Origin of the sequence: Idiomarina sp. (genome assembly GCF_048260185.1) — a bacterium.
Lineage (GTDB): Bacteria > Pseudomonadota > Gammaproteobacteria > Enterobacterales > Alteromonadaceae > Idiomarina.
Map to the genome: position 1 here is coordinate 287659 of NZ_JBLXHB010000002.1, position 57671 is coordinate 345329.

Here is a 57671-nt window from a genome sequence, read left to right on the forward strand (position 1 = left end):
ACACCGTTAAAGAACGAGGTTTTCACCATGGTGTAGTGCATCATGTCTTCAAACACTAAGCGATCACCAACAGCCAGAGGCTGGTCAAAACTGTACTCGCCAATAACATCACCGGCTAAGCAACTGTTGCCACCTAAGCGATAACTGAAGGCTTTTTCTGCTGGCAAACCAGCGCCGGTAATGACCGGGCGATAAGGCATTTCCAGCACGTCTGGCATATGCGCGGTAGCTGAAATATCCAGTAAAGCAATTTGCCCCTGGTTCTCAACAATATCCACCACCTCACAGACCAGCGGACCGGTTTGCCAGGCAACGGCGGAGCCGGGTTCCAGTATCACTTTCAGATCGTAGGTTTCGCGCAGGCGCTTTAACTGTTTTATCAGGTGATCAACATCGTAACCTTTACGGGTCATGAGATGCCCGCCACCTAAGTTCAGCCATTTCATTTGTTTTAGCTGTTCGCCAAAACGGTTTTCAACAGCTTCCAGTGTGCGTTCAAGCGCAAAAGAGTCACACTCGCACAGGTTATGCACGTGTAAACCTTCAACGCCGGTTAAGTCCTGCTGCTTAAGCTCGCTGACGCGAATCCCCAGGCGTGAGCCGGGCGCGCTGGGATCATAAAGCTCAGTTTCAGCTTCCTGATGCTCCGGGTTAATACGCAGACCAATGGAAACACCGGCATCTGCGGCCTGTTCTCGGTACTTGTGCCATTGAGAGACACTGTTGAAAGACAAGTGATTCACTAACGGCAGCAGTTCGTCGATGTCTTCTTGTTTATAAGCTGGCGCATAAGCATGAACTTCGCGCGAAAATTCCTCTGCTGCCAGCTTTGCCTCCCAGACAGAACTGGCTGTGCAGCCTTTTAGATACTGACGAATAAGTGGAAAGGCAGACCACATGGCATAGCCTTTCAGTGCCAGAATAATGTCGGCACCACTTTGCTCCTGTACCTTTTGCATCAGCTCGAGGTTTTTGCGTAGCAGCTTTTCGTCCAGCACATAGCAAGGGGACGGAATTTCCGGCGATGTATATTGACTCATGCGTTGTCTTCTCTGTTACTTCTCAAATGGCTTATCGCATTCCTGAACTTGCCATGGCAGGCCATATTTGTTCAGGCGCTCCATGAACTCATCCGGGTCAAACTGCTCCATATTCCAGACGCCTGGTTCCATCCAGTGACCCTGCAACATCATCGAAGCGCCAATCATTGCCGGTACGCCAGTGGTATAAGAAACCGCCTGAGCGCCCACTTCTTTGTTAGTTTCAGCGTGGTCACAGTTGTTGTAGATGAAGATGGTTTTTTCCTGACCATCTTTCATACCTGTGACATAAGTACCAATACAGGTTTTGCCGGTGTAACCTTCGGCCAGAGAACCTGGATTAGGTAGTACGGCTTTAAGAAACTCCAGCGGTACAATTTTTTTGCCTTCAAACTCTACCGGCTGGATAGAGGTCATGCCAACGTTTTCAAGTACCCGTAAGTGAGTCAGATACTGCTCACCGAAAGTCATCCAGAAACGCGCGCGTTTAATGGTTGGAAAGTGCTTAACCAGCGATTCCAGCTCTTCGTGAAACAACAGGTAAGACGGGCGAACACCAACATTAGGGTAGTCCAGATCTTTACGCACACTGATAGGGTCAGTTTCGTGCCATTCGCCGTTTTCCCAGTACTTACCTTTTTGGGTAATTTCGCGAATATTAATTTCCGGATTAAAGTTAGTCGCAAACGCCTGACCGTGGTCACCACCGTTGCAGTCAACAATGTCCAGATAATGCACTTCATCAAAATAATGCTTGGCGGCATAGGCGGTAAAAACGTTGGTCACACCCGGATCAAAACCGGCTCCCAACAAGGCCATTAACCCTTTTTCTTTAAAGCGTTCCTGATAAGCCCACTGCCATGAGTATTCAAATTTAGCTTCGTCTTTTGGCTCGTAGTTTGCGGTATCAAGGTAGTGCACGCCAGTTTCCAGACAAGCATCCATGATAGGTAAGTCCTGATACGGAAGCGCAACGTTAATAACCAGTGATGGGTTAATACCACGAATAAGCTCAGCTACTTCAGCTGAATCATCGGCATCGACCTGATACACACCGACAACGCGGTCTTTACCGGCTTTTTCCTGCAACGCCTGACATTTTGACAGGGTACGGCTGGCCAGATGAATTTCAGAGAATACCTCAGGTAGGCCTGCACATTTTTGTACAACTACGCCAGCAACACCGCCGGCACCAATAATTAGAACTTTAGACATGAATGCTATCCTTCACAGAAATCTTTTAACTAATAAAGTTGCTGCGAAAGATAGCATATTTTTATGAAATCATCATTCAGAAGCGTTGCTTTGTACAACCTCTGAGTTCATACCTAAATACTTGTATAAAAAGGCCCAGTTTTCCGCGTGTTCTTCAATGCGCATCCAGGTTGGCGTACCGGCTCCATGACCAGCGCGAGTCTCTACGTTTAACAGTATCGGCTGGTCGCAACTTTGGTCACGTTGTAATGCCGCCGCAAACTTGTAGCTGTGCCATGGAACCACTCTATTATCGTGGTCACCGGTGGTAATGAGTGTTGCCGGATAACAGGTGCCGCTCTCGGTGTTGTGCACCGGCGAATAAGCATAAAGAGTTTTGAAGTCCTTTTTATTTTCGCTTAAACCAAATTCACTACCCCAGCCTCGTGCATTGGCGCTGGGCAGTTGGTATCTCAGCATATCCATAACACCAACGGCAGGAAGAGCCGCAGCAAACAGTTCAGGACGCTGAGTCATTGTAGCGCCTACCAATAAACCACCGTTACTGCGTCCCTGAATAGCGAGTTTATTCTTGTTGGTGTAGTTGTTGTTTATTAACCATTCAGCTGCGGCAATAAAATCGTCAAAGACGTTTTGTTTGTTTTCTTTCGTGCCTTGCTGATGCCACATTTCACCAAATTCACCACCGCCACGAAGATTAGGAATGGCCAGGACGCCGCCCATTTCTAACCAGACTAGGCGGGTTGTGTCGTAATCTGGCGTAATAGAAATATTGAAGCCGCCATAGCCATATAACAGCGTTGGGTTTTTACCGTTAAGTTCAATGTCCTTGCGGTGTACCAAGAACATCGGAACTTCGGTGCCATCGGCGCTGTTGTATACTACTTGCTCTGTTGTATATTGGTCTGATTCGGCCGGAACTTCGGTTTCATACCACAAGGTGGTGCGTTGTTGATCAGGCTGGTAACGATAGATTTTTCCAGGTTCAGTAAAGCCTTTGAAGGAAAAGAACACATCGGGTGCTTTATGACTGCCTGCAAAACCACTGATTGAACCTATACCGGGTAATGCCAGTTCCTGCAGCATGGTTCCCTTTAAATCAAAGATGGCTACTCGTGAGCGTGCATTCTGCAAATAATGCGCAAATAGTTGACCGTCTACTGCATGCACGTCTTTCAGTGTATGGGTTTTAGCGGCAATAATTTCTTTCCAGTTCTCAGGCTCAGGTTGCTTGGGATCAACGGCAATGACACGACCTGTCGATGCTCCATTCGTGGTTTTAAAATACAGCTGGCCTTTTTGGCTGGTAACGTATTGATATTGACCGTCCCATTCGGTGAAAAGCCCTTCGAAAGGCGCGTCTTCCTGAGCTAGCGGACGCAGATAGACCGCATTAGCATCGTAGCCTTTAAAGACATCAATAAGTAAGTACTTACCGTCGTCCGATACTTTTGCGTAAGGGTTCAGGTCGGGCTGGTTATCAAAAGCAAAAATCAGTTCGTCGTCGCTTTGTTTGGTTCCCAGTTTGTGAAAATAGACACTGACAGGTTTTGTATCATCAAAGCTGCCGTCTTTATTTTCAGGGTAGCGGCTGTAATAAAAACCACGTTCGTTTGGCAGCCAGGCGACTTCAGTAAATTTTACCCCTTCAATAATATCGCTGGTGTCTTTTCCTGACTCGACATTACGGACTTTTATTTTCGTCCAGTCGCTGCCGCCGTCAGAGCTAGCATAAGCAACATAGGTAGCGTTGGGAGAAACGTTAATACGTGCCAGCGACACGGTTCCGTCATCGCTAAAGTTATTAGGGTTAATCAGAACATCCGGAGCACTGTCTAAATCTGTCATGGTGTAAAGCACGGACTGATTCTGAAGGCCGTCGTTTGAGAAATAAAAGTACCGGTCAGCATAGCGAAAAGGTGTGCTGACTTTTTCATAATTCCACAGTTCTGTCATGCGGTCTTTAATGTCCGCGAACGCCGGAAGCTCTTGCAATAAAGGGGTCGATAACTGATTTTGCGCATCCACCCAATTGGCTACTTCCTGGCTATCCTGCTCCAGCCAGCGGTATGGATCTTCAACCCGGGTACCGTGGTAGTCATCTTGCTGGTCGACGGTTTTCGTTTCCGGATAAGGGCCATCAGGTTGTTCCTTTTCCTCTTTAAAAGAGCTACAGGCACTTAGTATCAACACAGTCGAGCAAAGAATAAAAGCTGAATAACGGGTCATGGTTGGGGTTCCTGTTTAGATTCTGGGTTGATCATAGGAATTTGCTGCCAAAACAACAAGTCAGATTAGTGCAGTAAGCATACTTCTTTACAGAGATTTTCATTTGCCTGACGCTGAGATACTCCCCCCCAATACTCGCCCAGGTGTTTGAGCGTTGTTGATGAATTACACAGCAGTTCGGTAAGAGGGTGATCACTATGTCGCCAGTAAAACCACTGAGCTAAGGCAAAATGTGCCGCGTCAAAAGGGATGGTCTTAACACGGTAGGCTTGAATAAGATCGGCTTTTATCTCATTACTTTCCTCTGTCAGTTGCAGCATCTCTTTACCGCCTGACAACCATTGTAGCTGGTTATGTCCCCACTGGTTGAGCAATTGGAATACTTGGGATAAACCAGTGAGTTCATTGGATAGCGGTTGAGCATAAATAGCCGCAGGCCGCGCAGATACACTGTCTATACGGCTACTCAGGCGCCAAAGGGCATAGCCATTTTTCCTCCAGAAATTATCCAGTTCCGGTGACCAGGCAAAACTGGTGCCCAGCATCTGGTAGTTATTGTCCAGTGCCCACCGGTAAATCTCAGCCAGCAATTTGGAGGCGGTTTTACGTCGTCTTTTCGCTGCTGGCACGGCAATACGTGCGACTCTTAGCCAATGTAAATCCATAGCCCAGTCTTGTTGCAGAAAATAGCCAATGGCCTGAGGCAGTAAATTCCCTTTGGGACGTCTTTGGCCTTGTCTGACTTCTTCTTTTAATGGCGACGGAATGGGCCCTTCACTCATAAGCCAGGCAACCGCAGTAACTTTGCCATTTGTGGATTGATATGCGAGCTTATGTCCGGGTTCGGTCAGCAGCAGATTAAGGTCATTCGGGCTACTCTGGTAATGTGCGTTGAGAAGAAGTTGAAAGCACTGTTGCAGCATACCTTCTTCAAGGTCCGATGCATGCTTTATAAAAGTGCCGGACTCCCGGCTCCCGAATTGTGTTACTGGTTGCTCGTTTAGCATGAAAGTGTCGGTCAGCCACTGCTCTAGCGGATCATCTATGGGCCAGCGCAATGGCTGAGTCAACTGGTGAACAGATACCTGTGGCAAGGTTTTTCTAGCCCAGTCGGTAAAGTGCACTGCAAAACCACGACCACAGCCTTCATAACCCGCAACAGTTGTGGCAAGCAGCCAGGGATTAAACTTTTGGCATAGCTGCTCTGTTGCCCACAATGGCAGACCCGCGGCTTCATCAATAATTAATGTTATGTCTGAATTGCCGGGTTGCTCCAGTAGCTTATCCCAGGCGACGAAATGAGCTTCCGGCGCCTGCTGTAGCAAAATTTTTGCATTGGCTTTTCGCGGTGCAGTGACAATAACCGAGCTGTGATCTTCTACTCGGGAAAGAGCCTGACCTAACAAGGTGCTTTTACCGCGACCGCGTTCTGCCGTAATAATATGGGAGCCGTGTGGTTTTCCTGTGCTTTGCGTAAGCACTTTAAGAATAGAGTTTTGCTCATTGGTTAGCCAGAGTTTCTCATTTGCTGAGCGCGTTTCGTGCTTGCTGACTAATGACCGTGTTTGGGTACTTGGCTCGGCAAAATACTTTGCGGCAAAACGCTCCATGCGGTGGCTCATGGCGCTGCTTTCAACCGGAAGTAAAACAGACAACAGGCCTCCGGCGGTAACAGTGCCACAAAGTGCGGCTATGGCGTCGGCGTGTAAACCGTCACTGCAGTCTATCCACACTTGTTCAAACTCATGTCCCAGATAATCCCGGTAACGGGACAGTGCGGCATCGGCATGAGTCTGTAGGTTTGATAAGTAGATGGAGCTAGCCGGGCGAGCCTCGCAGTATTCATGCCAGAGGCTCGCATCTTGCAGCAGTTGAAGTTGTCGGTAACCGCTGCGTTCTGCCATTTTAGAAAATAGAATAAGCGAAGAACTTAGTCAGCACCGTGTTAATAAATACCGCCGCTAATATCAATGGAATGAAAGTGCAGATAGATAAGCTTACATATTTGGCCAGTAGTGTGTTCGGATACCCCGGGTTACCCTCAGCAAGTTCTGCATCCAGGTTTTTGCGGCGCCAGTGGAAACTGACAAATAAGCAAATCAACAGGCCATTCAGCGGCAAAATGGTATCGTAGAAAACATCGTAAATAATATCGAAGACTGACTTGGTTTGTTCTCCATAGAAGGCAAACTCAGTAAATGCCGGAACAAAACCAAAAGAGGTCGCGGCAACAAGAGTCAGCACAGTAACGGCGATACCCATAATCAGCAGGGCTTTTTTACGGCTTATCTTCGCCTGCTCAATAACCGCCGCGGTTGGTACTTCAAGAATAGAAACCAAAGATGTGATAGCAGCAATAAAGGTCAGCAGGAAAAAGAGAGTAGCGGCAATGCTTGCACCAACATATCCGACAACGCCTTCCAGAGCGATAAAGATTTGCGGGAAGAAAGAGAAAATCATACTCACTGAAGAGTCACTCAATGAGTCTGGATTGGTATCAGGGTTGATAGCAAAAATAGCTGGTAGGGTCATTAAGCCGGCGGTAAAGGCAACGGCAGTATCTGTTAAGGCCACCAGTTTACCCGAAGTAACAATGTCGTCCCTGCGGCTGAAATAAGAGCCGTAGGTTATTAAAATACCCATACCCAACGACAGCGAGAAAAAGGCCTGCGATAACGCCCCGTTTATTACTGAACCGTCAATTTTTGAAAAGTCGGGAACCAGATAAAATTCCAGGCCGAGCACGGCGTTATCTAGTGACAGCACAAAGATAACCAGCAAAATGAGCATAATAAACAGTGCTGGCATCAGGAATTTTGCGGCTTTCTCTATCCCTTGACGAACACCACCAAGCAAGATGACATTAACAATAATGGTCACCGCGATAAGGAAGCCGACAAAACCGTAATCGTTAACGAACTGACCAAAGTATTCTGCGTCGGCCAGCATATCAAGGTTGCCGGTTACTGAATGCCAGAGATAACCGAATATCCATACGGTGATAACCATATAGAAAACGGCAATCATAAATGGCGTGATAACGGCTAGTAAGCCAGCAAGGTGCCAGCCTTTATTTTTTGGCGATAATGCTTTGTAAGATCCCAGAGGGCTTTTTTGAGCGCGCCGGCCCAGACCCATTTCAGCCAACATAACCGGTACGCAAATAAAGGCGACGAATAACGCATAGATAATTAAAAATGCCCCACCGCCATTTTTGGTTGCAGCGACAGGGAAACCCACTAAGTTACCAATGCCGACGGCAGAACCTGCCGCCGCTAATATAAAACCAATCTTAGAGCTAAATTGATCGCGTTGTTCGCTCATTCTGAACCTTCTTTTATCGTTTTTGTTGTCACGCTTTTAAGCGAGGCTGTTCAGCAAATCCCAGCAATCCTAGCAAGGCGTTAATTTAACGGCAAGCGGCTAATTGCTGTTTGTGCGGCAGAATGCGGGAAATCTGGCTTGGAAACAAAACTTATTTTAACATCCATGACAATTGTAATATTGGAATTTGTTAGAAATAGGATAACATTTTCTTAACTCAGTTTTAACACGCTGGTAAATACAGGGAATTCAACTCTCTGGAACAGATTGGCGTCTTTTTACCAGCGTGTTTCCCTGAACTGAGTCGGTCCATTGCTGCATTTCAAAAAGCCTCGAAACACAACGCCGGAAAGGAAACGCCAATTGTCTGGCCTGATATAATTTATCGATGTCGGTTTCAGCGGTTACCAATAAGTGACATTTTCGGTCATAGCACTCGTCGACCAAAGCTATAAAACGACGAGCTTCGTTATCCAGTTTACTGACAATATTTGTCTGATGTTCGCGCTGGTAGCTTTCCTCTACACCATGTACCAGGTCTTTATTTGGTATATAAGAAAAAGCCGGAACCTGATGCACCGCTATAGCGCCATAGTTGTCGGCCAGTTCCATATAGTCACGCTGACTTCTGGGGCCGGAGCAGAGAGACATAAAATCAAAACCAATCACTTCATTATTGTGCCATAAGCAGGGAATTTCACGGTTCATTATCCGAACGGAGGGTGTTTCTTTTGTGTCGCCGAAATGACTCTCTGCGAGTGAGCGTAGCTGTTGCAGCGTGCCTTGCTTAAGGTAATAGGGTAAATCGGCCTCGTGCAGTCGGCGATAATCAACGCCCATACCTAAGTCCAGACAGTCGCATTCCTTATTCAACAACTCTATTGTAGGTTCGAAGCGATGGCGCGCCAAACCATCTCTGTAGAGCTCATTAGGCGGGGCGTTCGAGGTTGTTATTAAACTAACCTGCTCGTTGAACAGCGCATGCCATAGCCCGGCTAAAATCATTGCATCACCAATATCTTCAACGAAAAACTCATCCAGGCAAATTATCGAATAGTGCTGTGACCACCTCTTTGCAATAATCTGCATAGGGTTAGCTTCGCCCTGAAGGTGATTCAGTTCTTCGTGGATTTTGGCCATAAAATGGTGGAAATGCAGCCGAATGGCCTGGCTTTGAGTAAGGTGTTGATAAAACATATCCATCAGCAAGGTTTTTCCCCGGCCTACCGGACCAAATAAGTAAAGACTTTTGGGCTTATGTCCGCGTGCAAGTGAGTCCAGTCGCTGTTGCAGCGCTTTTACCGCCTTTAACTGATATTTATCGGGCTGGAGCACTCCTGACTGAATGCGTTGGTTATAATTTTCCTGCATGAGTTTATTATCACAAAACGTCCGGATAAAAAGAAGCCGGCTGGGGGAGCCGGCCAAATACTGCTGCTAGTGAACAACCACCAATACAGGTCTTCAATACATTGTGCTGTACAGTTTTCTACGATAGGTCGCTGCCAGAGGATCACCGTCGGGTAATGAATTGATAATGTCGAGTGCGTATTTTTTCGCATCAGCAAAATTGACGTCTCTACCCAACACAATAAAAACCTGCTGCAGGGCTTCTTCATCACGATTTGCTTCGTGAAATTTAAGTGCTAACTGTAATTTTAAAGCCAGGTCGTCGGGGTTACTTTCTACTTGCTTTTGTAACGCGCGTAACTCCGGAGAGTCAGCCGCATCCTCGGCCAGCTCAAGCTTACCTTTTATGCGCTGGTAGTCACCGTCTTGCTCGACCAGCGGAATCTTAGCGACCAGCTCCTTGGCCTGATCCAACCGACCGGCATCGACCGCAGCTTCGGCTAAGAGTTTAAGAGCCTGCATACTGGCATTGTCTAAATCGTAAGCTTGTTTAGCCAGCGTATAAGCCGTATTCGCGTCACCTTCGCCCATTGCTGTCTGAGCCTGTTGAATTAAGTCGTCTGACGGACTGGGCAGGTGTTTTGTCAGTATTTCCCGAATTTCACCTTCGGTTTTTACTCCGCCAAAACTGTCAACTGGCTGACCATCTTTAAAAAAGGCTACTGTAGGTAAACTGCGAATACCAAACTGTGCGGCCAACTCTTGTTGCTCATCACAGTTTATTTTGGCCAGAATAACCTGATCACTGTATTGCATAGCCAGCTTTTCAAGCACTGGCATAAGTTGTTTGCAGGGTTCACACCAGTCAGCCCAAAAATCGATAATAATGAGTTTTTCTTTTGAGCCTTCCAGCAAAACTTGCTGAAAGTTCTGCAAGTCAAGGTTAACGATATTGGATTCGGACATCAGCTGCGACGCTCCTGTTTTAATAAGTCATTTCAATCTCTGTTATCAGAGATATGCAGACGCGAACGCATAATTTCAATGGTTAATGACTAAACCAGGATAAGATTTTATCTTTTAACTTGTTGTAGGGTGGGTAGCGTAAAGCGACGTCAAAGCGAAAACTGCGTTTCATCACAGGTTTTAAATGGCTGAAGGTATCGAAGCCCCATTTACCATGGTAGCGGCCCATACCGCTGCGACCAACGCCACCAAAAGGCAATTCGTCGTTCAGCATGAACATGAGTGTGTCGTTGTAACATACATTGCCGGCAGACACTTGTTGTGTAAATAAATCGAGCAGGCGCTGATTGTTGCTAAACGCATAGAGCGCTAGTGGTTTTGGATGGCGGCGGATTTCCTCAATGGCGTCTGCTGCTGATTTAATGGTTATAATCGGCAATATCGGACCAAAAATTTCTTCCTGCATGAGCGCACTGCCGTCTTTTACACCATCCACTATTGTGGGGGCGATATAACGTTCGCTCTTATCAGAGTCGCCGCCGACAATTACGTTTTCGCTTTCCAGCATTTGCGTCAGGCGCTGCCAGTGCTGCTGATGGATGATCCTGCCGTAGTCACTGCTGTGTTGAGGATCTTCACCGTAAAAACTGATGAGTTCCTGCTGCATGGCTGCAATTAACGGCTCTTTCACACTGTCTTCTACCAGTACATAGTCCGGCGCAATACAGGTTTGGCCTGCATTAAGAAACTTACCCCAAATAATACGGCGAGCGGCAACTTGAATGGGGGCGTCGGCTAAAATTACCGCAGGGCTTTTACCGCCAAGTTCCAGCGTAACCGGAGTTAAGTTTTCAGCGGCTGCGGCCATAATTGCTTTAGCTGCGTTTTCACCACCAGTATAGAAAATGTGATCGAAGGGCAGTGCTGTTAGTTGTTGCGACTCGTCCACCGCTCCAGCCACAATTTTTATCGCAGCATTGTCCAGGTAGTCTGGTAACTGGCGCGCCAGTAGGTCTGCTGTTGCCGTTGCATGTTCAGAGGGTTTTATGACGGCGCAGTTGCCAGCGGCTATGGCTGCAATTAAAGGCGCGAGAAGTAACTGTAAAGGGTAGTTCCATGCACCTAAAATCAGCACAATGCCAAGCGGCTCAGGTACTAGCTGGCTTTTCGCCGGCCAGGCCAGTAAAGGATTACCAACTTTGTGAGGTTTGCTCCACTTAGGAAGAGCTTTAATTGTCTGCTTAATATCACTTTGGAGGAACTGTAATTCAGTTAAACGCGCTTCGCTAGGGTGTTTGTTGAGATCAGACTTGAGAGCTTGCAATAAAGACTTTTCGTTTTCAGTAAGAAAGCGCTGAAGCTGTTTAAGCTGATTTAAACGCCATGACAGCGGGCGAGTGAGCCCGCTGTCGAAGTGGCTTTGTAACTGCTTCAGTGTGTTTTCAAACGGTTTCATCGAAGTCCGCCAAGAGTCACCGTTTTTAACTCAAGATATTCGTCGATACCGTACTTAGAACCTTCACGGCCAACACCGGATTCTTTGATGCCACCGAATGGGTTATAAGCGTGCGATATGCCACCAGTATTTACACCAACCATGCCGTATTCAAGCGCATCACTTACGCGGAAAATACGTGCGGTGTCTTTGGCTGCGAAGTAAGAAGCCAGGCCAAATGGTGTATTGTTGGCTTTTTCAATGCCTTCTTCTTCTGTTTCAAAGGTATTGATAGCTACTACCGGACCAAAGATTTCTTCTTCGCTAATATCCATTTCTTCGGTTACGCCTGTAATGACCGTTGGCGCATAGAATAAATCGCCTAACTCGGTCATTACTGAACCACCGGTTTCTATGGTTGCACCGTCAGATTTAGCAGCGAGCACTAAACGTTGTACTTTATCGACAGCATCCTGATCGATAAGCGGACCTAAGTCGACATTTTCTTCTGTACCTGGTCCTACTTTCAAAGCTTTCACTTTACTGACAACCGCGTCGGTAAATTTTTCAGCTACAGACTGTTGTACCAGTATTCTGTTTGCTGAAACACAGGTTTGCCCACCATTGCGGAATTTGCAGGCTATTAGCTGTTCTGCGGCTTGCTCTATATCGGCATCGTCAAAGACCAGGAACGGCGCATTACCGCCAAGCTCAAGAGACAATTTGGTGACGTGCTCCGAACATTGCTGCATTAGAATTTTTCCGACACCTGTAGAGCCGGTAAATGACAGCTTGCGAACCTGTGGTGAGGTCGCCAGACGTTTACCGACACTCTTGGCATCACTGGTCGGAATTATATTAATAACGCCGTCGGGAATGCCAACTTCGCTGGCCAGTTGTGCTAATGCCAGGCTGGAGAGCGGAGTTAATTGCGGTGGCTTAACCACGATAGTACACCCGGCCGCTAATGCAGGCGCAATTTTACGAGTGATCATAGCGTTGGGGAAATTCCATGGGGTAATGGCCGCACAGACACCAACGGGCTCTTTAGTGACCATTACGCGCTTACTGCTGTCGGCGTTAGGTAATATATCGCCATCGATGCGTTCAGCTTCACCTGCAAACCAGTCAACAAAGCTGGCTCCATATTCGACTTCGCCAATGGCTTCAGCTACCGGCTTGCCTTGTTCGGCACTCATTAATTCACCCAGTGCCTGTTTATTGTCCATCATAGATTCGTACCATTTGCGCAGCAGCAGCGCACGTTCACGGGCAGTTTTCTTACGCCAGCTTTTCAGGGCTGTCTCTGCAACGTTTATGGCACGTTGAGTTAAATCTTCGTCAGCGTCAGCAACCTCGGCTATTACTTCGCCAGTTGCGGGGTTAGTTACTGAGAAACGTTTGTCCGTAGGAACCCAATGACCTTCAATAAAGCAGTCTTTCTTAGTCAGGGATGACATAGAATGTGCTGACATAATTCCTCCAAATTTGAGAATAACTCTAATAATGTAGGCAATATAAAAAGAAATGGTTCAACTTTTTCGATTATTTTGATGGAAATAGATGCGTTTGGTGAAAAAAAGCTCAAAGGCATTGCTTTTTGAGTAAAAAAAAGTATAATCCGCGGTTCCTCAAGGAACACCGCATAACTGATGAGGCAGCGGTCACCCTTGATTCGTGGGGTTGCAGCGCCTGATTCCAGTCCAGACAGTTTAGAGACTGAACACTGATTCCTGTTGCCGGGCCATAACCCCTTTTTTATTGTGTTTGCCAATGGGCAAACGGGAATAAAGTGAGACAAATATGTCAAATACCCAAACGGGCGTGTCGTTTAACGACATGGCCTTACCTAGTGCTGTGCTTGAACAATTAAACGCAATGCAGTTTTTAACTCCGACTCCTATTCAGCTACAGGCTATTCCTGCCTTGCTTGAAGGACAAGATGTGCTGGGCGAAGCTCAGACCGGTACCGGTAAAACTGCTGCATTCGGCCTGCCTGCACTGGCAAAAATTGATGCGTCGGTTAAGCAAACTCAAGTATTAGTCGTGACTCCAACTCGTGAATTGGCTATTCAGGTAGCCGAAGCTCTGGAAGGTTTTGCTGCGAAAATGCGTGGCGTTGGCGTGGCAACGGTATACGGTGGCGCACCATTTGGTCCTCAGGTTAAAGCCCTGAAGCAAGGCACCGCTATTGTTGTCGGTACCCCAGGTCGTCTTATCGACTTATTAAACAAAAACGTCTTGCAATTAGACGGTTTGAAAGTAGGGGTTCTGGATGAAGCCGATGAAATGCTTAATATGGGTTTCGTTGAAGACATCGAGACGATTCTAAAAGCTGTACCAAATACTGCGCAACGCGCGTTATTTTCAGCAACTATGCCGAATGCAATTCGCAAACTGGCAAAAACCTTCCTGAAAGATCCGCTGAACATTCAGATTGAAGCTATTGCCCGCGAAAAAGCCACTATTAAGCAGAAAGCCTGGAAAGTGCAGGGCATGACTAAAATGACCGCTCTGACTCGATTGTTAGAAGTTACTCCGTATCAGCGCGCATTGATTTTCGTACGTACCCGTCAGGATACGATGGATGTAGCCGAATTGCTGCAACGCAATGGCTTTAAAGCGGCGCCATTAAGCGGTGACTTGAACCAGGCTCAGCGTGAGCAAACGGTCAGTCAGTTACGTAGTGGACACATCGAAATTCTGGTAGGAACTGACGTTGTTGCTCGTGGCTTAGACGTTCCTGAAATTACGCACGTTATTAACTACGACTTACCAAGCGATACTGAATCTTATGTTCACCGTATTGGTCGTACTGGTCGTGCCGGCCGTACAGGTGAAGCGATTTTATTCTTCCGTGCAAAAGAGCGCCATTTGTTACGTCACTATGAGCGCTTAACCAATGCACCGGTTGAGTTCTTTGAAGTACCAAATGCCAATGAATTGAGCAAGTACCGCCAGCAACAGTTGTTAGAGAAATTGCAGGCGTCACTGGCTCCTGAAACTGCAAGCGCTGATAAGCCTAAGCTAGAGAAACTGTTAGGCGAGTGGCTGCAACAGTCAGAGTTAAGTGCTGAAGAAATTGCTTTAGCGTTATTGGCTCAGCATAATGAACAGCGTCCGTTGTTCCTGAAAGAAGACCGCCAGGTACGTGAACCACGCAGTGAGCGTTCTGGTCGCAATGAACGCAGTGACCGTGGTGATAAGCGCAAACCTCGTGCAGAGCGTACCACCAGTCGTGCAGCGGATGTCGATTTCGAAACCTACAAAATTCAGGTCGGTCGTGAGCACGGTGCTCGTCCCGGTGACATCGTTGGAGCCATTGCTAACGAAGCGTCAATGGACAGTAAGTATATTGGGCAAATTCAGTTGTTTGATAATCACTCTTTAGTGCAACTGCCAAAAGGCATGCCAAAAGATATTATGCATGTACTGAAAAAAGCTCGCGTGCGTCAACAGCCTATGGGTCTGGAATTAAGTGATGAGCAAGTTAAACGTGCGCCACGCCCACCGCGTGACCGCGATGCTCGTGGCGGACCTAAGCGCAACTCCGGTAAAGGTGCCGCGCGTCGTTTTAGTTAATTAGCGTCTCTTAACTCGGCCGGATGATCAACAATGATCATCTGGTCGATGTCATATCCCCACTCATGAGCCTTGGCTAAGGCGTAATCAATATCTGCCTGAGAGACATCCGGGCTTCTCGATAAAAACCAGAAATACTCATGTGAGTCGCTGGTTACTATCGCCTGTTGATAATCACCACCTAACCAACTTACGTAATAACCGCCATAAAAGGGCCAGAAGAAGGTAACCTGATACGCGGCATCCATATTTTCGACCGGTTCGGCCAGCCCTATAGCGGTTTGCCACTCTTCATTTTTGGTGTGATAGCCCCGGTTGGTCACTTCCAGTGTTCCATCACCATTTAAGCGATACTCTGCGGTAACACCCTGCAAGCCCTCTTCAAAGCTATGTGGCATACGGACTATTTCGTACCATTTGCCCAAGTAACGCTCGGCTTCAAAGTCGTCAACAACTTCGGCTACCGGTGTTGGTTGAGAGTTACAGGCACTCAGTAGAAAGGTAAAAAGTAATGACACCATCCATTTTTTCATTGTGCTTCCTTTTATAACTCGTTGATATTATCTAAATAAGTTTCGGCTTGTTTCATTAACGCTTGCTGCTCTTCTTCGGTTTTTTTATTCCAGACCTGATACATCATGCTCATTCTGTGGTTGTCTTTAAAGCGTTCTTTATGACGTTCAATAAAATGCCAGTACAGGCTGTTAAAAGGACAGGCTTTTTCGCCGGTTTTCTTCTTCGGATCATAATAGCACTCTTTACAATAGTGCCCCATTTTTTGCATATAGTTGGCACTGGCAATGTAGGGTTTGGTTGCTATCAGCCCGCCGTCGGCATACTGACTCATACCGCGCGTATTGGGCAACTCCACCCATTCAATGGCATCAATATAAATACCAAGATACCAGTCATCCAAAGCATCCGGTGATACGCCGGCCAGCAGTGCGAAATTTCCGGTTACCATTAACCGCTGTATGTGATGTGCGTAGGCATAGTCTAACGACTGCTTAATGGAATAGTGCAGACAGCTCATTTTGGTGTCGGCATTCCAGTAAAACTCCGGTAACGCTCTGGTGTGGTTAAGATCGTTAAGGTTTTTATAGTCAGGCATATGCGCCCAGTAAATGCCCCGCACAAACTCTCGCCAGCCAATAATTTGCCGACAGAAGCCTTCAATTTGAGCAAGTGAAATGCTGTCTTTATTATTTGACCAGGCATCAATAGCAGCGTTAACCACTTCTAGCGGATGCAGCATTTTGGTGTTTAATGAAAATGAAAGTCGTGAGTGATAAAGACTCCAATGGGCTTTTCCAACGTTGTTCTCTGTTGCCATGGTGTCCTGATAACGACCAAAATCAGGGAGTCCGAATTGACAAAAATGTTCAAGCAACTGCTTCGACTGTTTTCGGCTAACCGGCCATATCAGTTGAGCTGCGTTCGCTTGCCCCATGGTTTTAACGTCACCGGCGTGCAGCAATTCATCAATATCCGATACGTCATTGGCGAAGGTTAAAGGCCGTTCCACGTCATGATTTGCGGGAATCTTTTTCTGGTTTTCTTTATCGTAATTCCAGCGGCCACCAGTCGGACGTTCGTCCTCCATTAGAATATCGTATTGCTTACGAACCTTTCGGTAGAAGGTTTCCATTAAGTAGTTTTCGCTATTGGGGAAATATTCTTTTAGCGAGTTGCGGCCGGTAAGAAAGTGTTCTGTATCAAACCAGTTCAAATTAATGTTATTGGCGCCGGCCCAGCTTTTCAGTTGATGATCGAGCCGGTATTCGTCGGGTTGCTGACATTCCAGAGTGGTCACTTCGTACTTTTTCATTAATTGCTGAAGGTTCTGAGTCAGGCTTTGCTCATTAGTGTCATCATCAAGTTTTATATAGTTTACTTGATGCCCCGCAGAGCTCAGAGCGTTACCGAAAGCCCGCATCGCGGCGAAAAAAGCTAATACTTTTTGCCGGTGGTGAACAACGTAGTTAGTCTCTTGTTTGAGCTCCATCATTACATAAAGTACGCCCGCGTCCTTTTGTCTGAACCACGAATGTCTGGCATTGAGTTGGTCGCCAAGTATAAGTCGTAGAGTATGAATTTTCATAAGCTATGAAGGGTTAGGGTTGATTGCTTCATTACGTTCTATTCAGGGATTCAGATCGGCATACCTAAATGCACCAAAATATGGCATTATGCGCGGTAGTTTCAGATTCAGGAGCAGTTATGAACCAGGCAGCGGGTAACGAGAATTCATCAGAGCAAAAACCGGTCAACGTCATTTGCATTAAATGGGGTAAAAAGTATGGCCCCGATTACGTCAATACGTTGCATTCAATGGTCAGTCGCCACCTTAGTCGACCATTCCGTTTTGTCTGTTTTACCGATGACTTTGAGGGTATCAATGACGAGATTGAAGTAAAAGCTATTCCTAAAATTGGCTTTAAAGACTTTGATGAGCAAGTTCCGTGGACAAAAGGTCATGGCTGGTTAAAGCTTACCTGCTTTGCGAACCCGCTTTATGATCTTGAAGGCCCGACTTTATTCCTGGATCTGGATATTATTATTGTTGGCAGTCTGGACGAGTTCTTTGAGCCGGAAGGCGAGTTTATGGTGATCAAAGAGTGGGATAAATCTGATGCCACCGGGAATACATCGGTATTTCGCTTTGATATTGGCGCTCATGAAGACGCGTTAGAGCATCTGAAAAAAGATCCGAAAGCGGCTATCGCTGATGTACGGAATGAGCAGGAGTACATTACCCATTTTGTCGATCGCCAAGACAAGCTGACGTACTGGCCGGAAAAGTGGTGTCGTAGCTTTAAGCGCCATTGTCTGCGTCCGTTCCCATTAAGCTTTTTCCAAGAGCCACGTATACCTGAAGAAGCGAAAGTTATTATTTTCCATGGTAAACCGCACCCGGATGACGCGTTGGAAGGCCGAAGCGGCAAGTGGTACCGTAAGGTTCTGCCAACCAAGTGGATAGCCGAATACTGGCGTTAAATGATATGCAATTGTGGATCTACGGAGTATTAATACGGCTGGTCACTCCAGCCGTTTTTGTCTGGTTGTGGCTACGCGGCAGAAAAGACAGCCGCTACCGTAAGAACTGGTCAGAACGGCTTGCGCTTGGATCTGTTGATAAAAAGCAGCACGGCTGTGTAGTTATTCATAGCGTTTCCGTTGGCGAGACGTTAGCGGCGAAACGGTTGATAGAGCAGCTTTTGCGTCAGGAATCAGGTCAAAAAATACTTATTACCTGCATGACACCAACGGCCCGGGAACTTATTCAGCAGCATTTTGGCGACACTGTTAGTTGCCGTTATTGGCCGATAGATACTCCCGGGGCCGCGAAGCGTTTTGTGCGTAAGTTTAAACCTAAAGCCGTGTGGGTAATGGAAACCGAGCTTTGGCCGCAAATGTTGAACCAATTTTCCAGAGCTAATGTTCCTGTCGCATTGTTAAACGCGCGGCTTTCGGCTCGCTCAGCGGCGGGTTATCGGCGTTTTCATTGGTTGATGAAGAAGGTCTGGAAACAACTGACACTGGTTTCTGTGCAGAATAAAGAAACCGCGCGACGAATGAAGGTACTGGGCGTTCCTAGTGGCGTGCTCTTTGTGGACGGAAACCTTAAGTACGACATTGAGCTTTGTACTACTGACATTGAAAAAGCCTTGGCATGGCAGCAAAGCATTGCGTCGCGGCAGGTTTGGTTGGCCAGTAGCAGCCATCCCGGCGAGCACGAGCTGCTGTTAGAAGCACACAAGCTGATTCAACAGGACTTACCCAATTCCTGTCTTATCATTGCGCCGCGACACCCTGAGCAATTTCAGGTAGTAGCAGAAATGATACAGGAATCCGGACTTAAGCTTGCCCGTAGAAGCGAAAGTAATGCGATACCTGAAGATTGTGATGTCTTTCTTGCTGACAGCATGGGGGAAATGATGTTGTGGGGGCAATTAGCCTCGGCGAGCTTTGTCGGCGGAAGTATTATTGAGCGAGGCGGGCATAACCCCCTTGAAGTTATAGCAGCTGGCTCCAATGTTATGTCAGGGCGGCACGTGTTCAATTTCCCACAAGTTTATGGTGAGCTGGCAAAAGCCGGTGCCGTGCAGTGGGTTAATAATGCCGGAGAAATTAAACAAGCTGTGGAGTTGATGCAGCAGACAGCTGTCATGAAAGCGCAACATGAAGCTGCTAAAAGCGTTTTACAAACGCACCAGGGTGCTACGTTAAGAGTATTAAAGCGGGCACTGGAATATACTCTGACAGGAAGCGGTATGATAAAAACAGAGCAGAGTCCCCAAGGGCTTATTCGCTACGACAGCGATATTTTTGAAACGATAGAAGACAAGCATTTTACAGCCCAGTATTGGCAGCAGCAGAAGTCGATTGCCGGAAACTCAACGGGACGCGCAACAGTTTGGTTTATTCAGCAGGGGGATTTAGGACTTTTACTGCGCCATTATTATCGTGGTGGATTAGTCGGTAAAATTAATAAAGATCGCTTTTTACGTGAACCTGCGGAAAAAAGCCGGGCTATTCATGAGTTCGATTTGCTATTGAAATTGCGGGAAATTGGTTTACCCGTTCCGCGTCCAGTAGCGGCTCGCATGGAAAAGACCGCGGTTTTCAGTTACAAAGCAGATATTCTGGTAGAAGTTATTCCGGGGGCTGTCGATGTTTTCCGATTACTGCGTGAAAAGAAACTGCCCGCGGAGCTATGGCAAAAGCTGGGCAGTGTTATTAAAGAGCTGCATGATACTGGTGTCTACCATTCAGATTTAAATTGTCACAACCTTATGTTGGATGACAAAGACAAAGCCTGGATTGTCGATTTTGACAAGTGCGACTTCCGTGAAAACGGTGACTGGAAAGAAGCTAATATCCAACGGCTACTGCGCTCTTTACGCAAAGAAAAAGAGAAGAATGAAACCTTCTATTGGAAGGAGTCCCGTGACTGGCCTGAACTATTAACCGGCTATCGTCGTTAAGCTCTAAGCCATAAAAAAAGCCCCGGCCACTTGAAGTGACCGGGGCTTTTTAATGCGCTAAGCACTGAATTAGTCGCGAACTTGACCGTTCCCGGTCACCACGAATTTTTCAGTTGTTAGTGCCTCAAGACCCATTGGTCCATATGCGTGTAGCTTACTGGTGGAGATACCAATTTCAGCACCCAAACCTAACTGGCCGCCATCAGAGAAGCGAGAAGAGACATTTGCCATGGTAACGGCTGAGTCTACTTCACGAATGAAACGCTTAGCGGTTTCATCGTTTTCAGTGATAATAACTTCGGTATGACCGCTACCAAACTCCTGAATATGCTCAATAGCACCTTCGTAGTTATCGACGGTCCGAACCGCAATCTCAAGAGCCAGGTATTCTTCACCAAAAGCATCGTCTGCAATCTCATCAGCGCCATCAAAGTAGCTTACTGAACGCTTGTCGGCGTGGATGGTTACGTCTTTCTCTGCCAGCGCCTTAGCAGCCATAGGCAAGAACTTATCAGCAACGTCCTGATGAACCAGTAAACCTTCTAGCGCATTACAAACGCCGGTACGCTGAGTTTTACCGTTAAGCAGAATTGCCAGAGCTTTATCAAGGTCTGCGTCTTTATCCACATACAGGTGGCAAACACCTTTGTAATGTTGAATGACTGGGATTTTACTGGTGTCGCTAACGAAATGAATGAGACCTTCACCGCCGCGAGGAATAACCAGATCGATATAGTCTTTCTGTTGCAGAAGTTCAGTCATCAGTTCGCGGTCAGGTGTTGGCACCACGGTGATAACGTCTTTAGGCAGGTTGCTGGCTTCTAAAGCTTCGTGCAAGGCTTCAGCAATGGCTTTACTGCTCTCAATGGCTTCCCGGCCACAACGTAAAATTACCGCGTTACCAGACTTAAAGCATAGCGCTCCAGCGTCAGCTGTGACATTCGGACGTGCTTCATAAATCATGCAGATAACGCCCAGAGGAATGCGCATTTTCTCAATTTTCATGCCGTTAGGGCGCTCGTCGAGAACGTAGCTGTCGCCGACAGGATCTTTCAATGCAATGATCTCTTCAATGGCAGAAGCCATGCCTTCGACACGCTCTGGCGTTAATTCCAGGCGATCCATCATAGCGTCGCTGAGGCCTTTTTCTTTGCCTGTGGCCAAATCTTTTTTATTTACTTCAATAATCTTATCCTGACGTGCGCGAATAGCGTCAGCCATTTTTTGAAGTACGGCGTTTTTGTCTGCTTCCGATAAGGTTGCTACAGCGCGTGCCGCTTTTGCGGCGCGTTGCGAAATTTCTTTTGCTAGTTGCTGGCTCATGAATCCTCCAAAATCATTAGATCGTCGCGGTGAATAACTTCCGTAATTGGGCTATAGCCAAATTTTTCTGCTATATCTTCCGTTTGCTGCCCTTTAATGTGCATCAGTTCATGTGCGCTGTACTGACAAATACCTTTTGCGATAGCGTCAGTATCGTTGGCGCTGCGAACCAGCACGGCGTCACCGCGATCAAAGTCACCTTGTACATCAACAATGCCTGAACTCAGTAGTGAGGCACCGTTCTCAATTAATGCTTTCTCAGCACCTTCATCAACCAATATTTCACCCTGAGCGACCAAAGTGTGTCTTAACCAATGCTTTTTATTGCTAATTGGATCAGATTGGCGACGGAATAATGTGCCGGGGATGTCCCCCTGTAGTAACGATTCAAAAGTTTCACCCTTACGACCGTTAACTATGTAAGTATCGATACCGTGTGAAGTAGCTTTTTCTGCCGCCTCAACTTTAGTGCGCATTCCCCCGGTACCGACGGAACTTACTGAACCACCGGCAAGCGAATAAATGCTCTCGTCAATTTGTTCAACCACCGGTATTTTTTTCGCGTCCGGATTCAGGTTTGGATCTGAGTCATACAGACCGTCGATGTCTGAACAAATAAACAGCGCGTCGGCATCAACCAAAGTCGCGATCATGGCCGACAAGTTGTCGTTATCACCCACTTTCATTTCGTCAGTAGCAAGGGCATCGTTCTCATTTACCACGGGTAAAATGTCGTGCTCTAACAATCTGTTTAGGGTGTTTTTAATGCTGACGTAGCGAGCTCGGTCGCGTAAGTCACTGTGGGTCATAAGCAACTGGGCGCAGGGGGAATCGAAAAAGCGTGACCAGTAACCCATCATTTCATTCTGACCAACCGCCGACATTGCTTTGCGCACGGCAACCGGTACTTTCTTGTGTTCAAAGTTAAAATGTTTGCGGCCGGCAGCAACGCTGCCTGACGAGACTAAGACAACTTCTTGCCCGCGTTCTCGGCACTCGTTAATAAAACGAGCTATGGGTAATAGGTATTTGGTGCTAACCCCAGTTTCATCTGGCGCGATGAGCGCACTCCCCACTTTCAGTACGGCTCTTCGCCAGGATGGCGCTTTCATAGAGACTCCCTTTTGTTGAATTCGTTAGTAGTCTAACAGATTGGCTGTCTAAGCTCCAGCGAGGCTCATAAGCCATACCTATTGTCAATATATTAGACAATAATTTCGATTTACAAGAAAAAAGAGTCAAGTCCGGAAATTCGTTAATGCAATGCATTAACTCTCTGGTGGGGTGTAGCCTTCAATTTCAGGGGCTTTTCCTTCGAATAAAAAGGCTGTCATCTGCTTTTCAAGAAACTCACGATCAGTCGGATCCATCATGTTTAACCGTTTTTCGTTTATCAGCATGGTTTGCTTTTTTTGCCATTCAGCCCAGGCGTCTTTTGATATATGGTTAAAAATACGCTCGCCCAGCTCACCGGGGTAGAGTTGAAAATCGAGACCTTCGGCTTCTTTTTGAAAATGCTCACAAAATACAGTGCGGCTCATGCGGTGTTCACCTATTTAGTAGTTAACTGCTCCATCAGTTTAACGGTTGGTGCAGCAAAGCCCAAGCCCTGATTGGTATCAGCCTTTACCCATAAGTGTTGTGCTTCGTTGAGTATAGTCTCAGAGGGAGCAACGTCAATTAGCAGGGGCTTGCAGTCCAGATGGAAGTGGCTAAAGGTATGACGAAAAGGTGCCAGCTGTTGTCTTGCTAATTCAGTGACGCCGTATTGTTGGGCCAAGGAAGGAATGTCCGTTTCCTCATCACATTGTGGAAAGCACCAAAGTCCGCCCCATATACCCGACTGAGGGCGCTTCTCCAGCAAAAACTGATGATTATGCCGAAAAAGCAGCATGTGAGTTGCTTTTACTGGTTTAATCTTTTTCGGCTTCTTTCCCGGATACTGTGCTATTGTGTCCGTTGCTCTGGCAATACAGGTGCTATTGACAGGGCATTGCTCGCAAAGCGGTTTACTGCGACTACAAATCATTGCACCGATATCCATCATTGCCTGATTGTATGCGCCGGAGTCTTGCTTTGGGGTCAATTGTTCACTCAGTTGCCACAGTTGCTTTAAAACATCTGCCTTACCAGGCCAGCCAGAAACAGCAAAATGACGTGCTAATACACGCTTGACGTTGCCATCCAGAATAGGTGCGTATTCACCATGCCCAAGAGAGCGAATTGCGCCGGCTGTTGAGCGACCAACCCCAGGTAGTTGTTCGAGTTCATGAACTTTTTCGGGGAATTCACCGTTATATTCAGTGCAAATAAGTTTTGCAGTTTTATGAAGGTTACGAGCTCTTGCGTAATAGCCTAATCCAGTCCATAAATTCAATACTTTGTCTTGTGGGGCTGAGGCCAACTCCTGAACCGTAGGAAAGGTTGCCATAAAACGTTCGAAGTACGGAATAACGGTAGTGACCTGGGTTTGTTGCAGCATAATTTCTGACACCCAGACGCGATAGGGCGTGACGTTTTTCTGCCATGGCAGATGCTTGCGCCCGTATTGCTGAAACCAATTGAGAATCTGTGAGCTAAATGTCTGAGTCAACTGTAAATCTCTGCAAATAAAAATGACTTATTCAAAAAATGTACTAGTCTTTATGTCATACACAGTGTCTCATATTCCGAGCATGATTGTTATTGCAATTAAAAGGAGCTTTGCAATGAAAACCTTAAATTTAATCACTATATCTTTGCTAACCGCGGGGTTAACCGCTCCAGTTTTTGCGCAGCAGACCGAGGTTGAGCAAAACGACTTTTATCTGGGCGCGCGCCTAGGCGCATTTTCTGCCGACGATGATCGTGTCGCGGTAAAAAATGGTCAAGCATTTTTCGTTGATGATGGATTCAAAACCATTACTTCAGGTGTTGAAGCCGGCATGATGTTTACCGAGGCATGGGAAGCCCGTATTTATTATGACTACATGGAAGCAGACTTGGTTGGAGCGGGCGATGCCTACGGCGATAGCTACGGTGTTGATGCGTTATACCACTTTAACAACAACTTTTATGCTGGTTTAGGTGTGAACAACACTGAAATTGGCGATGTTACGGATGTTGCTGCACGAGTCACGCTTGGTCATCGTAGCTTTATCACCGATAATCTGGCATGGCGTGTGGAAGGTGGTGCTCAGCGTGGTTGGGAAGAAGACTACACGGAAATGTTCGCAAACGTAGGTCTGCAATGGTTCTTTGGTGGTCGTGATACCAGTCCTGAACCTAGAACACGTCCAGAGCCACGTCCAGAACCTCAACAAGCGGCACCTGAGCCGGAGTCTGAACCTGTAGATTCTGATGGTGATGGCGTTGTTGACTCAAAAGACAAATGTGCTAATACACCTAAGAATTACTCGGTAGATGAGACCGGTTGTATTCTTTATGAAAACGAAACCATTACGGAAGATTTGTTGGTTGAGTTCGACCTTAACTCTTCTAAAATTCGTAGCGGTGAGCAGTCAGATATAAAAGACATGGCGGAGTTCATGAAGGAACATCCACAACTGGATATTACCATTCATGGACATACAGACAGTACGGGTGAAGCGAAATATAACCAGTGGTTATCTGAGCGCCGTGCTGAGACAGTCGCTAATGAGCTAGTGAACAGATATGGAATTGAGAAGAGCCGCGTTGACTTTAAAGGTCACGGCGAATCTCAACCAAAAGTTCGCGAAGACAACGCTGCTGATCGTCAGGAAAACCGTCGCATTGAAGCAACATTGAAAGTCGTAAACCGGGTACCTAAAACTCGTTAATACCGATTGTATTGATTGCTCGAAATAGCGATAATAGCGCTACTCTAAACAGGCCTGATTTTTCAGGCCTGTTTTTTTGCTATTAGCTAAGTTATTCATTTTCAGGAAAGTCATGAGCCATTTTAAAACTGCCGAAGAAGCCGCCGCTGCGGGAAAATATGTGAGAACAGTGCGCAGCTTTGTGAAAAGAGAAGGAAGACTGACAAAAGGGCAGGCTGCTGCAATTGAACGTCTTTGGCCTTCAGTAGGTTTAACTCTGGAGAATGGCCGGTTGGATTTAGTTGAGGTGTTTGGTCGGCAAGCCCCAGTAACGCTGGAAATTGGTTTTGGTATGGGCCATTCACTAGTTGAGATGGCAGCTAATGCTCCCGAACGTGACTTTATTGGCATAGAAGTACATGAACCCGGTATAGGCGCGTGCCTTATGGCTGCTGAGGAAGCAGAGGTGGAAAATTTTCGGGTGTTTCATGAAGACGCGGTCGAAGTATTAAAACAGTGCATTCCGGATAAAAGTCTGAACTGTGTTCAAATTTTCTTTCCCGACCCCTGGCACAAGAAACGTCACCATAAACGACGCATTGTACAGCCCGAGTTTGTGCAATTATTAATTCAGAAAATTGAGACTGACGGAGTCATTCATCTTGCAACAGACTGGGAAAACTACGCAGAGCATATGCTGGAAGTTCTGAATGACGAACCCCGGTTAACCAATTTTTCGTCTTCAGGTGACTACGTGCCACGTCCCGACAATCGCCCAAAAACCAAGTTTGAACGCCGGGGAGAAGGAAAAGGCCATGGCGTTTGGGACCTTCAGTTTAAAATCAACTAATCTGCCACGCTTCTGGCTTAATCCAGAAGCGTATCCAGAACCGAGTTTAAAAATCGGTGGCCGCGTTGAGTTAGTTGCCAGTTAAGCTCGTCTTCCATTACAAGCTCCAGAGTTTTGGCCTTCGTTAACTGCTTTGAGGCTACCTCTGCAGAAAGAGCCGTGGTTTGTTCAAAGTTACTTTTACTAACTGGCTCCAGTAAGCGGAACTGGTTCATGAAAAACTCAAACAAGCGGTCATCTACTGCAACTTCTTTTACTTGATAGCGCAGGGGCTTGGTTAAATCTAAATAGCCTTTGGGGTGCTTCACTTTTTCGCAACGCAGAATTTTATTTTCTTGAGGCAGAGTGACTTTGCTGTGGGCTCCGCAACCAATACCTAAATAGTCGCCATATTGCCAGTAGTTACGGTTATGCCTGCTCTGATGGCCTGGTTTAGCGTAAGCGCTCACTTCGTACTGAGAATAACCTGCTGCTTCCAGAAGTTTATGACCCTGCTGATAAATTTCCCACAGTGTATCGTCGTCCGGGAGTTCCGGGGGCTGGCTCGCAAATAGCGTGTTAGGCTCAATCGTCAACTGATACCAGGAGATATGCGGCGGGTTCAGGGCAATGACCTGACGTAGGTCGTCTAATGCCATTTCTACGGTCTGATCCGGTAAACCATGCATAAGGTCGAGATTGAAACTGGATAGCGGTAATTCACTTGCGTGCGCAGCTGCATCCTTTGCCTGTTGCGGATTGTGAATACGCCCCAGGCGTTGTAACTGATGTTCCTGTAAGCTCTGAACGCCAATAGACAAGCGGTTGATGCCTGCAGCAACGAAAGCAGAGAATTTTTCAGTCTCAAAGGTTCCCGGGTTCGCTTCCATCGTCACTTCACAATCGGAACTTAATGCGATGATTGAACGAACCCCGTCCATTAACTGCTGTATTGCTTTTGCAGACAATACACTCGGCGTACCTCCGCCGATAAATATTGACTGAATTTCCCGGCCCTGAACCCAGTCAATGTCGGCTCGTAAGTCTTCTAAAAGACGGCCGACATAACTTGCTTCAGGTACATCTCCGGTCAGTTTATGTGAATTAAAATCACAATAAGGGCACTTCTGAATACACCATGGAATGTGTATATACAGAGACAGCGGCGGAAGCGTCAGAGGAGAAGTCATTCAGCCAACTGCTCAAGTAGTAACTTTAACGCCTGTCCGCGGTGGCTAAGTCCTTGTTTTTCTGTTTTGCTTAATTGCGCTGCGGAACAGTTTTTTTCTTTAACCCAAAATACTGGATCGTAGCCGAAACCTTCTTCTCCAACCGGCTTGGTTAATATGTGTCCGTCCCAGCGACCCTGGCAGATGATTGGTGTCGGATCTTCTGCACTTTGCATATAAACCAGTACGCAATGAAAACTGGCCTGACGCTGACTTTCTTCAATGCCCTCTAAGGCTTGCAGTAATTTATGTATGTTGTCGGAATCAGAGGCGTTGCTGCCAGCGTAGCGGGCCGAGTAAACGCCCGGAGCACCATTTAAAGCAGTAACAGCCAGACCTGAGTCATCAGCAATAGCAGGTAACCCCGTTTGCTGGCACGCGTGGCGAGCTTTTATAATGGCATTTTCAACAAAAGTGGTGCCGGTTTCATCAGCCTCGGCGAAGTCCCATTCTGACTGCGGGCGAACTTGCCAGTCGGCGGTAGCATGTGTCTGACTTAACATGTGACGTAATTCGGCAACTTTGCCCGCGTTGCCGGTAGCCAGCACTAAGGTTTTTTGTGACGTCATAAGCGAACCTGTACCCTAATTATCAAGGGGCACAGGATAAAGGGTTTTAACCGGATTTGAAATCTAACATTAGCTGCTAAGTGAAATCTGCTATGATGAACAAGCAGAGACAAAGATAAGGAGATTCTATTTGGATTCGGCTAACACCTTGATTTTATTGTGTGGCTTGCTGCTGGTTGTCAGTATTTTAGCCGCTGTAGCATCCAACCGGCTGGGTGCACCTGTGCTGCTGACCTTTTTATTAATTGGTATGTTAGCGGGTGAGCAAGGTGTATTAGGTGTCGAGTTTAATAACCCGGATGTCGCATTTTTTATTGGCTCTGCGGCCTTGGTCATTATTTTGTTTGACGGTGGTATGCGAACGCACCCCGAGCGCTTTAGGGTGGCACTTTGGCCGGCTATTAGTCTGGCAACCATAGGTGTTGCATTAACCTGCACTCTGGTGGCTTCTGCCGCGGTCTATTGGTTTGGTTTACCCTGGCCTGCGGCTTTACTAATGGGAGCTATACTCAGCTCAACAGATGCCGCGGCAGTGTTTGGTATATTTCAGTCCCGTGGATTGCAGATTAAAGAGCGGGTTGCATCAACCCTTGAGATAGAGTCGGGTAGTAACGACCCCATGGCCGTTATTCTGACTTTAACCATGACCGGTGCCGTAGCCAATGGCAACTTCCCAGACTGGTACTGGGTAGGCATGGATATTATCTGGCAGTTAATTGGCGGTCTGACCATAGGTTGGTTAGGTGGTCGGTTATTCATTATTGCGGCACGTAAGTTGCCTCTTAGTTTTAGCTTCTTTCCATTGCTGGCGGTAGCCTGCGCTATTTCCATTTATGCGCTAACAGCAAAACTCCATGCCAGTGGATTTCTGGCGGTCTATTTAATGGGTTTTGTTATTGGTAATGCACGACTTCCCCAACTGGTGCATATACTGCAGGTACAGGATGGTCTTGCGTGGTTAAGTCAGATAGCTATGTTCCTGATTCTGGGGCTGCTTGTTGTGCCTTCTCATTTAATGGCTAATGCGCCGTTGGCTGTGGGTATTGCCTTTACCTTAATTTTTATTGCCCGTCCGTTAGCTGTCGTTATTAGTTTATTGCCATTTAGCTTTCCCTGGCGTGAACAGGTGTTTATCAGCTGGGTGGGTTTAAGAGGCGCTGTTCCTATCATACTGGCGTTATTCCCCTGGCTGAGTGGCGTACCCGAGCAAGAGTTGTATTTTGATATTGCCTTTGTGGTGGTGATGATTTCGCTCATTATTCAGGGATGGAGTATTGCACCTGTGGCTCGTTGGTTAGGGCTTGAGGTGCCGCTAAAAGCTAAACCTCAGCAGCGTATGCCGCTGTCCTCAGTTCCCAGCAAGGAAGCGTTAGAAGTCTGGCTTTATCAAATAGACAAAAACTCGCCAGCTTGTGACCATACCTGGAAGGAGCTAAAACTAACGGCTCCGGCTACTTTTGTTGGGTTAATTCGCGATGGCGAATGGTTACAGCCAGAAACTCAGCCTATGGTGGAAGAGGGTGATGGCCTACTGGTCGCCGCAACGGTAAACGATATTGATGAAGTGAGCAGAATTCTCGCATCAGGAGGTAAGGGCTTAAAAGTATCGGAGAAAGACTTCTTTGGTGACTTTACTTTACGTGGCGACCTGACGCTGGCCGATGTCGGCAGTTTCTATCCTCTGGGTAACCTGGACGATGCGCTACTGAGTACCACTATTGCTGATTACTTCTCGCAGAAATTCCATCGCCGCGTTGTTATTGGTGACAATATACGTTTGGGCGACGTCATTCTGACAGTAAGGAAAATCAGTGATAAAGGTGATATTCAGTCGATAGGTGTTAAGCCGGTTTAAAGCTAGTCGTTTAACCAGAACTCCTGGTTAAATTTAAACTGTTGCTCACCAACCTGAATGGTAAAACGCAGGGTTTCAGCATTAGAGTACTCAAACTGAGCCAGATAATAACTGGCATCACCTTCTGTCACCTGTTGAAAATCGAGCTCTTGTATCTGCCCCAGCGGATTAACCACTTGCCCGGTTACCCCGGGTGTTTGCGCTTTTTGAGTGTTTTTATCCAATACCGCAATATTGAGCACGCCTTTCGATGCGCTGCGGGTTAAGTCGTATTGCGTCGCAATAGAGGGAGATAAAGAGGTGGAGTTAAAAGCGCTGTAGTGAACATCCCAGTCGCCGAGCGTCTCTTTCTGTTCAGCCATGACAATGCCTGAAAATATTAAAGAAACGACCATTACTGTTTTAACAAAGAATGCTTTACTCATCACTTTTTCCTCCACCAGTAGCGTTAAACGCCAATGAGTATGCGTAGAAATTGCAGGGCAATAATGACAACCAGTACCGATAAATCTAAGCCCCCAATTGGAGGAAGAATTTTACGTACAGGCGCTAATAACGGCTCTGTGATTTGATGTAGCATGGCTTCTACCGGGTTGTACCCCTGTGAGAACCAGCTGAGTATTGCCCGAATAACCAGTACCCAGAACAACATTGACAGCAAACTGCTTACAGCCGTTAATATTCCCTGAATAACAATCACCAGCGGGTCAACAACTAAGTTGTTAAGCCAGACCAGCGCCGCTACTTTTAGCATGCCTAATGCTAACGCAAAAATTAAGCTGGCTGTGTCCAGCTTGCCCAGCATTGGCATAAAGCTGCGCAGCGGGCCCACGACAGGCTGGGTTGCCTTATAAACAAACTGGCTGACCGGGTTATAAAAATCAGCTTGAGTTAACTGCATCCAGAGTCGCAAAAGTACTATGACCAAATACAGGTCAATTATGGTTGCGACTAAAAATGTAAGGGCGTTATTCATAGTGACTCCTAAAAGAGTTTCGCCATTTCCTGATTACGGTTAACCGCGGCTTTTACCGCTTTTTCCGAAATGCCGTGTAAGTCTGAGTCTTGATACGCTTCAACACCCTTAGCCGTGGAGCCGCCTTTGCTGGTGACTTGTTTGCGTAAGTCTTCCAGTGATAATTCACTTTCCTTCGCCATTTGAGCGGCACCTAAACAGGTTTGCTGAACCATAGCGCGGGCTTTTTCGGCATCAAAACCAAGCTCTGTTGCAGCTTTTGCCAGGCTGTCCATAAACTCGAAAAAGTAAGCTGGTCCGCTTCCGGCTACAGCACCGAGAATATCGAGCTGATCTTCGTCACTAACCCAGAGAGTTTCACCTACGCCATTAAAGGCTTCGGTTACAAAGTTTTTATCCGCTTCGTCAACGGAATCGTCCGTAACTAAACCTGACATGCCCTGACCTACCAGTGACGGCGTATTTGGCATAACCCGGATAATACGGATGTTTTCGCCTAAATACTCGCGGTATTTTGGAATACGAATACCTGCTGCAATGGTAATAATCAATTTGTCTGTCAGGTTGTGGACGTTTTCACGTAAGTGAGCGCAAACTTCTGCCATTAACTGAGGCTTAACCGACAGTACGATAGCGTCAGCGTTATTCACCACTTCCAGATTGTCGTTACTGGTATTAACGCCCAGTTCGGACTTCATCTTTTCTAATTTGGCGTCACTTGGGTTACTGACCCAGACTTTATCAGCAGGGTAACCGCTTTTACACATACCGCCGACAATGCTTTGTGTCATATTTCCTGCGCCAATGAAGGCAATATTCCGAATGTCGTTCATTAGGACTCCCGTTCTCCAAAAATTGCTGTTCCAATACGTACCATGTTAGCACCCTCAAGCACTGCTTGTCGCATATCACCAGACATCCCCATGGATAAGGTATCAATTTGCTCGCCGTAAGCTCTTTGCAACTGTTGGTAGAGCTTATACATGTGCTGAAAGCTTTTTTTGCATTCGTCTTCTGTTGTCCCGGCTTTAAGAATAGTCATTAAACCGCGTAATTTTAGTTTTGGGCAATTCATAACGTATTCCGCTAAAGCGTCAACCTGCTCGGGGGCTAAACCCGATTTATTGTCGTCATCATCAATATTAACCTGCAATAACAGGTTTAGCTGTTGCGAATCGCCGGGGCGCTGCTCATTGAGACGACGAGCTATTTTCTCGCGCTCTACGCTCTGTACCCAGTCAAAGTGCTGAGCTATGTCTTTGGTTTTGTTCGACTGAACCGGGCCGATAAAATGCCATTGTACCGGCTCGGAAGTTTGTTCTTTTAGCTGAGTAATTTTATCAACGGCTTCCTGAACATAGTTTTCGCCGAAATGCATTTGTCCGGCGGCAATAGCGGCTTTTATCGCATCCAAAGAGTGCTTTTTACTCACCGCCAGCAATTTTACTGACTGCTGGTGTGGCGATTTTTCAGATAAAATCTGCAATTGCTGACGTATTTCCGCGAGATTATTTGTTATCTTTTCTGCTACCTTAGTTGTCATTGCCACCGTCATCTCACTTATTCAGGGATAAGATATATGAATGTTAACGAATTACTGGCCTTCAGTGTGAAACAAAATGCTTCGGACTTACACTTGTCCTCCGGCAGTGTCCCTATGATTAGAGTGGATGGGGACATTCGTCCGCTAAATCAACCCGAGCACCAGCCGGATGAGCTGAAAGACATGTTGTTTGAGGTGATGACTAAAGGTCAGTGGCAGGAGTTCGAAGAAAAATTTGAGTGTGATTTTTCGTTTGAAATTGAAGGTGTCGCGCGTTTCCGTGCCAACGTGTTTACCCAACGCAAAGGCATTGCTGCCGCTTTTCGCATGATCCCCGCGGAAGTCACCACTTTAGAACAACTGGATGCTCCGGAAATCTTTAAGGACATTGTCAGTGCTAACCGGGGTTTAGTGTTGGTAACCGGACCGACCGGCTCCGGTAAATCAACCACATTGGCGGCCATGGTGAATTATTTGAACCAAAACCGCTCGTTGCATATTTTGACCATTGAAGACCCAATAGAATTTGTTCACGACAATCAAAAAAGTCTGGTCAGTCAGCGCGAAGTACACAGGGATACTCGTAGTTTTAGTGCGGCGCTTCGCTCAGCCCTGCGAGAAGACCCTGATGTGATTCTGGTGGGTGAAATGCGCGATTTAGAAACTATCCGTTTAGCTATGACGGCAGCTGAAACCGGGCACTTAGTTTTAGGTACCTTGCATACAACCTCTGCGCCAAAAACCATCGACCGTATTATTGACGTATTTCCGGGTGATGATAAACCCATGATCCGCTCCATGCTGTCGGAATCTTTGCGTGCCGTTATTTCGCAGAGCTTGCTGAAACGAGTAGGGGGCGGTCGTGTTGCCGCACATGAAATTATGCTGTCATCGCCCGCTATTAAGAACTTGATTCGCGAAGACAAAGTGGCGCAAATGTACTCCTCTATTCAAACCGGAGCAGAGCGGGGCATGCAAACATTAGATCAGGCGCTCAAGAAATTACTGGCTCGTGGCGATATAGAAGCAGAAGAGGCGCGCCACTGTGCGGTGACTAAAGAGGATTTCTAATGCTAATACGGGTCGTTTGGCTGCTACTGTTGTTGGGGGTGGCGTTTAGCGCAGCTGCACAGCAGACAACACGAGTGGCTTTTGGCTGTTGCATTGACCATACCAAGCGACAGGAAGTCTGGGATGCGATTAATCATGCGCAGCCTGAAGTCTTTGTGTTCCTGGGCGACACTATTGACGAGAACGCCGGTGATATGGACGACTTACTGGATGCCTATGAGGTGTTTAACCGGTACCGGGGGCCGCGGGTTCTGCGGCGCAACTCTGCGGTTATGTCGGTATGGAACCGCAACGACTACAGTCTGGATGATAAGAGCGGAAAAAATAACCCGAATCGCTATGCTGTTCGCAACCACTTTCTGACTTTCTGGCGTGAACCGGCAACCTCGGAACGCTTGTTTCAAAGCCATGGTATTGCGAAGAGTGTGATTTTTGGGAATGAACCGCAACGTGTGCAGGTTATTGTTCTGGATGGCCGCTGGAACCGTGACCCACTGAGCCAGGTGGGCTGGGTAGAGCGTCAGACTCGCCGATTTAATGCTGATTTAGGCCCTTATCAGTCGAATAATACGGGAGATTTGCTGGGTGATGAACAATGGCAGTGGCTTGCGGAGCAATTACAACAGCCTGCCGAAGTCCGCATTATTATGAGCGCGACACCGGTAATAGCTCCTGCTAACGGCTATGACAGCTGGGCACTATACTTGCGCGAACAAAATCGTTTAAAAGAGCTGCTAACCGAACTGAAGCCTTCGGGATTATTGCTGGCCAGTGGTGACCGCTTGTTTGGTGAGTTCGCTAAGTCAGATGAATTCCTGTCTTATCCACTCTGGCAGGTGACTCCGGGGTCTGTTAACTTTGACGGTGAAACGCCTTACTCGTCTGTTTATCGCGACGGTGAAGCATATGCCGAAAGCCGTTATGGTCAAATTGAAGTCATTTGGAAAGAGCAGCCGGAACTGGAGTTAACACTCCGCGATGTTGACGGCCGGCCGCTCGATACTCGTCGGGTTCCCCTTAGTCAGTTACAGCCAGACTAGGCGACTTACGGTGTTTTGTCGCCTGTTCGTAGGCGAATGCCGCTTCTATGAGCGTGGCCTCAGAGCGTGCAGCACCAAAAAAGCTGATACCTACCGGTAGGCCGGGCTCGTCTCCAATTTGGATATAACCCATTGGCACTGATATGTGCGGGTATCCGGCAACGGCCGCTGGTGAACTGGCCGAGCCTGAATAATTGTCGCCAAGTACGTGGTCAATTTTCCAGGCAGGGCTTGTTGTCGGAGCTATTAGTAAGTCGATATTGTTCTCCTGAAGCATGGCATCGATGCCTTCCCTACCTGCCAGCTTTTTGCTTTTGGCCAACGCTTTCTTATAAGCGGCTTCGTCATCCTGAGCCTCTGCCATTTCAAAAAGCTCCTGACCAAATAGTGACAACTCCTGCTCAGGCAATTCATTATTTGCCGCTATCATGTCACTTAAATTGTTAAAGGGCAGATTCGTGCTTTTCAGATAAGCTGCCATATCCTGTTTAAACTCATACAGCAGCACGGTAAATTCATCGCCGCCGTATTCTCCGTAGGTTGTCATCTCAACGTTAATAATTTCAGCTCCCTGAGCTTCCATAATCGAGAGCTGTTGCTCGAACTGTTCGTCAAGCAAGTTGTTGTAACCCATTAAGTTACGAACGACACCAATACGCTTACCTTCGAGTCCGTCTGCTTTTAAATGCGAGGCAAAATTCGTTTCGGTACGATAGCCAGCGGGGTCATCCGGATCGTAAGCTTGCATCGCATCCAGCATTAAGGCGGCTCCGGCTACACTACGAGCCATTGGGCCTGCAGTATCCTGACTATGTGCAATAGGTATAATGCCGTCGCGACTGATAAGGCCCAGCGTTGGCTTGATGGTAACAATGCCATTAACAGCGGCCGGACAGGTTAGCGAGCCATCGGTTTCGGTACCTACCGCAAGTGCGACTAAATCGGCGGCAACAGCGGTAGCGGAACCTGCACTGGAGCCACAAGTGGAACGAGTTCTGTCATACGGATTGACCGCCTGACCGCCAATGGCACTCCAGCCCGAGCTCGAGCGCGTAGAGCGAAAATTCGCCCATTCGCTTAAGTTAGCTTTGCCTAAAATAATGGCACCAGCATCGCGTAATTGCGTTACAAGAAAAGCATCATCTTCCGGGTAGTTTTCTGCGAACAGTAATGACCCCCCTGTATTTGCCATGCCGTCAGCGGTATCGATGTTGTCTTTTAACAGAACAGGAATACCGTGTAATGGACCTCGAACCTTACCTTGTTCGCGTTCTTCATCAAGCCGTCTGGCATCTGTCAGAGCATTTTCGTTGGCGCTGTTTACTGCTCGTAAGTTAGCATCCTGACGGTTATGACTATTAATGCGTTGCAGGTAATATTGTGTGAGTTGTTCGGCACTTAAATCACCATTGGTCATGGCATTTTGCAACTCAATAACAGAGGCGTCCTGCCAGGAAAACTTGTCCTGCTCCGTTGGTGATATCTGACAGGCCGACAAGGTCAGAATAAATAGAAATGCAACGAGTTGTCTCATGCTAAAGCCTTTGTTGTTTTTATGTTTTCATAAAGTGGCATAACTTTTCCTGTAAGGCGAGTCATGCGAATAAAAATCAGGTAAAATAGCGTCAATTGTCGGTAAATAGCAGAATTGGTTAGTATTATGCGGGTATTGGGTATTGAAACGTCTTGTGATGAAACGGGTGTTGCGGTGTACGACACCGAAAAAGGCTTATTAGCCCACCAGTTGTACTCGCAGGTGAAACTGCATGCCGACTACGGTGGGGTAGTGCCCGAGCTTGCCTCGCGCGACCACGTGCGCAAGACCTTACCGCTGATTAAAGCAGCCCTAAAAGAAGCGGGTATTACACATCAACAACTGGATGGCATAGCCTATACCATGGGACCTGGGCTGGTTGGTGCTCTGTTAGTTGGTGCCTGCATCGGCCGCAGCCTCGCTTTTGGCTGGAACTTACCGGCGGTTGGAGTTCATCATATGGAAGGCCACTTGCTGGCGCCTATGCTGGAAGAGAACCAACCCGAATTTCCTTTTGTCGCCTTGCTGGTTTCCGGCGGTCACACTCAACTGGTTCAAGTAAAAGGTATAGGCGATTACCATTTGCTTGGCGAATCAGTAGATGACGCTGCAGGCGAGGCTTTTGATAAAACAGCTAAACTGATGGGGCTTGATTACCCGGGAGGACCACGACTGGCTGCTTTGGCGGAACAGGGCAACAGCGAGCGCTTTACCTTTCCCAGACCAATGACAGACAGGCCCGGCCTTAACTTTTCTTTCAGTGGTTTGAAAACTTCTGCGGCTAATACTCTGGCCGCTAATGACAGTGATGAACAGACCCTGGCGGATATTGCGCGGGCATTTGAAGATGCGGTGGTCGATACTTTGGTGATTAAATGTCGCCGGGCACTAAAAGCAACCAGTTACAAGCGTTTGGTTGTTGCCGGAGGTGTCAGTGCCAATAAGCATTTACGCGCAAAACTGGAAGCTTTACTGGAAAAACAAAAAGGTCAGGTATTTTATCCCCGCACGGAATTTTGTACTGATAACGGCGCAATGATCGCCCTGGCTGGTGCTCTGCGTTTAGAAGCAGGGGAACGTGAGTCATTGGCAGTGAAAACCTATCCGAGATGGCCGATGACAGATTTGAAACCCATGGTGAATATTAACGACGCCGTTTAAAGGCTTTTTCTTCGCCGGAGGACAAGCGCAGAATATTGGCCTGGTGACGCCAGAGTATTAATAGCGAAATCATAATAACCGGGACTGTGTATTGGGGTTTTATCCAATAGGCATAAAAGGGTGCCAGACAGACGGTTACTAAAGCCGCTAAAGAGGATACCCGGCTGACACGGAAAACCAGTAACCAGGTGGCAATGAGCAACAACGCCATTTCCCAGGCAACCGGAAACATAGCACCTAAGGCGGTAGCAACAGCTTTGCCGCCACGAAAATGAAAGTAAAGCGGAAAAATATGGCCAAGGCAGGCTGCAACCGCAATTAGCCCAAGGAAAAAGGGCTCAATGCCGAGAAAGTAAGAGCCCCACACCGGAACCATACCTTTTAAAACATCAAACCAAAGAGTTAATAACGCAGGGATTTTTCCGCCAACCCGGTAAACATTCGTGGCTCCGGGGTTGCCGGAACCTTCTTTGCGGGGGTCAGGTAAGCCCCAAAGCCGGCAGATAACCACAGCGCTACTGATAGAGCCCAGAAGGTAGGCTGAAAGTATCATCAGTAAAGTAAGCGCTGTCATGGGGTACGAATCCCTCGTTGGTTAAGGTAGACTGCGATTAAAACTCAATGTCCCTAGAATAAGCGGTTTTTTGGGCAATTACCACGGGTTAACACAAATGGAACAAGCAGATATTGATGTCGTTAGCATTGAAGGCTTAACCGTAGAAACCATCATTGGTGTCTATGACTGGGAAAAAGAAAAAAAACAGCAGTTGGTGCTGGATATTCAGATGAGCTGGGACAACCAGCGCGCGGCAGTTACTGACAATATTGACGACGCTTTAGATTATGCACTGGTGAGCGAGCGAGTGTCGGCCTGGGTAGCAGAGAAGCCGCGTCAGCTCATAGAAACGGTTGCTGAAGGCGTTGCCAGCCTCATTTTGAATGAATTCGGTGTGCAGAACGTTGAAGTGCGGGTGGCTAAACCCGGAGCTGTGCCTAATGCTAAAACGGTGGCTGTAAGCGTTCGCCGAAGTGTTTTCGACAGCCCATTTGGGTAAGAGGATAAGTTGTGGCGCAAGTTTTTCTCGGAATAGGTTCTAATACGGATCGTGAAAAACATATTCGGGCAGGGTTGAAAGCCATTGCAAAGAGCTTTACCTGGCAACAACGCTCAAGAATTTTTCGCAGTGCCTCGGTAGGGTTTTCCGGAAGTGATTTTTACAATCTGGTGGTGGAGGTAATAACCAACCTTTCTGTTACCGAAGTTCTGGGTGAATGCAAGCGCATTGAGCAGGAAAACGGACGGATTCCGGGCAGTGCTAAGTTCAGCCCGCGAACATTAGACATTGATGTCTTATTGTATGATGACGTTATTCGGGAGCAACAACCGCAGTTGCCCCGTGGCGAAATTCTTGAAAATGCCTTTGTGCTCTGGCCACTGGCTGAAATAGCCGGGCACCACCTGCATCCGCTTTTAAATGTGAGTTACGAGCAGTTGTGGGAGCAATACCAGCAGACCCATAAAGACTCACCGCAACAATTAGAGCCTATTAGCGACACTTCTTGGCTGGAAGGTTAATTCAATGCCTCAGCCAGTATCTGCTCACGCTGTTCGCGTAAAGCATCGCCCAGGGCTTTACCGGTAAAGCCCTGCTGCTGCAAAGTCCCAGCATTAAGCGCTGCGGCTTTTTCTGCCCCCGAACGTAACTTTTTATGCTGAGCAGCAATACTTTTCTGCTGCTTAGATTCACTATATTCAGCTTGCCGTAACTGTAGCAACTGCTCCAGCTTCTCCGGTCGGCGCCAGTAGTCAATTTGTTTCAGTATTGCAGCCAATTGAGCTTTTTCGGGGAGCTCCGGTGTGGTAATGAAATCTTCATGATTTCTTGCCAGCAAAGCGCAGTCACGATAATGATTCGGTATGGCCAGTTGCCTGCAGAACTGCTTCAGGCTCTCAGGAGTTTCTTGCTCTATAAATAAGCTGGCAAATCTTAGCGTTGCTGAATCGGAATAAGCCGATGTTCTTTGCAATCGTTGCAGTTGTGAATCATCGGCGGTTATTCCGGGTAACACCTGAGAAAGCGCCTGTATGTCTCTAAGCAGAGTTAAAAAGACAGTTGGCGTTTGGGTTAACAGTGACTTCTCCCATTCCCGCCAGACCCGTTCAGGGACTAAGTGACTGAGTTCCTGACTGGCTGACATTTCCTGCAGCAACTGCTGAGTTTCTTCGGCGACGGTAAAACCCAAGTGAGCAAAACGCGCGGCGAAACGTGCTACTCTTAATACCCGCAAAGGGTCTTCGGTAAAAGCTGCAGAAACATGGCGTAACTTCCGTGCTTCAATGTCTTGTACGCCGTTATACGGGTCGACTATTTCGCAATCTTCGCTTTGCGCAATGGCGTTAATGGTTAAATCCCGGCGGGCTAAATCATCTTCCAGAGTCACATCGGGAGAGGCGAACACGTCAAAACTGGTGTGGCCTTTGCCGGATTTTCGTTCAGTCCGGGCCAGTGCGTATTCTTCTCGGGTACTGGGGTGGAGGAACACCGGGAAGTCTTTACCAACTTGCTGAAACCCCTGTTTTAGCAAGTCTTCTGCACGGGCACCCACTACTACCCAGTCACGCTCATGCACGGGTAATTTCAGAAGTTTGTCTCGTACTGCGCCGCCGACTAAGTATACGTCCACTGTTCACCTCAACTTTGTTTGGCATGATCATGTCGAATCACTGGTCGATGTGCAAGCAAGTCGTTACACTGTTGAACAAATAATATTATCAGCACAGTAGCGGACCGATATGTATCAAAACTATTTTGGTCTTCAGGCAGAGCCGTTTTCCATTGCCCCGGACCCAAACTACCTTTACCTGAGTGAACGGCATCAGGAGGCTTTAGCGCACCTTACGCAAGGGCTGCAGGGCAGTGGTGGCTTTATTCTGTTAACCGGAGAAGTGGGAACAGGCAAAACTACGGTATCCCGAACTTTACTGGAGCAGTTGCCTGAGTCGACGGAAACCGCATTTATCCTTAACCCTATGCTGAATGAGGACGAACTGCTTGCCAGCCTGTGCGATGAATTTGGTATCCGTTATCAAAAACGATCCGCTACCCGTAAAACGCTGACGGATAAACTCAGCCAGTTTTTTCTGAAAGCCAATGATGATGGTCGCCAGTGTGTGGTGCTGATTGATGAGGCTCAGCATCTGCGGCCTCAGGTTCTTGAACAGCTAAGGTTACTAACCAACTTAGAAACCCATGATCGTAAATTGCTTCGGGTCATTTTAATTGGTCAGCCGGAATTACAGGACTTACTGCGCCGGCAGGAGCTTCGTCAACTGGCACAGCGCATTACCGCCCGTTACCACATTTTGCCGCTGACCGAGCAGGATACGCAGCGCTACATTGCCTACCGGCTACAGGTGGCCGGCGCGAACCGTCCGTTATTTAGTTCAGCTGCAGGGCGAAAGGCGCATCAGTTAACCCAGGGCATTCCTCGCTTATTAAACCTTTATTGTGACCGGGCATTGCTGGCAGCTTATACTGAATCTAGCAACGAAGTGCTGCCCAGGCATATACAGCAAGCGCATATTGAACTGAATGGTACGACCGGCAGCAGAAATAGACAGCCGCACTCCGCTCTATGGCGTTGGGCGGGAGCTTTTTTGCTTCTTGTCGCCAGCGCAGTTGGCAGTTACACGCTGATTAACGATACGGAAAAACCGTCGAATGTAGCTACCAGCAGTCAATATCAGGCCGCAAAGGAGCTTGCGAATGTCTGGGGTTTGCCGGAACCTCCGGTAGATGCTGATTTTTGCCAGTGGGTAGAACAATATGATCTCGCCTGCCTTGAGTTAAACCAGAGCCTGCAGCAGCTGCGCAGCATTAACTACCCGGCATTACTTTACAAACGAAATAAAAGCGCCGATTTAATAACCGATGGTACGGCGATAGATACTAATGGCTGGAACGGGGCTTTCCTTATTTTGTATCAACAGCCGTTGGCTGAAAACGGCGACGCACACCAGCAGTGGGTTCGTGAACAGCTGGCAAAACATTTAAGTTCAGAATGGGAAGGTCAGTCATCGGCTGAACAATTTAAAGCACTACAAAAAAGTCAGGGGCTGCGGGTAACCGGGCAGCTGGATGATGCGACAATGGCATGGCTGGCATCACGCGCGTCTGACTTTGGGCCCCGATTGAATGAAGAAAGCGAATGAAAAAAGCGAGTAAAGAGAGCAAGCCATGTCATCCTTATTAAAAGCGTTAAAGCAGCAACAGTCGCCATTATTAAAGCAAACCTCAGTGCTTGATGCCTCGCTTATGGCTAACGATAAAAACAGCCGTAGCTGGAGCTGGCTACTTTGGCCTTTGGTACTTATTCTCGGCACGGCGCTGGGTTCTGCCGGAGCTATGTGGCTTGGTGAAAAAAATCAATCTCAACGTCCTGAAGCCGAGGGTTTTCGTTGGAGGGAAACCGCCAGTATTGAATCGGTTGAATGGGATGCTGAGCCCGACCCCGAACCCGCTCCGGAGGAAAAAGCCGACGTAACGCAAAGCGCTGGTCAACAGCAATCGTCAGAATCCGAGCCAGCCGGGCAAGCTGAATCTCAGCGGCAAGCTCTTGATCTTTCGACTGTTTCACCAGACTTGTTACAGCGCTTCGAAGCGGCAGTGAACGACACCAGTAATAGCGATGATAATAGAGTTGATACCAGTGTCATACCTTCATTAAGTGAACTTTCGCGCTCGTTTCAGAACCAAATACCTGCTTTTAGTTATGACAGCCACATGTATCGCTCTAGTGCGTCACAACGATGGATTGAATTGAATGGGCAGAGACTATACGAGGGTGATGCGTTAAATCAGCTGACAATATTGCGAATAGAACCACAAAAGGTGGTTTTGGTGAAAGACTCACAGGCATTCTCCCAGCCCGCTTTAGAGGACTGGCAACCATAGAAATTATTGACATCCTGCGAAGGGATTCATACTCTTGTGCGATAAAGTTTAAACAAGCGTTTAAATTATTAGTTTGAACGCGTTGTAATTTCTACAAGAGGTAATGATATGGCTGACTACAGAGCTCCCCGCGACGACATGGATTTTGTTCTGCATGATGTATTCCGCGTTGCTGATGACTGGCAGCAGACTCCGGAACTTGCCGACATGATGGACGTTGAAACCGCTGGCGCTATTCTTGATGAAGGCGCAAAAGTAGCGGAAAACTTAGTTGCGCCCATAGCCCGCGAAGCGGATGAAGAAGGGGTTAAGTTTAAAGACGGCGAGGTGACAACACCTAAAGGCTATAAAGAGAACTTTCGCCAGCTTGCTGAAGGTGGCTGGGTTGGTGTAACGGCAAATCCCGACTTTGGCGGTATGGGCCTGCCTAAATCTTTATCTGCTCAGTACGAAGAAATGCTTTGCAGCGCCGACATAGCCTTTTCTCTTTATCCGGGCTTAACCTCCGGCGCTATCATGGCAATTAACTCGCATGGCAGTGATGAGCTGAAGAACCATTATTTACCGCGTATGGTCTCGGGTGAATGGACGGGTACTATGTGCCTGACTGAACCTCATGCCGGTACGGATTTAGGCATTATTCGCAGCAAGGCTATTCCCGCGCAAGACGGCAGTTTTTCACTTAGCGGCACCAAAATATTTATTACCGGCGGTGAGCATGACTTAACCGACAATATTGTCCACCTGGTGTTGGCTAAATTGCCTGACGCACCGGCGGGTACAAAAGGTATATCGTTGTTTGTGGTGCCTAAGTTTTTATCCGACGAGCAGGGTAACCTGACCGAACGCAACAATGTTAGCTGCGGTTCTATTGAACACAAAATGGGGATTCACGCCTCAGCAACCTGTGTGATGAACTTTGATGGTGCAAAGGCCTGGCTGGTTGGTGAGCCTCATCGAGGTTTACCCGCTATGTTTACCATGATGAACTATGAGCGATTAGGCGTTGGTATTCAGGGGCTGGGCGCAGCAGAACGTTCGTATCAAAATGCTCTGGAATACGCTAAAGATCGTATTCAGGGACGCGGCGCAAAAGCAACTCGTAACGACCAAGCCGAAGCCGACTCAATTTTAGTGCACGGCGATGTGCGCCGTATGTTACTGACTATGAAGTCTCTGACTGAAGGTGGTCGGGCGTTTTCGACCTGGGTTGGGCAGCAGCTCGATCGTTCCAAATACGCCGGAGATGATCAGGTTAGACAAAAAGCCGATGCCATGGTGGCGTTATTAACGCCTGTTGCGAAAGCGTTTTTAACCGACACTGGACTGGAGTCGACCATTCATGGCCAACAGGTTTTTGGCGGGCACGGTTATGTCAGGGAATGGGGCCAGGAACAATTGGTTCGCGATACTCGTATAGCTCAGATATACGAAGGCACTAATGGTATTCAGGCGCTGGACTTATTGGGTCGTAAGGTGTTTGGTTCACAAGGTCAGCTATTGCAGCCCTTTAACGAAGAAATTCAGAGCTTTCTGGATGAAACTGCGACCGGTAGTGAATGGATAAAGCAGCGTGATCAACTGCAGCAGGCGTTGAATATTCTCAATGGTGTCAGTGAGGAAGTACTGCAAAAAGCGGCTGGTGATGAGAATTTAGTGAACAGCGTGGCGGTTGAGTATCTGCATCTGGTAGGCTATGTTTCTTACGCTTACCTGTGGTTGAAAATGGCAATAGCCGCAGAGCCACTGTTAAACGACAAGCCATACCTTGCAACTAAAGCAAAAACGGCACGTTTCTATTTTGCCCGCATTTTGCCTCGCATTCATAGCCTGGCAGCTGCGATAAAAGATGGTAGTGAAAGCCTTTACTTACATAGTGACGATGAATTCTAAAGACGAAAAAAAAGAAAGCAATGCACTGACGTTTTATCGTGATAGTCGCCGCCCTCAGGCCTGGGGCGGCTTCTTTTTAGCGATATGGATGGCAATTTATATTGGCGATGCGGTTCCCTTGTGGATTATCGTTACGGGCGCGCTGCTGACCATGGCTATTGTTATGGCAATTGTAGTGAAGTTTAGACCATTGCAACCGGCCGCATTTTATAATGACCTTGAGTTAATGGAAAAACGCCTCATTTTACCTCCCAGAACTTACCAGTTGGAAAACCCGCCGGTACTGCAACAGTATGAAAAGGATTTAGCCGGTTTGAGTTTTGTTGATGAAAAAGGGCGCAGGCAGGAAATTATTGTCATTTTAAATGACAGCCTCAAACGGCAACTGGAAAATTACCAGATAGAGCTAAAAAGTTACGAAGAAATAAACGAAGAATAAAGTAAAAAGCCAGCGATTTCTCGCTGGCTTTTCTGTCTATTGCTGGCCTTTAATCGTCCAAAGACAACAAGGTAGCGTTACCGCCAACGGCAGTAATATTATCACTACGCGTTTTTTCGGTAACAAAGCGGGTTAGGTAGTGTGGTCCGCCGGCTTTCGGTCCGGTACCTGACATGCCGCGACCACCAAATGGTTGTACGCCGACAATCGCACCTATCTGGTTACGGTTAATGTAAACGTTACCAACATCAATACGGCTAGCTACGTCGTGAGCAAAGGTCTCGTTACGGCTGTGAATACCGAAAGTTAAACCAAAGCCTGTGTTATTGATGCTCTCTATAACCTCGTCAATTTCACTCGTTTTAAAGCGAATAACGTGAAGAATTGGCCCGAAGTTTTCTTTTACCAACTGGCTGATACTGTCAATTTCGATTGCTGTAGGTGCAACAAAAGTACCGCCCATAGCGTAATCAGGCAGTGGTGCACGAGCAATTAGGCGACCGGCCTGCTGGATATCTGATATGTGCTGTTCCAGGTTAGTTTTTGCAATACCGTCGATAACCGGACCAACGTCAGTTTCATGCAGCAGTGGGTCACCAACTTGCAGTTCTTCCATAGCGCCACGTAGTAAGTCGAGAACACGGTCAGCAACATCATCCTGTACGAATAGAACTCTCAGGGCTGAACAACGCTGTCCCGCACTCTGGAAGGCACTGGCAACGATATCGGTGACAACCTGTTCCGGCAGAGCGGTAGAGTCAACCATCATGGCGTTCTGTCCGCCGGTTTCAGCAACCAATGGCACAATTGGACCAGTACGTGCCGCTAGTGCGCGGTTAATGGCCTGAGCAGTATAAGTCGAACCGGTAAAGCAAACGCCACCAATGTCTTCCTGGCTGGTTAAATAGCTACCGACCTCGGCACCACTGCCTGGCATAAAGTGCAATACGTTACCCGGAATGCCTGCTTCTAAAGCCAGCTGCACTGCGCGGTATGCGATAAGCCCGGTTTGCTCTGCTGGTTTAGCAATAACTGAGTTACCGGTAACCAAAGCGGCTGCAACCTGGCCGACGAAAATGGCAAGAGGGAAGTTCCATGGGCTAATACAAATGAAAGTTCCACGACCTTCAACAAACAGCTCATTGTCTTCGCCTGTCGGACCCGGTAACTGAATAGGGCCACCCATGAGTTCACGCGCCTGGTTGGCGTAATAACGACAGAAATCAACGGCCTCGCGAACTTCGTCGATACCGTCCTGTAAGCCTTTGCCAGCTTCTACAGAACACAGAGCGATAAGCTCGTTACGGTTAGCTTCCATTAAGTCGGCAAATTTCTCTAAGCATTCCGCCCGCTCTTCGGTCGGAACGTTACGCCAGGATTTGTAGGCAGCGTTCGCACTTTTCAGTGCTTGCTCAGAGAGCTTTTTATCACCCCAGTAGATACTGCCAACCTGCTTCGAGGTTTCCTGAGGGCTGGTAATACTGACGTGGTGATCGGTTTCTATGGTTTTCCCATCGACGATGGGGCCGCCTTGCCATTGTTTGTCACGGTACTGTTGAACCGCTGCAATAAAATCATCTGCTTGTGAGTGAATATTCATATTCAATCCTAATGAATTTGTGCGATCCCCATACATTTCTGAGGGAAGTGGAATTTTGCTGTTAGCGTACTTCTCGTAGCCGGACGCGGTTTTCATCGGGTGCTCGACTAAGTCATTGACCGGTGTGTCTGCATCTAGCAGCTTGTGGACAAACGACGAGTTAGCACCGTTCTCTAAAAGCCGGCGGACTAAATACGGCAACAAATCTTTGTGAGGGCCTACTGGTGCGTAGATACGTACCACCATACCTGGATTTTGCTCCATTATGGTGTCGTACAAGCTATCACCCATGCCGTGCAAACGCTGATACTCAATTCGACGCTGATGGGTCTCATTCATTTGTTGAATGGCCATAAAGGTTTGCGCGTTGTGAGTCGCGAATTGCGGATAAATGGCACCGTCAGTATCGTCACTCAGTAAGTATCGGGCACAAGCCAGATATGAAATGTCGCTGTGTGACTTACGAGTAAAGACCGGGTAGCCAAGCAGACCGTTTTCCTGAGTCCACTTAATTTCGTTATCCCAGTAAGCCCCTTTTACCAAGCGAACAGGAATTTCATCGCCACACTCTTTTGCCAGCGCGGTTATCCAGCACAAGGTGGGTAGTGCACGCTTCGAGTAGGCCTGTACAACCAAACCAAAACGTGGCCAGCCTTTACAGACGCCGCTGCGGTAGACTTTCTCAAACAGCTCCATTGAAAGCTCGTGGCGATCGGCTTCTTCAGCATCAATGGTCACACCAACGTCGGCTTCTTTGGCCAGCTTGACCAGTTCGGTCAAAGTGGTGGCCAGCTCAGTTAGTACACGTTCATGATTTGATGCTTCATAACGAGGGTGCAAGGCTGACAATTTAATTGAAATTGTTGGGCGCGGCGCATCCGGGTTATTGAATTCTTCTTTGGTTATCGTCTTGATTGAGTTGACGTACTGCTGCTTGTAGTAATCCGCATCCTTCATGGTTAATGCGGCTTCGCCAAGCATATCGTAAGCGTGAGTGTAGCCCTTGTCGCGGTTATCACGGCTTTCTTTCAAGGCTTCCTCAATGGTACGTCCTAGCACGAACTGTTTACCCATAATTTGCATGGCGGTATAGGTTGCCTTGCGAATAATGGGTTTACCGAGTTTGCGAACAAGACGGCGGAAAGCACCACGCGGTGTTTCCATCGCTTTGCCTGTAGGGTTAGTTACACTGTTTGTCAGTGCCAGCCCCCAGGTACCTGAGTTAACTAACCAGGACGCACTCTGACCCATGTGTTTCTGCCAGTCTCCGCCGGAGAGTTTATCTTGAATTAACGCGTCGGCTGTATAAGCATCAGGAATTCGCAATAGTGCCTCGGCAAGGCACATTAAAATAATACCTTCTTTGGTATCTAGGCTGTACTCTTGCAGAAATGCGTCAACGACGCCGTTATCTGCCTGTTCCCTCACTTGCTCAACTAACTTAGCTGCGCGCTCGGTTACTGCGCTAACCGTATCATCATCGGCAGGAACCAGCGGCAACAGCTCACGCATATATTCGTCTTCATCAACAATATAATTGTCAGTAATTGCCTGCTGTAAGGACTTTAAGTCCTCAGCCTGATGCTGTTTGGATAGCACCTCACTCGCTTTGAACATAGCATCTCCTGTGTAGCCAGGCCGAAGCTCGGCGTGCTTCCCCAAAGTTGGGAATCGGCGCAAGTATAAGCTTATTTTTGCGCGGGTAAAGACCCTTCATGGTCGGATCTCACGTTGCAACTTTTCACCCTTGGTGTCAAGTGAACTAAATGCCCGTGTTTGTTGACCGTTAGCCGCCAAGCCAGTACCTTTAATCTAACTTATTAAACGCATCGGAATCGATTTATGTCACAAGAAGTTGAGCTCAAATTATTAATTGCTCCAGAACAGCGAGAAAAAGCGCTAGAAGTCTGCCAGTCGTTGGCGGATTCTCATCAGGCAAAACCCCGCAAAGAGCAGTTTGAACTCAAAAATGCCTACTTTGACACGTCCGATTTACGTTTACGTCAGTTCGATATTGGACTACGGATACGTAGCGATAAAGATCATAAAGAGCAGACAGTGAAATTGGCTGGTCGGGTTATGGGCGGTATGCATCAAAGGCCTGAGTACAATATTGAAATTGATAGCGACAAACCAGATTTAACCCTGTTTGATAACGAAATATGGCCGGATGACTTCCCGGTTTACGATATTCAGCGCGATTTGGACACCTTGTTCGTTACCGATTTTACCCGAACCCGTTGGCGGCTTCCCAGTGGCGAAGGTGTTATCGAAATGGTTCTTGATGAAGGTCACATAGAGTCGGGTGAGCAGCGAGAACCAATAGCGGAAATTGAACTGGAGTTACAGGGTGGCTCTTTGACCGAGGCCTATCGGCTGGCGCAGGAGTTAGTGAAAAAAGCCGGTGCGCGGGTAGGCTCATTAAGTAAAGCCGCAAGAGGCTATCTGCTAGCCGGAAAAAGCTTGCTGGAACCTTTTACACAAATGCACTACGTACCAATCCATTCTGAGCATAATGTCGGGCAGGCGCTTTATCGGTCGTTAGAGTCGGGCTTGCGTCATTGGCAGCACAATGAAGCCTGCCTGGACTTCCAACCCAGTGTCCGGGCGGTACAGGGAATGGCGGACGGCATGCAAATGGTGCGGGTTGTGTTGGAACAGCTCATTGAGAACGGGGTTGGTGAACGACGATTGCTGACTGGCATCTCGCAAATAACCTCGAAACTGCAATGGCTAAAGCGCTTTGAAGGACTGGATGAGCTAACCGCTGAAGATGGGGCTTATCATCGTGCGCTTAAGCGTTACAGCAAATTGTATGAATCTTTGGTCAACAGTCAGGAGGATGTTATTCGCCTGAATGAAGTCGCTGAATTAGTGCATTCTGCCGCATACCAGAAAACCGTACTGGGGTTGTCAGAGTTTCTGTTGAAAGAAGAAATGACAGAGGAGCTGGAGCAGCCCGTTTTGCCCTGGAGCAGTCAACTTTTGAAGAGCGACTGGCAGCTGGTACAAACGGCATTTTCTGAGCATGAAAAGCTTAGTGAGGAAGGTTATCTTAAACTGCTGACACCTTTACAAAATAGCCTTTTGATGGGGACTTGTTTCGGACATTTGTTCGATGTGGATTTGAGAGAAAGCTTTCGTTTGCCGTGGCAGGATTTAGCCCGAGGGATTCGTGAAATTACCGCTTTGCATATTTTGCATGAGCGTATTCGGGACCGCGACGATGAAGTGGATGAAAAGCTGATGGACTGGCAAAAAGTACAGCGTGAGTCCCTGTTAAAAGCTCTTGAATATTCGCGTAAAGCTGCGCTGAAACGTGAACCATACTGGTTAAATTAAGGTGGTTATGCAGACTCCCGACAATAAATTGATGAGCGAGACTGAAACAGCCTGGGAACGTTTTAAAGAGGTTGCAGAGAGTATTAAGCTCACAGCTGAACAGGAGCAAAGATTACGGGCATTGTTTGCTGTTAGTCCTTTTATTGGCAGGGTTGCTGAAAGTTATCCAGAGCATCTTATAACCGATTTTTTTGACGGCAGTGGAACCACTGTCTATTTGATTGATGCTGACAGCTACGGTGACCGTATAGCAGAGTCGTTAAGCCAAATAACGAATGAAGATGACGCTAAAAAATGCCTCCGTAGGCTAAGGCACTGTTGGATGGCGAAGCTCGCCGCAGCCGACATCCTGCAGCAAGTGTCGTTAAAAGAATCCTTACATCATTACAGTACCTTTGCTGATGCTGCAATCAATAAAAGTCTCGAGTGGTTGTTTGAACGCTTTGTCCAACGTCACGGTAAACCGCTTGACGCTAATGATCAGCTAATGCCCATGTTGGTCATTGGTATGGGGAAGCTGGGTGGGAAGGAGCTGAATTTCTCGTCCGACATTGACCTTATTTTTGCTTTTCCTGAACAAGGCGAAACCCAGGGGCCCGGACGTAATCTGGAGCACGGGGTTTTTTACAAGCGGCTGGCGCAGTCACTGATTGGGTTACTTGACGAGACGACTGCAGACGGGCAAGTGTTTCGGGTCGATATGCGGTTAAGACCTTTTGGTCAGTCGGGTCCGCTGGTAACTAGTTTGAATGCGCTGGAACATTACTATCAGGAGCAGGGGCGTGACTGGGAACGTTACGCCATGGTTAAAGCCCGCATGATAGGGGCAGATGAACAGTATGAGCAAGCGTTTCAGCAGCTGATACGACCTTTCGTTTACCGCCGCTATATTGATTTTGGCGCCATTGAAGCGCTGCGTAAAATGAAGCTTTTAATTACCCAGGAAACCCGCCGACAGGGAGTTAAAAATAACATCAAGCTGGGTGCCGGCGGGATTCGTGAAGTTGAGTTTATTGTTCAGGCGCATCAGCTTATCCGCGGAGGGCAGGAAAAATCACTGCAGACACGTTCAGTCTACACTGCCATGAATGGCCTGGTGGAACTGGAGTTGATAAGCTCGGAGCATGCCGGTCAGCTATTAAAAGATTACGAGTATTTGCGGGTTATTGAGCACCGCCTGCAACAAATTGATGACCAGCAAACTCAGCAATTACCCAGCGATGAAACTGGCCGCGCACGGTTGTGCACAATGCTGAATGAACCTGAGTGGGAAACCTTGCAGAGAAAAATAGACAAGTGCATGGAGCGCATTCATGCCGAGTTTCAGCAAGTGGTAGGCGCGGAGTCCGAAGATGATGAGGACGAGCAAGGCTTGCAGGTGTTGTGGCAGGACATGCTGGATGATGATGCTGCGCTAGAAATAATAGGAAGTGAAGGGGTTAATGAACCTCAGGCATTATGGACTCTGATTAAAAACTTTCGTCAGGAAAGCCGCCGTCGCAGTTCAGGCCCAAGAGGGCGTTCTGCATTAGCTAGGTTAATGCCGATAATGCTCCGGCATGCTATTTTGCATCAGCACCCGGAGCGGTTGCTGGAAAGGCTGCTTTCTATTATTAAAGCGGTTATGAGCCGAACGGCGTATATTGAATTGCTGGCTGAAAACCCCGGCGCTCGCGAGCAGCTTTGTAAATTGTGTATGGCCAGCCCGTGGATCTCCGAGCAGTTGGCTTTGCACCCCATACTTCTGGATGAACTGATTGATCCTCAGCAGCTTTACAGCCTGCCTGAGTCAAAGGACTATGCGGCCGTTCTACGGGAATATCTTGTACGTATTCCTGAGCAAGATCTGGAAACACAAATGGATGCATTGCGTCAGGCCAAGCAGGCGCTGCAACTGAAAATTGCCGCAGCGGATATCAGTGGTGTTCTAGAATTGATGAATGTTAGTGACCATTTGAGTGCGCTGGCTGAAGCGACTATCGCTGAAGTGGTTGGTCTGGCCTGGCAACAACTGGCACAAAAACATGGAAAGCCTGAGGGTACCAGCATAGACAATACCGGCTTTGCGGTGTTGGGCTATGGCAAGCTAGGCGGGCAGGAACTGGGTTATGGTTCCGACCTTGATTTAGTTTTTGTAACAGATGCCAATTATCAGGGGCAGACAGACGGTCGACGACCGATTGAAGTTCAGCAGTTTTATTTACGGCTGGCGCAAAGAGTTTTGCATTTATTCACTACCCGCACCGTTGCGGGCATTTTATATGACGTAGATTTACGCTTGCGACCGTCGGGGCAGGCTGGTTTACTGGTGACTCAGGTGAGCTCTTTTGCCCGTTATCTGCGCGATGACGCCTGGACCTGGGAATTGCAGGCATTGGTGCGTGCGCGACCTGTATTTGGTGTTCCAACTTTACGCGATACAGTTATGGATATACGACGGAGTGTTTTATCTCAACAAAGAGATGAACAAGAGCTGCGTCAGAATATCGTCAATATGCGTGAAAAAATGCGTGAACATCTGACCCAAAGAAACAGCCGGAAGTTTGACTTAAAACAGGACCCGGGCGGTATCGCTGATATTGAATTTATCACTCAGTATCTGGTTTTGCGTTATGCGTATAAATATCCGGAGCTATGCAAATACAGTGACAACGTCAGGCTTCTGACTGAAGCGCAACAGTTACATTTGCTCTCAGAAGTTGATGCTCAGAATTTAATTAACGCTTTTCAAATTTTTCGCTGTGAAAGTCACTCACTGGCGTTACAGGGTGAACAGTTATTGGAGGAGCACAACCTGGACAACGAACGTCAGGCTGTGCTGAATTGCTGGAATCACTTACTGGAAGATGACTGATAATAGCTTGGCATGTCGGGATCCGGGCGGGTTTTAAACCGACGGTGAACCCAGAGATATTGCGCAGGAGCTTTTAGAATGGCGCTTTCTACTAGGCTATTAACGCGTTCCGCATCCGCCCTATTGTCTCCCGTGGGGAAATCGTCAAGTGGAGGTTCGTAAAAGAGATCGTAACCGCGTCCGTCGTCACGTCTGACGCAACGGCTGACCAGAACTTTGCAGTTAGGGTTGCGGGCGAACAGCATAGTGCCTAGCGTGGTTGATGCGTCCGGTACCTGGAAGAATTTAACAAACTCGACACGGCGACGGCCATAGTCCTGATCCGGAAGGTAGCCTGCGATGTCGCCTTCGGTAAGTGATCTCATCATGGCTTTGACATCGCGACGCTGGATCATATATTTGTTTGAACGCCCTCGGCCGCGGGTTTGTAAGAACTCCATAACAGCATTATTGTGTGGGCGATAAAGACCAACTGCCGGCTCGACAAAGCCATGTAAGCGGGCGTGAACTTCAAGGCTAAGAAAGTGAAACAACAATAATAAAACTCCGCTGCCATCTTCCTGAGCCTGACGTAAGTGCTCTTCGCCATGAACATGCAGTTTACGTTTAATCCGCCAATTCGGCCACCACCAGGCCATACCAACTTCAAAGTACGCTATTCCGGTATTTTTCATATTTTCGGTTAGCAACGTCTCGATTTTTTCATTGCTGTATTCAGGGAAGCAAAGCTTTAGGTTGGTGCGGGCAATATTCACCCGGCGCGGCATGAGCTTTTTAAACAGCAAGCCCAATCCGCGACCCATGGCAAGCTGAAGCCGATAAGGCAGCCATGACACACTATACAGGATGAAAACACCGAGCCAGGTAAGCCAAAACTTAGGGTGTAAAAAGTAGAATTTAAATTTGGGAGGTTCGATCACAGCTGATGTCGCTTATTATTCGCTATTTGCCGCGGATAGTAACATAAAAATTCAAAAATGAGGCACCGCCAATAGTCAGGCGGTGCCGTGGTCTGCGCTGTTAGTCTGCGGCAGTGCCTTGTACGCTTTCAGAAAGACTGCTGTTAATGGCCATCAGGTCTTGTTCCTGCAGCTGTCCAGCGGCTTGTTCAAGTGTCAAAATTTGACGAATATAGCCGTAGCGGGCTTCTGACAAATTACGTTTTGCATTGTACAGGTTACGGGTGCTGTCGAGTACGTCTACAATGGTACGTGTGCCCACTTCGAAACCCGCTTCAGTAGCTTTCAATGCGCTCTCGGCAGATACCACTGACTGCTGGAATGCATTGATGCTGGCAATTGATGCTGACACCTGATAGTAAGCGTTACGCACTTCGCGCTCAATGTTGCGGCGAGTCTGCACCATTTGCTGGCTGCTGGCTACGTAGTTGTCACGCGCTTGCGCAACTTCAGACGAGGTACGGAACCCGGAGAAAATGGGGACACTGACATTGATGCCAATAGAGCGACTGTCCAGACGAGGTAAATTCGTGGTCTGTTGCTGTCCGTTGTCAGTCGTTATTGTGCGTTCGTTGTCTTGTGTGGAGTAACTTGCCTGCAAAGATACACTTGGATAATGCCCAGCTTGATTCAATTGAATTTGTTGCTCAGCAATATCAACTAACACCTTACTTTCTAATAAGCTCAGGTTGCTGTTTTCGGCTCTCTTGACCCACTGACGAACATCGTCCGGTGCCGGGCTGCTGGGCGAAAAGGTCTCGGTATCCAGTGCGGCCAGAGTTTGTGGATATTGACCGGTAATTTCACGGATATCTTCCAGTGCAATTTCTACCGCGTTGCGAGCCTGAATTTCGCGGGCAACTGCGCTGTCGTACTGAGCCTGAGCTTCGTGTACATCAGTAATTGCAGTTAATCCAACCGAGAAACGCTGTTTGGTTTGTTCAAGTTGACGTTCAATGGCTTTTTTCTCAGCTTCGGCAAAGGATAAATCATCGCGAGCCTGTAATGCCTGGAAATAGGCGTTAACTACGCGAAGCATTAAGTCTTGCTGAGCGTTACTGTAAGCAACTTCAGACTGATAAGCTTGCTTCTCAGCGATGTCCGAATTTTTCCAAACGCTCCAGTCAAAAATGCTCTGGTTCAAGGTTACGCCTGCTTGCCAGCCACTGCTGTCGCTATCGAAAACCTGAATTCCGGATTCAAAGACTTGCGGAGATTCGCTGGTTGAATCGCTGTAGCCTGCCTCACCTGAAATTTGCGGCAGGAATCCTGACTTGGCAATATCAATACCTTTTTGTGCGGCATTGCGTTCTGCTGCAGCACGTAATAAGGTCGGGTCGTTATCTACGGCTAAACGGTAAATTTGAGCCAAATCTTCAGCATTTGACGTAAAAGAGGCTGTGGTCAATGCCAGACCGACAGCTGCCGACAAAATATGCTTTTTCATGGTAGTCAGATTCCTGTTACTTGACATGCAATTGTTCAATGATTGCGCATAGTTTACATACAGTGTTGAATGATTACCAGTGTAAATGATTTGCGCAGATAGTTTAAGAAAAACATGGTTTCAGAATTCGCTCAAGTGTAACAGAATGTTTGTCTTTAATTACCCCTAAGAAAGGACAGTAAGTATGACGATTCGTTTTCACCGAGATGATGTGAAAGTAAAGGAAAAGGTACCCCTTTATCAAGGTTTTTTATCGGTTTATCGCTATTCTTTACAACATCGGTTGTTCTCCGGTGACTGGAGTCCGGAAATAAGCCGGGAGCTAATGGAGCGCGGGCACGCTGTCGTGGTTATTCCTTATGACCCAGTCCGCGACGAGCTGGTCGTTCTGGAGCAATTCAGGGTGGGTGCGCTTGATGATAAAAATGGCCCCTGGTTGTTTGAGTTTGTAGCCGGTATGTTTGACGCTGACGAGAGCGCAGAGGAAGTCGCCACGCGCGAGTTAGAAGAAGAGGCAGGGTTAAAAGCTAAACGCCTAATTTACGCGACCAGCTATTATTCTAGTCCCGGTGGCACAGACGAAAAACTGACCATTTATATTGCTGAAGTCGATAGTCAATCAGCTGCCAGTTTTGGCGGGTTAGTTGAAGAAGACGAAGATATCCGGGTTCATGTCTTACCCAGAACAGAAGTTATTAGCATGCTCGAACGTGAAGAAATCAACAACGCTGCTAGTGTTATTGGGTTACAATGGTTGCTATTACATCGTGATAAGATGTTCTCTGACCAGGAGCAAAACTGAGGTTTTATTATGCAACAGCGCTATGTTGTCGACGTTGCGGAACTGCACCGGCTAACTGAACGAAATTATGCAGGCTTGTTACCGCTGCTGTCTCAGCTTGAATCTGAAGCTGAGGTAACGCTCTACGCGGGCGAAAACTTAGCCTTCAATTTACGTAATGTTAGCGAATCGCGCTACACCTCAGATATAGAAATTGAACAATTGAAGCCAAACTGGGCGGATTACTTACAGGCAAAAATGACGGTAAGATTATACCATGATGTGCGTATGGCTGAGATCATATCCAGTCAGGGGGTTACCCGATTAGCGGCACGTTATCAACAACCTAACCGCGAAATGCGACACCGCGACGAAAAGCATCAGGTTAATCAGTTTTTGGCTGACTGGTTAACATTGTGTCGTAAGCAAGGTCATATTCAACCAAAACTCAGTGAAGCCGTTCAGAAATTTATGCCTTACTACTTCAAATAGACGCCAGTTAGCGGTAAATTGAGGCACACTTTTCGCGGATCGAGCCAATAATAAAAACAGGGACTCATGACAGACTATAAATCCGACTCCATTGAGGTGCTGAACGGACTGGAACCGGTTCAGCGCCGCCCCGGTATGTACACTGACACCTCTCGACCTAACCATTTGGGTCAGGAAGTTATAGATAACAGTGTCGATGAAGCTCTGGCGGGGCACGCTAAATCGTTACTTGTTGTTTTGTATCCCGATCAATCTCTCGAAACGACAGATGATGGACGGGGAATGCCGGTGGATATCCACCCGGAAGAGGGGGTTCCCGGCGTTGAACTGATTATGAGCAAACTGCACGCTGGCGGTAAATTCTCAAATAAAAACTATCAATTTTCCGGTGGTTTGCATGGTGTGGGTATTTCGGTCGTTAATGCGCTTTCTAAGCGCGTTGAGCTGACTATTAAGCGTGACGGCCAGGTTTATGAAATGGCCTATGAAAACGGTGATAAAGTCAGCGAGCTGGAGGTTACCGGCACCGTAGGCAAGAGAAATACCGGCACCCGTGTTCACTTTTGGCCAGACCCTCAATATTTCGATTCGGCAAAATTCTCGGTTACCAAGCTAAAACATATTTTGCGAGCTAAGGCGGTGCTTTGCCCTGGGCTTAAAATAACCTTCCGCAATAAAATAGATGACACAGAAGATACCTGGTTTTATCAGGACGGTCTGACAGACTACCTGGTGGAAGCGGTAAAAGATGTACCGACGCTGCCGGAAATGCCGTTTGACGGAAGTTTTAGCTCTCAGACTGAAGGCGTTGACTGGGCCGTTACCTGGCTTCCGGAAGGTGGAGAAGGGGTTTCAGAAAGTTACGTTAACCTCATTCCTACTACGCTCGGAGGTACACACGTTAATGGACTGCGCCAGGGCTTGTTGGAAGCTATGCGCGAGTTTTGTGAGTTTCGTAACTTGTTACCCAGAGGTGTCAAATTAACACCGGAAGATGTCTGGGAGCGTTGCAGTTATATCCTGTCGACAAAAATGCAGGACCCGCAATTTGCCGGACAAACCAAAGAACGTTTGTCGTCCCGTCAGTCGGCCAGTTTTGTTTCCGGCGTGGTAAAAGACGCTTTTAGCCTGTGGCTGAATGAGCATACCGATCAAGCCGAGCTGTTAGCTGATGTTTGTATTAGTAACGCGCAGCGACGCTTAAAAGCCAGTAAAAAAGTTGTTCGTAAAAAAGTAACTCAGGGTCCGGCGCTGCCCGGCAAGCTCACCGACTGCTCGAGTCAGGAACCTGGTCGCAGTGAACTTTTTTTAGTGGAAGGTGACTCGGCAGGGGGCTCAGCTAAGCAAGCCCGTGACCGCGAGTTTCAAGCGGTGATGCCGTTGCGGGGAAAAATCTTAAATACCTGGGAAGTAGACCCGGAGCAAATTTTAGCTTCGCAGGAAATTCATGATATTTCGGTAGCGGTCGGGGTTGATCCCAACAGTGTTGATTTGGACAAATTGCGGTATGGAAAGATTTGTATCCTTGCCGACGCCGACTCCGATGGTCTGCACATTGCCACCCTGTTGTGTGCATTGTTCGTAAAACATTTCAGACCTTTGGTCGAGCATGGCCATATTTTTGTAGCGATGCCGCCGTTGTACCGTGTCGACGTGGGCAAAGAAGTGTTTTATGCGTTAGATGAAGCAGAAAAGCAGGGCATTCTGGACCGGATTGAAGCCGAAAAACGCAAAGGTAAAGTCAATGTGCAGCGTTTCAAAGGTCTGGGCGAGATGAACCCGCTGACACTGCGGGAAACTACCATGGACCCTAATACCCGCCGGTTAGTCCAGTTGACCATTGATGACGGCGAAGTAATGGAAGAGTTAAT

General features: G+C 47.6%; 47 protein-coding genes (2 of these 47 only partly in view). 20 read left to right on the forward strand and 27 right to left on the reverse strand.

Features of this window, described 5'->3' with window-relative positions; genetic code table 11:
* The 9 genes from nspC to ACN0RF_RS07105 all read right to left on the reverse strand — a co-directional run.
* A protein-coding gene (nspC, locus tag ACN0RF_RS07065; protein WP_417438511.1) for a carboxynorspermidine decarboxylase crosses the window boundary here: on the reverse strand, positions 1–1040 show its 5' portion. It extends 94 nt beyond the left edge of the window; the window shows 1040 of its 1134 coding nt (coding positions 1–1040); its start codon is at positions 1038–1040; its stop codon lies off the left edge, out of view.
* Between the two features lie 15 nt (positions 1041–1055).
* Positions 1056–2255: a saccharopine dehydrogenase family protein gene (locus ACN0RF_RS07070; protein WP_034822448.1), complete on the reverse strand. Its 1200-nt coding sequence runs from the start codon at positions 2253–2255 to the stop codon at positions 1056–1058.
* Positions 2256–2327: 72 nt separating this feature from the next.
* A complete protein-coding gene (locus ACN0RF_RS07075; protein WP_417438512.1) occupies positions 2328–4484 on the reverse strand; it encodes a prolyl oligopeptidase family serine peptidase in 2157 nt (718 codons plus the stop codon).
* Positions 4485–4549: 65 nt separating this feature from the next.
* Entirely contained in the window at positions 4550–6388 is a 1839-nt protein-coding gene (locus ACN0RF_RS07080) for a GNAT family N-acetyltransferase (RefSeq protein ID WP_417438513.1), read from the reverse strand.
* 1 nt (position 6389) lies between these two features.
* Entirely contained in the window at positions 6390–7808 is a 1419-nt protein-coding gene (locus ACN0RF_RS07085; RefSeq protein ID WP_417438514.1) for a sodium-dependent transporter, read from the reverse strand.
* A 249-nt stretch (positions 7809–8057) separates the two neighbouring features.
* Complete coding sequence (zapE, locus tag ACN0RF_RS07090) at positions 8058–9179, reverse strand: cell division protein ZapE (protein ID WP_417438515.1); 1122 nt, start codon at positions 9177–9179, stop codon at positions 8058–8060.
* Positions 9180–9272: 93 nt separating this feature from the next.
* On the reverse strand, positions 9273–10124 hold the full coding sequence (trxA, locus tag ACN0RF_RS07095; protein ID WP_273024755.1) for a thioredoxin: 852 nt from the start codon (positions 10122–10124) through the stop codon (positions 9273–9275).
* A gap of 82 nt (positions 10125–10206) precedes the next feature.
* Entirely contained in the window at positions 10207–11580 is a 1374-nt protein-coding gene (locus ACN0RF_RS07100) for an aldehyde dehydrogenase family protein (protein WP_417438516.1), read from the reverse strand.
* Positions 11577–13019, reverse strand: coding sequence for an NAD-dependent succinate-semialdehyde dehydrogenase (locus ACN0RF_RS07105; protein WP_417438564.1), 1443 nt, complete (start codon positions 13017–13019; stop codon positions 11577–11579). The genes ACN0RF_RS07100 and ACN0RF_RS07105 overlap by 4 nt, the downstream gene beginning before the upstream one ends.
* 343 nt (positions 13020–13362) lie before the next feature.
* Here ACN0RF_RS07105 and ACN0RF_RS07110 point away from each other — a divergent pair, with 343 nt between their 5' ends.
* Positions 13363–15141: a DEAD/DEAH box helicase gene (locus tag ACN0RF_RS07110; protein WP_417438517.1), complete on the forward strand. Its 1779-nt coding sequence runs from the start codon at positions 13363–13365 to the stop codon at positions 15139–15141.
* Here ACN0RF_RS07110 and ACN0RF_RS07115 read toward each other — a convergent pair.
* Positions 15138–15674: a lipocalin family protein gene (locus ACN0RF_RS07115; RefSeq protein WP_417438518.1), complete on the reverse strand. Its 537-nt coding sequence runs from the start codon at positions 15672–15674 to the stop codon at positions 15138–15140. The genes ACN0RF_RS07110 and ACN0RF_RS07115 overlap by 4 nt on opposite strands.
* An 11-nt stretch (positions 15675–15685) precedes the next feature.
* Positions 15686–17242, reverse strand: coding sequence for a cryptochrome/photolyase family protein (locus tag ACN0RF_RS07120; RefSeq protein WP_417438519.1), 1557 nt, complete (start codon positions 17240–17242; stop codon positions 15686–15688).
* Positions 17243–17361: 119 nt separating this feature from the next.
* On the opposite strand from ACN0RF_RS07120, the gene ACN0RF_RS07125 reads away from it, so the two are divergent.
* Both ACN0RF_RS07125 and ACN0RF_RS07130 read left to right on the forward strand, forming a co-directional pair.
* Complete coding sequence (locus tag ACN0RF_RS07125) at positions 17362–18138, forward strand: glycosyltransferase (RefSeq protein ID WP_417438520.1); 777 nt, start codon at positions 17362–17364, stop codon at positions 18136–18138.
* A 5-nt stretch (positions 18139–18143) separates the two neighbouring features.
* Positions 18144–20129: a 3-deoxy-D-manno-octulosonic acid kinase gene (locus ACN0RF_RS07130; RefSeq protein WP_417438521.1), complete on the forward strand. Its 1986-nt coding sequence runs from the start codon at positions 18144–18146 to the stop codon at positions 20127–20129.
* A 69-nt stretch (positions 20130–20198) separates the two neighbouring features.
* On the opposite strand, the gene ACN0RF_RS07135 is transcribed toward ACN0RF_RS07130, so the two are convergent.
* The 4 genes from ACN0RF_RS07135 to mutY form a co-directional block, all read right to left on the reverse strand.
* On the reverse strand, positions 20199–21452 hold the full coding sequence (locus ACN0RF_RS07135) for a glutamate-5-semialdehyde dehydrogenase (RefSeq protein WP_417438522.1): 1254 nt from the start codon (positions 21450–21452) through the stop codon (positions 20199–20201).
* A complete protein-coding gene (gene proB, locus ACN0RF_RS07140) occupies positions 21449–22564 on the reverse strand; it encodes a glutamate 5-kinase (RefSeq protein WP_011235213.1) in 1116 nt (371 codons plus the stop codon). Before proB ends, ACN0RF_RS07135 begins: the two co-directional genes overlap by 4 nt.
* Positions 22565–22720: 156 nt before the next feature.
* Positions 22721–22993: an oxidative damage protection protein gene (locus ACN0RF_RS07145; RefSeq protein ID WP_011235212.1), complete on the reverse strand. Its 273-nt coding sequence runs from the start codon at positions 22991–22993 to the stop codon at positions 22721–22723.
* 11 nt (positions 22994–23004) lie between these two features.
* Entirely contained in the window at positions 23005–24045 is a 1041-nt protein-coding gene (gene mutY / locus ACN0RF_RS07150; RefSeq protein ID WP_417438523.1) for an A/G-specific adenine glycosylase, read from the reverse strand.
* Between the two features lie 115 nt (positions 24046–24160).
* On the opposite strand from mutY, the gene ACN0RF_RS07155 reads away from it, so the two are divergent.
* Positions 24161–25252: an OmpA family protein gene (locus ACN0RF_RS07155; protein WP_417438524.1), complete on the forward strand. Its 1092-nt coding sequence runs from the start codon at positions 24161–24163 to the stop codon at positions 25250–25252.
* A gap of 112 nt (positions 25253–25364) precedes the next feature.
* On the forward strand, positions 25365–26081 hold the full coding sequence (gene trmB, locus ACN0RF_RS07160) for a tRNA (guanosine(46)-N7)-methyltransferase TrmB (RefSeq protein WP_417438525.1): 717 nt from the start codon (positions 25365–25367) through the stop codon (positions 26079–26081).
* A 17-nt stretch (positions 26082–26098) separates the two neighbouring features.
* On the opposite strand, the gene hemW is transcribed toward trmB, so the two are convergent.
* Positions 26099–27250, reverse strand: a complete 1152-nt coding sequence (gene hemW, locus ACN0RF_RS07165; protein ID WP_417438526.1) for a radical SAM family heme chaperone HemW — start codon at positions 27248–27250, stop codon at positions 26099–26101.
* Positions 27247–27858 carry an RdgB/HAM1 family non-canonical purine NTP pyrophosphatase gene (rdgB, locus tag ACN0RF_RS07170; RefSeq protein ID WP_417438527.1) on the reverse strand — a complete coding sequence of 204 codons (612 nt, stop codon included), beginning with the start codon at positions 27856–27858 and terminating at the stop codon, positions 27247–27249. Before rdgB ends, hemW begins: the two co-directional genes overlap by 4 nt.
* Before the next feature lie 130 nt (positions 27859–27988).
* Between rdgB and ACN0RF_RS07175 the strand changes: the two genes are divergently transcribed.
* On the forward strand, positions 27989–29713 hold the full coding sequence (locus tag ACN0RF_RS07175) for a potassium/proton antiporter (RefSeq protein ID WP_034822474.1): 1725 nt from the start codon (positions 27989–27991) through the stop codon (positions 29711–29713).
* Between the two features lie 2 nt (positions 29714–29715).
* Here ACN0RF_RS07175 and ACN0RF_RS07180 read toward each other — a convergent pair whose 3' ends face one another.
* Genes ACN0RF_RS07180 through ACN0RF_RS07195 form a run of 4 tightly spaced genes read right to left on the reverse strand, consistent with a single transcriptional unit; the run spans position 29716 to position 32232 of the window.
* Positions 29716–30138 (reverse strand): DUF4426 domain-containing protein, encoded by a 423-nt coding sequence (locus tag ACN0RF_RS07180; RefSeq protein ID WP_034822476.1) that lies wholly within the window; start codon positions 30136–30138, stop codon positions 29716–29718.
* Between the two features lie 23 nt (positions 30139–30161).
* Complete coding sequence (locus ACN0RF_RS07185; RefSeq protein ID WP_253618714.1) at positions 30162–30689, reverse strand: YggT family protein; 528 nt, start codon at positions 30687–30689, stop codon at positions 30162–30164.
* Between the two features lie 8 nt (positions 30690–30697).
* Entirely contained in the window at positions 30698–31522 is an 825-nt protein-coding gene (gene proC / locus ACN0RF_RS07190; RefSeq protein WP_011235203.1) for a pyrroline-5-carboxylate reductase, read from the reverse strand.
* Positions 31522–32232 carry a YggS family pyridoxal phosphate-dependent enzyme gene (locus ACN0RF_RS07195; RefSeq protein WP_417438528.1) on the reverse strand — a complete coding sequence of 237 codons (711 nt, stop codon included), beginning with the start codon at positions 32230–32232 and terminating at the stop codon, positions 31522–31524. Before ACN0RF_RS07195 ends, proC begins: the two co-directional genes overlap by 1 nt.
* 36 nt (positions 32233–32268) lie before the next feature.
* Between ACN0RF_RS07195 and ACN0RF_RS07200 the strand changes: the two genes are divergently transcribed.
* Together ACN0RF_RS07200 and ACN0RF_RS07205 are read left to right on the forward strand one after the other, a co-directional pair.
* Positions 32269–33303, forward strand: a complete 1035-nt coding sequence (locus ACN0RF_RS07200; protein WP_417438529.1) for a type IV pilus twitching motility protein PilT — start codon at positions 32269–32271, stop codon at positions 33301–33303.
* Positions 33303–34343, forward strand: a complete 1041-nt coding sequence (locus tag ACN0RF_RS07205; RefSeq protein ID WP_417438530.1) for a phosphodiesterase — start codon at positions 33303–33305, stop codon at positions 34341–34343. The genes ACN0RF_RS07200 and ACN0RF_RS07205 overlap by 1 nt, the downstream gene beginning before the upstream one ends.
* Here ACN0RF_RS07205 and ACN0RF_RS07210 read toward each other — a convergent pair.
* Positions 34321–35877 (reverse strand): amidase, encoded by a 1557-nt coding sequence (locus tag ACN0RF_RS07210; protein WP_417438531.1) that lies wholly within the window; start codon positions 35875–35877, stop codon positions 34321–34323. The genes ACN0RF_RS07205 and ACN0RF_RS07210 overlap by 23 nt on opposite strands.
* A gap of 126 nt (positions 35878–36003) precedes the next feature.
* Between ACN0RF_RS07210 and tsaD the strand changes: the two genes are divergently transcribed.
* Complete coding sequence (gene tsaD, locus ACN0RF_RS07215) at positions 36004–37038, forward strand: tRNA (adenosine(37)-N6)-threonylcarbamoyltransferase complex transferase subunit TsaD (RefSeq protein WP_417438532.1); 1035 nt, start codon at positions 36004–36006, stop codon at positions 37036–37038.
* Here tsaD and plsY read toward each other — a convergent pair.
* A complete protein-coding gene (plsY, locus tag ACN0RF_RS07220) occupies positions 37022–37612 on the reverse strand; it encodes a glycerol-3-phosphate 1-O-acyltransferase PlsY (RefSeq protein ID WP_011235197.1) in 591 nt (196 codons plus the stop codon). The two genes, tsaD and plsY, sit on opposite strands and share 17 nt — an antisense overlap.
* A 97-nt stretch (positions 37613–37709) precedes the next feature.
* Between plsY and folB the strand changes: the two genes are divergently transcribed.
* Complete coding sequence (gene folB / locus ACN0RF_RS07225; protein ID WP_011235196.1) at positions 37710–38093, forward strand: dihydroneopterin aldolase; 384 nt, start codon at positions 37710–37712, stop codon at positions 38091–38093.
* 11 nt (positions 38094–38104) lie between these two features.
* Positions 38105–38614: a 2-amino-4-hydroxy-6-hydroxymethyldihydropteridine diphosphokinase gene (gene folK, locus ACN0RF_RS07230; protein WP_417438533.1), complete on the forward strand. Its 510-nt coding sequence runs from the start codon at positions 38105–38107 to the stop codon at positions 38612–38614.
* Here folK and ACN0RF_RS07235 read toward each other — a convergent pair.
* Entirely contained in the window at positions 38611–39723 is a 1113-nt protein-coding gene (locus ACN0RF_RS07235; RefSeq protein WP_417438534.1) for a multifunctional CCA tRNA nucleotidyl transferase/2'3'-cyclic phosphodiesterase/2'nucleotidase/phosphatase, read from the reverse strand. The genes folK and ACN0RF_RS07235 overlap by 4 nt on opposite strands.
* A 109-nt stretch (positions 39724–39832) precedes the next feature.
* Here ACN0RF_RS07235 and ACN0RF_RS07240 point away from each other — a divergent pair, with 109 nt between their 5' ends.
* The 4 genes from ACN0RF_RS07240 to ACN0RF_RS07255 all read left to right on the forward strand — a co-directional run bounded on the left by ACN0RF_RS07240 (position 39833) and on the right by ACN0RF_RS07255 (position 44325).
* Positions 39833–41251, forward strand: coding sequence for an ExeA family protein (locus ACN0RF_RS07240; RefSeq protein WP_417438535.1), 1419 nt, complete (start codon positions 39833–39835; stop codon positions 41249–41251).
* Positions 41252–41276: 25 nt separating this feature from the next.
* On the forward strand, positions 41277–41993 hold the full coding sequence (locus ACN0RF_RS07245) for a general secretion pathway protein GspB (protein WP_417438536.1): 717 nt from the start codon (positions 41277–41279) through the stop codon (positions 41991–41993).
* A gap of 108 nt (positions 41994–42101) precedes the next feature.
* Positions 42102–43886, forward strand: a complete 1785-nt coding sequence (locus tag ACN0RF_RS07250) for an acyl-CoA dehydrogenase C-terminal domain-containing protein (protein WP_417438537.1) — start codon at positions 42102–42104, stop codon at positions 43884–43886.
* On the forward strand, positions 43876–44325 hold the full coding sequence (locus ACN0RF_RS07255) for a hypothetical protein (protein ID WP_417438538.1): 450 nt from the start codon (positions 43876–43878) through the stop codon (positions 44323–44325). The genes ACN0RF_RS07250 and ACN0RF_RS07255 overlap by 11 nt, the downstream gene beginning before the upstream one ends.
* 49 nt (positions 44326–44374) lie before the next feature.
* Here the strand turns inward: ACN0RF_RS07255 and putA are convergent, their stop codons facing one another.
* Positions 44375–47542, reverse strand: a complete 3168-nt coding sequence (gene putA / locus ACN0RF_RS07260; RefSeq protein ID WP_110013974.1) for a bifunctional proline dehydrogenase/L-glutamate gamma-semialdehyde dehydrogenase PutA — start codon at positions 47540–47542, stop codon at positions 44375–44377.
* Between the two features lie 225 nt (positions 47543–47767).
* Here putA and ACN0RF_RS07265 point away from each other — a divergent pair, with 225 nt between their 5' ends.
* Positions 47768–49267 (forward strand): inorganic triphosphatase, encoded by a 1500-nt coding sequence (locus ACN0RF_RS07265; protein WP_417438539.1) that lies wholly within the window; start codon positions 47768–47770, stop codon positions 49265–49267.
* A 7-nt stretch (positions 49268–49274) separates the two neighbouring features.
* The gene (gene glnE, locus ACN0RF_RS07270; RefSeq protein ID WP_417438540.1) at positions 49275–52121 is read left to right on the forward strand and encodes a bifunctional [glutamate--ammonia ligase]-adenylyl-L-tyrosine phosphorylase/[glutamate--ammonia-ligase] adenylyltransferase; all 2847 of its coding nucleotides are present in this window, start codon (positions 49275–49277) and stop codon (positions 52119–52121) included.
* On the opposite strand, the gene lpxL is transcribed toward glnE, so the two are convergent.
* Together lpxL and tolC are read right to left on the reverse strand one after the other, a co-directional pair.
* Positions 52100–53041 carry an LpxL/LpxP family Kdo(2)-lipid IV(A) lauroyl/palmitoleoyl acyltransferase gene (gene lpxL, locus ACN0RF_RS07275; protein WP_417438541.1) on the reverse strand — a complete coding sequence of 314 codons (942 nt, stop codon included), beginning with the start codon at positions 53039–53041 and terminating at the stop codon, positions 52100–52102. The genes glnE and lpxL overlap by 22 nt on opposite strands.
* 100 nt (positions 53042–53141) lie before the next feature.
* Positions 53142–54527 carry an outer membrane channel protein TolC gene (tolC, locus tag ACN0RF_RS07280; protein WP_417438542.1) on the reverse strand — a complete coding sequence of 462 codons (1386 nt, stop codon included), beginning with the start codon at positions 54525–54527 and terminating at the stop codon, positions 53142–53144.
* 184 nt (positions 54528–54711) lie between these two features.
* Between tolC and ACN0RF_RS07285 the strand changes: the two genes are divergently transcribed.
* The 3 genes from ACN0RF_RS07285 to parE all read left to right on the forward strand — a co-directional run.
* On the forward strand, positions 54712–55329 hold the full coding sequence (locus ACN0RF_RS07285) for an NUDIX domain-containing protein (RefSeq protein WP_034822499.1): 618 nt from the start codon (positions 54712–54714) through the stop codon (positions 55327–55329).
* Between the two features lie 9 nt (positions 55330–55338).
* Positions 55339–55800: a DUF1249 domain-containing protein gene (locus ACN0RF_RS07290; RefSeq protein WP_417438543.1), complete on the forward strand. Its 462-nt coding sequence runs from the start codon at positions 55339–55341 to the stop codon at positions 55798–55800.
* Between the two features lie 66 nt (positions 55801–55866).
* Positions 55867–57671: the 5' portion of a DNA topoisomerase IV subunit B gene (gene parE, locus ACN0RF_RS07295; RefSeq protein ID WP_417438544.1), read on the forward strand. It continues 88 nt past the right edge of the window; only the first 1805 of its 1893 coding nucleotides appear in the window; it begins with the start codon at positions 55867–55869; its stop codon lies off the right edge, out of view.

Coding starts and splice junctions, on each gene's coding strand:
- ACN0RF_RS07070 (WP_034822448.1), bottom strand. CDS start 2,255: ATGTCTAAAGTTCTAATTATTGGTGCCGGCGGTGTTGCTGGCGTAGTT.
- ACN0RF_RS07075 (WP_417438512.1), bottom strand. CDS start 4,484: ATGACCCGTTATTCAGCTTTTATTCTTTGCTCGACTGTGTTGATACTA.
- ACN0RF_RS07080 (WP_417438513.1), bottom strand. CDS start 6,388: ATGGCAGAACGCAGCGGTTACCGACAACTTCAACTGCTGCAAGATGCG.
- ACN0RF_RS07085 (WP_417438514.1), bottom strand. CDS start 7,808: ATGAGCGAACAACGCGATCAATTTAGCTCTAAGATTGGTTTTATATTA.
- zapE (WP_417438515.1), bottom strand. CDS start 9,179: ATGCAGGAAAATTATAACCAACGCATTCAGTCAGGAGTGCTCCAGCCC.
- trxA (WP_273024755.1), bottom strand. CDS start 10,124: ATGTCCGAATCCAATATCGTTAACCTTGACTTGCAGAACTTTCAGCAA.
- ACN0RF_RS07100 (WP_417438516.1), bottom strand. CDS start 11,580: ATGAAACCGTTTGAAAACACACTGAAGCAGTTACAAAGCCACTTCGAC.
- ACN0RF_RS07105 (WP_417438564.1), bottom strand. CDS start 13,019: ATGTCATCCCTGACTAAGAAAGACTGCTTTATTGAAGGTCATTGGGTT.
- ACN0RF_RS07110 (WP_417438517.1), top strand. CDS start 13,363: ATGTCAAATACCCAAACGGGCGTGTCGTTTAACGACATGGCCTTACCT.
- ACN0RF_RS07115 (WP_417438518.1), bottom strand. CDS start 15,674: ATGAAAAAATGGATGGTGTCATTACTTTTTACCTTTCTACTGAGTGCC.
- ACN0RF_RS07120 (WP_417438519.1), bottom strand. CDS start 17,242: ATGAAAATTCATACTCTACGACTTATACTTGGCGACCAACTCAATGCC.
- ACN0RF_RS07125 (WP_417438520.1), top strand. CDS start 17,362: ATGAACCAGGCAGCGGGTAACGAGAATTCATCAGAGCAAAAACCGGTC.
- ACN0RF_RS07130 (WP_417438521.1), top strand. CDS start 18,144: ATGCAATTGTGGATCTACGGAGTATTAATACGGCTGGTCACTCCAGCC.
- ACN0RF_RS07135 (WP_417438522.1), bottom strand. CDS start 21,452: ATGAGCCAGCAACTAGCAAAAGAAATTTCGCAACGCGCCGCAAAAGCG.
- proB (WP_011235213.1), bottom strand. CDS start 22,564: ATGAAAGCGCCATCCTGGCGAAGAGCCGTACTGAAAGTGGGGAGTGCG.
- ACN0RF_RS07145 (WP_011235212.1), bottom strand. CDS start 22,993: ATGAGCCGCACTGTATTTTGTGAGCATTTTCAAAAAGAAGCCGAAGGT.
- ACN0RF_RS07155 (WP_417438524.1), top strand. CDS start 24,161: ATGAAAACCTTAAATTTAATCACTATATCTTTGCTAACCGCGGGGTTA.
- trmB (WP_417438525.1), top strand. CDS start 25,365: ATGAGCCATTTTAAAACTGCCGAAGAAGCCGCCGCTGCGGGAAAATAT.
- hemW (WP_417438526.1), bottom strand. CDS start 27,250: ATGACTTCTCCTCTGACGCTTCCGCCGCTGTCTCTGTATATACACATT.
- rdgB (WP_417438527.1), bottom strand. CDS start 27,858: ATGACGTCACAAAAAACCTTAGTGCTGGCTACCGGCAACGCGGGCAAA.
- ACN0RF_RS07180 (WP_034822476.1), bottom strand. CDS start 30,138: ATGAGTAAAGCATTCTTTGTTAAAACAGTAATGGTCGTTTCTTTAATA.
- ACN0RF_RS07185 (WP_253618714.1), bottom strand. CDS start 30,689: ATGAATAACGCCCTTACATTTTTAGTCGCAACCATAATTGACCTGTAT.
- proC (WP_011235203.1), bottom strand. CDS start 31,522: ATGAACGACATTCGGAATATTGCCTTCATTGGCGCAGGAAATATGACA.
- ACN0RF_RS07195 (WP_417438528.1), bottom strand. CDS start 32,232: ATGACAACTAAGGTAGCAGAAAAGATAACAAATAATCTCGCGGAAATA.
- ACN0RF_RS07200 (WP_417438529.1), top strand. CDS start 32,269: ATGAATGTTAACGAATTACTGGCCTTCAGTGTGAAACAAAATGCTTCG.
- ACN0RF_RS07205 (WP_417438530.1), top strand. CDS start 33,303: ATGCTAATACGGGTCGTTTGGCTGCTACTGTTGTTGGGGGTGGCGTTT.
- ACN0RF_RS07210 (WP_417438531.1), bottom strand. CDS start 35,877: ATGAGACAACTCGTTGCATTTCTATTTATTCTGACCTTGTCGGCCTGT.
- tsaD (WP_417438532.1), top strand. CDS start 36,004: ATGCGGGTATTGGGTATTGAAACGTCTTGTGATGAAACGGGTGTTGCG.
- plsY (WP_011235197.1), bottom strand. CDS start 37,612: ATGACAGCGCTTACTTTACTGATGATACTTTCAGCCTACCTTCTGGGC.
- folB (WP_011235196.1), top strand. CDS start 37,710: ATGGAACAAGCAGATATTGATGTCGTTAGCATTGAAGGCTTAACCGTA.
- ACN0RF_RS07240 (WP_417438535.1), top strand. CDS start 39,833: ATGTATCAAAACTATTTTGGTCTTCAGGCAGAGCCGTTTTCCATTGCC.
- ACN0RF_RS07245 (WP_417438536.1), top strand. CDS start 41,277: ATGTCATCCTTATTAAAAGCGTTAAAGCAGCAACAGTCGCCATTATTA.
- ACN0RF_RS07250 (WP_417438537.1), top strand. CDS start 42,102: ATGGCTGACTACAGAGCTCCCCGCGACGACATGGATTTTGTTCTGCAT.
- ACN0RF_RS07255 (WP_417438538.1), top strand. CDS start 43,876: ATGAATTCTAAAGACGAAAAAAAAGAAAGCAATGCACTGACGTTTTAT.
- putA (WP_110013974.1), bottom strand. CDS start 47,542: ATGTTCAAAGCGAGTGAGGTGCTATCCAAACAGCATCAGGCTGAGGAC.
- ACN0RF_RS07265 (WP_417438539.1), top strand. CDS start 47,768: ATGTCACAAGAAGTTGAGCTCAAATTATTAATTGCTCCAGAACAGCGA.
- glnE (WP_417438540.1), top strand. CDS start 49,275: ATGCAGACTCCCGACAATAAATTGATGAGCGAGACTGAAACAGCCTGG.
- tolC (WP_417438542.1), bottom strand. CDS start 54,527: ATGAAAAAGCATATTTTGTCGGCAGCTGTCGGTCTGGCATTGACCACA.
- ACN0RF_RS07285 (WP_034822499.1), top strand. CDS start 54,712: ATGACGATTCGTTTTCACCGAGATGATGTGAAAGTAAAGGAAAAGGTA.
- ACN0RF_RS07290 (WP_417438543.1), top strand. CDS start 55,339: ATGCAACAGCGCTATGTTGTCGACGTTGCGGAACTGCACCGGCTAACT.